Consider the following 57,671-nt stretch of genomic DNA (forward strand, 5'->3'; position numbering starts at 1 on the left):
CAGGCTGCCCTCGGCTTCATTTCGGTTGCTGCGACAACCGAACGGTGAAGGTCTTTCACCTCCACTCGGTTACAAGGCGCCTCGTGGCGCACGATGATCCGATCGTAGGGTGCGTCCTCGGGGTGGCCGGCTGCGCCGTCGCCGTGGACGACCTTGACCCGGTCGAACCCTGCCGCGGTCAGGCCGCGCCGAGCTCCCGCCACGATGTCGGCTCCGATGTCGACCGCCGTCACGTGGCCCCCTGGCCCGGAGAGCTCGGCGACCAGGGCGGCGTTGTAGCCGGTCCCTGCACCTATTTCCAGCACCCGGTCGCCGGGCTGGACGTCCAGTTGCTCCAGCATCGCCGCCACCACCCCAGGGCCGGATGCAGAGCTGATCGCTCTTCCGTTCTCGTCCCGGTGCGTGATCACCGAGTCATGCCCGTAGGCCTGCTCCAGCGACGCCTCGGGCACGAAGACGTGTCGGGGCACGGCACGCATCGCGGCTTCCACCGGCGCCGTACGTACACCTCCCCAGTCGCGCAGCTTGTCGACCATGGCGTCACGAAACGCACGGTCTGTGCCTTCTTCCTTGCGTGCGGTGTTGGTTTCCACCGGGTGGAGCGTACTCAAGCGGGTCTCCTCGTCTCTTGCGAATCGCTGGTGTTGGTCCCCCCGCGCCTCCGGTGGGACACGGGCGTGAGCTGGGAGTGCGAGCGTCGCTGTGGCCCCGACCCGCCACCATTCGCAGGCTTCGGGCCGGGCCGTTTCAGATGACTGGCCGGTACGGGCCATCGGGCGGTGCGTATCTCTCGACGGGTGGGCGGGGTTCCCCGGTGCTTCCCTGGGCGGATCGTCTGGCGCTGTGGCGTCCTGGACGTGGTTGTCGGTGGTCACAGGTAGGGTTCCCTCTTCTTCGTCGTGATGGGCAACGGGTCGATGGTCGGCAGTTGCTGCGGTGGTTCACCACGCCGCCGAACGAAATTCTGAGCGCTGGCGAGTGCCGTTCAGCGTGATGGCGATCATTTTCGCTGTTCAATGAGATAAGTGCTACATACTTCATAGTTTCAGCAGGGGTGCGGGTCAATATGTATGTAGTACATAGTGCCGATAGGGTGAGCTCGTGATGGCTCCAGGGAAGCACTACCGGGACGTGGCCGACATCATCAGACAGGCGATCGCCAGCGGCGTCTACCCGCGCGGCTCGCTGCTGCCGAACGAGGACCAACTTGCCGCCGAGCTGGACGTCAACCGCGCCACCGTGAACAAGGCCCTGAACATCCTGAAGTCCGAAGGGCTGCTGCGGGTGCACATGGGCGTCGGCACCCGCGTGCACGAGCTGCCGCCGATCCTGCGCGACGCGGCCGTACGGCACAGCCGCGCCCACCGCGAGCGGGGCGGCGTGCGCGGCTCGCTGGCCAGCGAGCTCGACCAGCTCGGCTACACGCTGGACTCCGATAACACCATCGGCCCCGGCCAGCCGCCCCCCGACGTCGCGCACGTCCTGGAAGTGGATCCCGACTCCGACAGCGTCATCGTCCGGGCCCGCCGCATGCGTGCCCAGGACGTCCCCATCCAGATCGCCACCAGCTACATCCCGCGCGAGATCGCTGACGGCACCCCCATCGCCGAACGAGACCCGGGCGTGGGCGGAATCAGCAGCCGCCTGGCCGAGCTCGGCTACGCCCAGGCCGAGATCGAGGAGAACCTCCAGGTCCGGCCGCCTACGCCTGACGAGACGCGGTTCCTGCGGATGACTCCGGACCAGCGGGTGATCGAGATCTTCCACATCGGCTGGACCGCGACCAACCGGGCGGTCAAGGTCAACGTCTACATCCTGCCGAGCTACCAGTGGAACCTGCGCTACCGGTACCCAGTCGACCCTGCCTGACTCCTCAGGAAGGCGGCGGGCAGCCGTGGGACGGCGAGCAATCATCGCCGTCTCACAGCTGATGGCCGCCCCGAGCCGGGCAGACACGGGGGGCCGGATGCCGCAGGCCCAATAGAGGTGGGCGGGATCTGCGGTGGCACAGCAGTCAAGCAGGCTGGGTAAGGCACCGCAGCCTCGCTCGGTCGTGACGCGGATCTCCAGAACCGCGGCGGGAGCCGACAACTCGCCAGCCTGGCCATCGGGCGCCAACGAGCGGCTGCTGGGGTCTTCTTGTAGGAGACGAACAAGGTGGGCGTAGAAGATGGCATTCATCGGCGTGCCTTCGTGCAGATAGTGATCCCGCGCGTTCGAGGTTGAGGGGTTGTGGTCGGTCCCCTGACCGCCACGCAAGAGCGGCCGGTCCTGCCGGGCTCACCGCCGGGGAAGGCGCGCGGCCAGGGGACGTGCAGCGCGGCCGGCCGCCACGTGTGAGTGAGGTCTGACCGGCCGCACCAAGACGCGGAGGAGCCGTGAGCCTGCCTGGCCTGGCCCCGTCCGTGTCTCGTCTCATCACCCGGCCGCCCTCCACAGGGCGTCGGGAAGCTGTTCCACGAGGAGAGGGGGAATCATCGGGGCGCGAGAGAGGATGGCCCGGCGCCGGCCCTCGTGCTGGGTTTCGCGCATGAGCGGCCACAACTCGTGGGGCGTCCGGCCCATGCGGTAGACGCCGCCCTCGTCCCAGTGGCCACGGAAGTAGGCGGTCAAGTGCTGCCCGCCGGCCTCCCACATCACCATCCACCAGTGCCCGACCTCCTCTTCGAGTTTGGTCGCCCACCAGCGGCCGGTTTCCAGGTCGGTGACCAGGTTCACGCTGCCTCCTCTGCGGTGGCCGCGTACGAGCCGAACCCGGCCACCGCAGCGACGAAGTGCGGCCGGCCTACTTGGCGCGGTATCGGGTCGGAGGGCCGCCACTCGGACGCCTCGACCAGGCCGGGCTCCAGAAGGCGCAATCCGGTGAGGAACATCGACTGGATCTGCCAGAGCGGCCGCGTGTACGTGGAGATCAGGAGGTCATCGCGGGCGTGGGAGAAGATCAGGTAGCCCGCGGGGAACGCGGCCATGTAGCGGCGCAGGACGCCGCCTGGGTTGTCCTCGTTCGGCCAAAAATGGCAGAGCGTGGCCACAAGTCCGACGGGCTTCCTGAAGTCGAGCAGACCCCTGACGTGCGCCAGCACCACATCAACGTGGCGGGCGTCCACATGCAGGGACATGGACACGCCCGGCACCGTGAGCAGCGCCCGGCCAGACACTGTGACGGCGGGGTCGTTGTCCACGTGCGCCACGCGGGCGTCCACGTGGTAGCGCCGCGCCGTCTCGAGCGTGGTTTCGCCCACCTGCGGTAGACCGCACCCGAGGTTCAACCACTGGGTGATGCCGCTCTGCGCTGCGGCCTCCGTGCCACGGGTAACGAATTCCAGGTCCGCGCGGGCGCTGCGGCTGAACGGGGGTTCATACGTACCGGTGCTCATGCGTTATCTCACGTTTCGGATCTTTATCGGCGGTGCGGCTTTGTGTTCTTCCGACTACGTGCAGCCGCCGTGCTGTGATGCCATCATGAAGTTCTCGGGAAAGGCTTCAAAAGGCGTTTGGCGTGGTCATCTGCATTGACCACATGACCGCAGGCGACCAATACAGGAGTTCGAATAATGAGCGCTGGCACTCCTGAATCAAACTCCGCCCAGGCTGCCTGGCTTCGTCTCGGCACGGAGATGCGGCGTGTCCGTGAACTGAACAAGCTCAGCCTTCAGGCCGTCTATGCTCAGACCGGGGACGATTCCTCTAACCTGGCTAAATGGGAGACAGGGGGGAGGCGCATCCCATCCGACGCGATGCGCCGCATCGACGATCTTTACCACGCGAATGGGCTACTCGTAGCACTCAGGGACATGGTTGTCACAATTTCCCAGGCGTCACGTGTTAGCCCCGAAAGGGATAGGGGGCATGATAAGGATATGGACTATGTCCGACGCCAAATCCTCGCAAGTCTCGCCGCCTTGGGCACCTCAGCTGTGCTCCCCCCGCTTACCGATCTGCGCCAGTTGATGGGACCTGACCGCATTCAGGACTGGGACGAAATCGTGTGGGAACGCGCACTGGCGTTCCACACACACCCCATGCCCGAACTGGTGAGAGAACTCGCACAAGACGTCATCGACGTCCAGCAGAACCTGCAGCGGCTCGGCTCCGGCACTTCCGACACAGCTACACACTGGCACCGCATCAACGCCCAACTCCTGTGTCTGCTGGCGCGCGCGCTCGGCTCGGCCGGGCACTCCCGTGAGTCACGCGGCTGGTGGAACAAGGCCCGCGAAGCCGCCGAGAAGAGCGGCGACGGGCAGCTGCAGGCGTTCATCCTGGCCAAGTCAGCCATCCAAGGGTTGTACGAGCACCGCCCGGTCCAAGTACTCCTGAACAACGCCGAAGAAGCGCTCGCCGCTGCGAACAACGTCCCGTGCGCCGGCACGGTCACGGCGCTTGCCGTGCAGGCGCAAATCCTGGCTATGCAGGGCAACGTGGACAGCGCCCTGGCAGCGCTCCGAGAGCAGGCCCGAATCTTCAAGCTGCTGCCCTCCTCGGTCCGCGACGACCACCACTCCACTTTCGGCTGTCCGGAAGAGCGGCTGATGCACACGCGAAGCTTCGCGTCCATCTACGGCAGCGAGATGCCACGCGATGACGAAGCACAGCGTGCGGCGCTGGCCAGTTACCCCGAGACCAACGCCCGCGGCCGGGCGCAACTACGCCTGCATCACGCCCTGCACCAGGTGCGCAGCGGCGATATTGTGGCAGGGCTCGACCTGGCCAGGGACGCAGTCGCCGGGCTGCCTCCGCATGCACAGACGATATTCGTGCGGTTCGACGCGGAGGCAGTTCTGACCGCCGTGCCGACGACTCTGCAGTCCCCGCGGCAGAAGGATGCCGCCGTCGAGTACCGGCAGATGCTGGCGCTGCCGCCCGGCGACGTATCAGGTGGGTGAATATGGCGATCTCCTACCTCACCCGCATGGGCGGGGCCGCCGGCTCGGCTGTCCTGAGCGAGCCGTACATCCGGCTCTACGAGGACGTGCACGCCGACCCCTCCTACGAGTCGAACGCCTTGTTCACCCGGGCGGCCTACATTCGCCGCGCCTCCGCCCAGTCGAAGCACCCGGGCTTCACGGTCGTCTCGGCCGAAGATGGGCCCGACCTCGCCGGGTTCTGCTATGGATTCACCATGGAGGCTGGCCGCTGGTGGCGGGGCGCCATCAGCTCGCCGCCGAACGAGATGCTGAAAGAACACAAGATCGCGGTGATCGAACTGATGGTCCGCGACAACTACCGGGGCAGCGGCGCCGGCAAGCAACTCCTGGCCGAGCTGCTGCACGGTCGTGACGAGGCGTACGCGACGCTGACGGCACGGCCGGTGGCACCGGCGCATGGCATGTATCTGCGGTGGGGGTGGCGGGTCGTCGGCCAGTCCCAGCCCGCCTCGGACGCGCCGGCAATGGACATCATGCTGTTGCCGTTGTGGCCGGCGAGAGCGACGTAGGGCGGTTGAGGGCTGGGAGAGCTCACCGCACCGGTTGGTTCTCCTAGCCCCGTTTTTCCGCGCGTCACTACAACGTGCCCGCCATTCTCCACCCCGCCGCACTTCGGCGGGGGTGTCTTTGGGGAGGCCGGTAGGCCGAAGGCGGTTGGCCTGCGGAATAGGGGGTTAGCAGTTCAAGGGTGGCATCGTGGCTCCGCCGGGGTTCCCGGTTTGCAGGAACTCCGGCTGGATCGAGATGTCGACGAGTTCGATGCGCAGCCCGAGGCCCGGCATGCGGTGGTAGGCCCAGGGGCGGCCGTACGGGCGGGCGTCGAAGTTCAGCGGGTAGTCCTTCTCGACGAGGCGCCGTGAGCAGGCGTCGATCCCGCCGGCCCAGAACCCGACGTGGTCGCAGCGGGGCCCCTCGCCGGGGTCCCATGGGCTGCCCTCGGGGCCCTCGATCAGTTCGGTGTAGAGGGGGCCTGAGCGCGAGAAGACGATGCGGTAACTCCAGTCGCCCAGGCGGCCGTCGCGTACCGGGTTCCACTCGACGCCCACCGCGCGGCCGAGGTCGTGCATGGCGCGCTCGATGTCCGGTACGACGTAGCCGACGTGGTAGGGGGCGCTCGGGTTCACGATCACGAGGCTAGGCAGGGCACCGGGTTGAGGACCAATAACAAAGTTTGTGGCGATCTATCGGGATATCGATGGGTTCTGGGGGCGCTGCTCACAGCTCCCAATGCGCGCAGCGCCCCCATGGGGAGATGGTCAGGCGGGGGTGCAGGTGAGCGTGGCGGGGGCGGTGTTGGTGCCGGTGTAACTGGCGTTGAAGCCGAACGCGGTCGTCCCGTTCGCCGCCAGGGCGCCGTTGTAGGAGGCGTTCGAGACGCTCACGGTGGCACCCGTCTGGGTGTGGCTGCCGCTCCAGAGCTGGGTGATCTTCTGATCACCCGGCCAGGTCCAGCCGACCTTCCAGCCGGTGATCGAGGCGGCGCCGGTGTTCTTGACGGTGACTTCGGCGGAGAAGCCGCCCGGCCACTGGTTGCCCGCCTTGTACGTCGCCGAGCAGCCCGTCCCCGTCGTCGGAGTGGGAGTCGGAGTCGGGGTGGGCGTGGGGGTCGGGGTCGGGGTCGGGGTCGGGGTGGGGGTTGGCGTGGGTGTGACCGGCGGGCCACCCGTGCGGTCGCCGTACAGGATGCCGCGGCCGTTGGTGCCCAGGTAGACGCGGCCGTAGATCCTGGGGTCGCCGGTGAGGGCCTCGCCCATGTTGCCCCACTGGTGCTTGTCGTCGTTGACGCGCACCCAGCTCGCGCCCGCGTCGTCCGAGCGGAACAGGCCGGTGACGCCGTCGATGGTGGCCACCGCGAAGACCGCCATGTACGTCTGCCCCGGCGCCGCCTTGCCGAAGCCGACGTTGACCGAGGAGGTGATGCCGGACACCTTCGTGAAGGAGGCGCCGCTGTTCGTCGAGTGCCACAGGCCGCCCGAGCCGGCCAGCCACAGGTCGCCCTCCCTGCCGGGCACGGCTTTGAACTTGCCGGTGGTGGGCAGGCCCGTGGCCGCGGTGGCGGTGAAGGTGGTGCCGCCGTTGGTGCTGACGTAGAGCCGGCCGCCGTTGAAACCGTAGAACTTCGAGGCGTTGACGCGGTCCGACTCCACGATCGAGTCGGTCGGCAGGCCCGAGGCGGTCTGCCAGGAGTTGCCGTAGCCGACGGAGTAGACCGGGGTGACGCCCTTGGGCGCCCAGACGAAGCGGGAGCCGTCGGCCGCCGCCGCGACCGTCCCGCCCTCGTTGACGCCGCCGGGCTCGGTGCCCTGGAACCAGTTCGCGCCGCCGTCGGTGGAGAAGGCCACGTGGCTGTCGTTCGGCCGGTCGGCGTCGGTGAAGTTGCCCGCCCGCACCATGATCGACGGGGACTTCTCGGCGTAGTCGAGGCTGGTCGTGGAGGTGAAGATCGGCTGGGTGAACATCATCGGCGGCACGGCGTCCAGGTTCGTGTGCCGGAACCCGGCGATGTCACCCAGACCGCTGACCAGGGGCGCGCCACTGGGCGGGCTGATCAGGTCGAGCACGGCCGTCTCCTCCAGGCCCCTGGCCATGGGCCTGATGGTGAACTGGCCGCCGGAGTCCCACTGCGTGAGGTTCTCGGTGCCGTAGACGGTGGCGCCCGTGCCGTACATCATCCGGTTGGAGTCGAACGGGTCGATCTCCAGCGACTCGGTCATCCAGCCGAGCTTCGGCGTGACCTCGGGTGGCTGCGGGTTGGTGCCGAAGGTCAGCCACGGGTTGTCCGTGATGTTCATCGTGTAGCGGAAGCTGCGGTTCGGGTACGACGTCCAGTCCCACACGCGGGTCCACGTCGCGCCGGAGTCCGTCGACCTGAAGAAGATCACGTCCGGCCACCACGAGATCTGGGTGGCGACCATGATCGTGCCCGGCTTCTGCCTGTCGATGGTCAGGCCGCTGTAGCCGAAGTAGTCGTCGGAGCTGGAGGAGGGGATCGGGCTGATCTGCGTCCAGGTGCCGGTGGCGGTGGCGTAGCGCCACACGTCGCCCTTGGCCCCGTCGTACGGCCCGCCGGTGTCGCTCGTGGCCAGGTACAGGTAGCCGTTGACGGTGTCGAGGACGCCCTTGTGCGGCAGGTAGCCGGTGGGCTGCCCGGCCAGCCGGGTCCAGGTGGCGCCGGCGTCCGTGGTGCGGTAGACGCTGTTGTCCTTGTCGGCCACCCCGACGTAGATGGTCTTGGTGGTGGTGCCCTTGGCCGACGAGCGCGGGTCATAGGTCACCCAGATGACGCCTGGCCGGTGGCTGAGGTAGCCGTTGGGGTCGCTCGGGTCCTGGGCGTAGTTGCCCGCGTTCGGGAAACTGGCCACCTTGGCCCAGGTCGCCCCGTAGTCGGTGCTGCGCCACAGGCCGTTGCCGTTGGGGGTGCCGAAGTACAGGACGCTGTTGTTGTTCGGGTCCACCGACAGCGCCTCGCCCATGCCGCGTCCCGGCATGTTGCCGCCGAGCTTGAACGGCAGCGGCGTGACCTGCCAGTTGTCGCCCTTGTCGGTCGAGCGCAGGATGGCGCCGTTGTTGGGGTCCCAGCTATTGGTGTACATGCCGACGGCGGCGTACACGCGGTTGGTCTGGACGGGGTCGGTGGCCAGGCTGATCACGCCGTTGTAGCCCCACTTGTCCCAGCCGACCCAGTCGAGCAGGGGCGTCCACGTCTTCGACGACTGGTTCCACCGGTACGCGCCGCCGATGTCGGTGCGGGCGTAGATGAGGTTGCGTTCCGTCGGGTTGAAGACGATGCCGGGGACGAAGCCGCCGCCGTCGATCCTGACGTTCTTGTAGGCGTACGGGTCCGAGGCCACGGCCGAGACGGGCGACATCCGCACGACCGCCGCCGCGAGCAGCACGGCGACGGTCGCGAGCATGACGAACAGTCTTCTTCGCATGCGCGGCTCTTCCTTTCCAGGCACGCCGGCAGGCGTCCCCAAAGGGTTCAGATGACCGCCATGCACGAGCAGAGTGCAGAGACCCTGACCGTCACCGCGCCTTCGCGCATGAGCTCATCTGAGGCTCACACAGCTGCGCGCCCATGGTCAATAGTTTGGACGGACGACGAATTAAAGCGCGCACTCGCCGCCCACAGCGCGACCCCGATGTAGAGGATCTGCTCGGGGACGCGCTGCCACAGCGGCGTGGCCGCCTCGCCGGCCAGGGTCACTCCCGCCATGGCAGCGTGCACGTTCGCCGGCAACATCGCCACGAACAGCAGCGCCAGGCAGATCCCGGCGGCCCTGCGGGTGCGGGGCAGCACGAGCCCCACGGCCCCGGCCAGTTCCAGCACGCCCGTCAGGTAGACGACCAGGGCGGGGAACGGCACGAACGGCGGCACCATCGCCACCATGTCGGCGTGGTTCGGCATGAACGTCACCCCGGCCGGGACGAAGTGGGCACTGGCCGTCATGACGAGCATGACGGCCAGCCCGTGGGCGGCGCTCACCCGCCAGGACCGGAAACGCCCGAGCAGCCGGAACGCCAGCGTGGCGACCAGCAACACGATCACGGTCATCGTGAACCCTCCATTGGGAAGCAAAGCTATCTAATTGCTAGATAACTCTACTACCCAATAGCGCTCACCTGGCGACGGCGAAGTCCCTGATTCGCAGGTCGCCCTTGAACACCAGGTACAGGCTCCCCTTGCCGCCCTTCAGCGTGGCGTTCGCCGTGCCGTACTGGTAGATCCCGCCGGTCGCCGGCACCCGCACGGTGGCGAGCAGGGCGCCGGTCGGCGAGCCCGAACGAACCTCGAACACGCCGCCGCCCACAGAGGCCACCGAGGCCGTCAGGCGCGAGCCGTAGGAGGCGCCGGTGAAGGCGATCCAGTCGCCGGCCGACCCCTCCACGGCCTCGCCGCCGGCCTTGCTCGCATCCGCGAAGGCGACCCCCGAGTAGTCGTCGAAGTCCATCGCCCGGGTGGTCCTGGTCAGGTCGCGTACGGGGATCGTCTCGCCGGACACCCGCAGCGTGGTGGACTGGCGGATCCTGTCGGAGGAGGAGCCGACGAGGACGTCGTGGGTGACGCTCTCGACGGCCCACTTGCCGCGGGTGTGGTCCCAGACGGCCAGGTCCGACGTCTTCAGGGGGAAGGTCACGGTACGCGACTCACCCGGGTTCAACGTGATGCGCTGGAAGCCGCGCAACTGCTTGACCGGCTGCTCGAAGCGGGAGTCGCGCTGGTGGGTGTAGAGCTGGACGACCTCGTCGCCTTTGAGCTTTCCGGTGTTGGTGACCTTCACGCTCACCTTCTCACCCTGGACGTTCAGGCCCTGGTAGGCGAAGGAGGTGTAGCTCAGCCCGTGCCCGAAGGCGTACAGCGGCTTGCCCTTCCCGTACAGGTAGGTCATCCCGGTCTTGACCAGGTCGTAGTCCCGGATGCTCGGCAGCTTGTCCGTGGCGGGCCAGGTCTGGGTGAGCCGGCCCGCCGGGTTGACGTCGCCGAAGAGCACATCGGCGACGGCGTGCCCGGTCTCGGCGCCCGCGTGGGTGGTCCAGAGCAGGTTGGGCGCGTCCACGACGACCGGGTAGCTGGTCTCCAGGACGACGACGGTCTTCGGGTTGGCCTTGCGCACGGCCTCGATGAGTCGCCGCTGTCCCTCGCCGAGCTGCAGGTTGTCGCGGTCGCGGAACTCCCGCCCCGCCACGAACGGGTGGCTGCCCACCACCACGACGGCCACCTCGGCCTTGGCGGCCTGCGCGGCGGCCGAGGCGACGCCGTCAGAGACGATCTCCTTGCCGAACCTGGCCGCCTGCGCCTTGGGCACCAGGCTCAGCGCGCCATCGGAGACGCCCACGTACGCGTCGGGCAGGGCGAACCAGCTCTCCACGGTCTCGTAGCCCGCGTACCTGACCAGGTAGCTGCCGTCGGACTGCTTGTCCAGGGCGAACTGCTGGGAGACGTACCAACCGTCGGGCTCGGCGTCGTCGGTGTCGAGCGAGCGCCAGTCGCCGCCGAGCAGCTTGCCGTTGCCCGCGTTGCGCAGCGTGGACACGCCGCCGGTCCAGTCGGTGAGGTCCCACTGCGAGGCCGCGGTGGGCACGGTGTCGGTGAGCGCCGCGTTGTCGTCGGGGCCGGTGCCGGTGGCGGTGATGTACTTGCCGGAGTCGAGGTGCTTGAGCGCGATCCGCTCCAGCCCTTCGCCGGTGGTGACGCCGGGCACCCGCTCCTTGATGCCGTCCAGCGGCGTCACCTGGTACGGGAACTGCCCGGAGTACCAGTCCCGGTAGAGCTTGCCCGCCAGCGGCCCGACCACGGCCGCGGACTTCGGCTTGGCCAGCGGGAGCACGCCGGAGTTCCTCAGCAGCACCGCCGCCTTCCCCGCGGTCTCACGGTTGAGCCGCTTGTGGGCGTCGCTGTTGATCACGTCCTTGGTGATCTTCTTGTACGGCCCGCCGTCCGGGTCGAAGTGCCCCAGCCGCGTGCGGACGGACAGCACGCCGCCTACCGCCTTGTCCACGTCGGCCTCGGTGATCAGGCCCTGGTCCAGGGCGGCCGTGAGGTTCTGGACCATCGGCCCGATGTCGCTGCCGTCGATCGTGTAGCTGTCGAGCCCGGCCTTCAGCACGGCGGCGAACGCCTCGGGCTTGTTGTCGTAGTACTTCTCCAGGTCGGTCAGCGCGTGCGGCCCCCAGGCGTCGCTGACGTTGTACAGGGTCTTGTCCGTCCACGACCTGACCGTCGTGTTCAGGTCGGCGTTGACGTGGTTCGGCCGCCCGTTGACCAGGTTGTACGACGCCATGACCCCGGTCGCGGCGTTCGCCGAGATCGCGGCCTTGAAGGCGGGCTCGTAGTACTCGTGTTTGAGCTTGGGCGTCAGGTTGGAGGAGGTGAGGCTGCGGTCGGCCTCGTTGTTGTAGGCCAGGTAGTGCTTCAGCACGGGCGCGGCCTTCAGGTAGAAGGGGTCGTCGCCCTGCAGCCCCTTGCCGTAGGCCGTCGAGATCGCCCCGGTCAGCAGCGGGTCCTCCGAGTAGCCCTCCTCGTTCCTGCCGGCCCTCGGGTCGCGTAGCAGGTCCACCACGGGCGCCCACACCTGCAGGCCCCACAGCACGGGATCGACGGCGTTGTAGCCGCGTACCTCGTCGCCCACGGCCGAGCCGACCTTCTTGATCAGCGCGGGGTCCCAGGTGCCGGCCAGGCCGACCGCCTGCGGGAACACCGTGCCGCCTGCGAACTTCTGGTTCCAGTTGTCGTTGAGATGGTTGGACCAGGCGACGCCGTGCAGCGCCTCGGTGCCGTTCTTGTGGTAGCCGATGCCCAGCCTCGGGATCGCCGGCTGCGACTGGTGCAGCAGGCCGAGTTTCTCCTGGAGGGTGAGGCGGCCGAGCAGGTCGCTGACACGCTGTTCCAGCGGGAGGCCGGGATTCTGGAAGGGGTAGTCCTGGGCGGCCTGGGCGGGTGCTGTGATCAGGGAGCCGACCAGGGTAAGCACCGCCAATAGCGGGATTTTTCGCATTTTGGGGGGTCTCCATCACTTGATGGCGCCGACCGTCACACCTCGGGTCAGCGTGCGCTGGAAGATCAGGAAGAAGGCGATCGCCGGAACGACGCCGAGCAGGGCCGAGGCGCTGGACATGGTGGCGTCCATGTACTTCTCGCCCTGCAGGACGCCGAGCGCGACGGGCACCGTCTGGGTGTCGTTCGAGATCAGGAAGATCAGCGGCAGGAAGAACTCGTTCCAGGTCCAGATGAAGAAGAAGATCAGCAGCACGTTCAGGGTGGGCCGGCTGATCGGCACCACGATCCGCCACAGCGCGCGCAGCCGCCCCGCGCCGTCGATGGCCGCCGCCTCCAGGATCTCCTTCGGGAACTGGCCGAGCACCGCGCTCAGCAGGTACGTGCCGAACGCCGCCTGGATCGCCGTCATCACGATGATCACGGCGAGCTGGGTGTCGTAGAGGTCGACGGCCTTGGCCAGGTAGTACAGCGGATAGACCAGCGCCTCCTGCGGCAGCGTGTTGGCCACCAGGAACAGCACGAGGATCGACAGCCGCCCCTTCACCCGGCCGATGCCCAGCGCGTACGCGTTGAGCACAGAAAGCACCACGGCCAGCACCGACACCGAGGCGCTGATGACGAAGCTGTTCCAGAGCTTGGTGCCGAAGTCGACCCGGTTCCAGAAGTCGACGATCCCCTGCAGGTAGAGCCCGTCGGGCAGGCTCAGCGGCCCGTGCGAGCTGTAGTCGGCCGGCGACTTGACCGCGTTGACCGCCACGATCGCGAACGGGAACACCATCACGACCGCCAGCACGACCAGCGCGAACAGCACCGCCCAGCGCCCAGGGCCCCTCATTGCTCACGCTCCTGCACGCGCAGGAACAGGAACGTCACCACGATGATGATCAGGGCCAGCACGGTGGCGATCGCCGAACCGTACCCGACGTTGCTCTTCTGGAAGAAGTTCAGGTAGGAGAAGTACGACGGCACCATGGTCGCGTTGCCCGGGCCGCCCCGGGTCAGCACGAAGATCGGCCCGAAGACCTTCAGCGCGGCGATCGTGCACGTCAGCAGCACCACGAAGATCTCCGGCCTGATCTGCGGGATCGTGATGTGCCAGAACTTGCGCCACCACGAGGCCCCGTCGATCTCGGCCGCCTCGTAGTAGGCCGGGTCCACGCGCTGCAACCCCGCCATGAAGATCACGACCGGGTAGCCGAGCTGGAACCAGACCATGACCGCCATGACCGTGGCCAGCGCCAGGCCGGGATCGCCCAGCCAGTCGAGGTCCAGCCCGAAGATCTCGTTGATCGCGCCGTACGACGGGTGCAGCATCCATCCCCACACCACGCCGGCCACCACCACCGGCAGGACCTGCGGCAGGTAGTACATCGCCCGCAGCGCCGAGGCCGTGCGCGGCCCGAACCGCTTGCCGATGTAGTCGAACAGCGCCGCCGCCAGCACGAGGCCGATCGCGGTCGGCACGACGGCCATGGCCACGATCAGGCCCACGTTGTGCTGGAAGGACTGCCAGAACCGTTCGTCCCGCAGCAGCCTGGCGTAGTTCTCCAACCCGATCCACCGGGGCGTGCCCACCCCCGACCAGCGGGTGAAGCCGGCGCCCACGTTCATCAGGAACGGCACGACGATCACGGCCAGGAACAGCAGCAGGCTCGGCACCAGGTAGAGCCAGTATCCCCTCGTGCGCATCCTCATCTAATTGCCGATGTCGGCGAGGTTGTCCTCGTACGGCCCCGCGATCTCGTCCAGCACCTGGGCCGAGGTCTTGCTGCCGTTGATGAGGTTCTGGACCCCGGCCACCAGCACCTCGTAGTAGCCGGGCGCCGGCCAGTCGGGGTAGAAGGCCAGGCCGTCGGCGCTGGTCAGCTTGTTGAAGGTGGCGATGAGCTCCTTGCTCCTGGCGTCGGTGATCGCGGCCGGGTCGGCGGCCACGGGGACGCCGCCGGAGTTGCCGAGCAGGTTCTGGATGTCCTTGCTCATCGTGATGTCGATGAAGTCGTAGGCCAGGTCCTTGTTCTCCGAGTTCTCGGGGACGACCCAGACGTTGCCGCTCGACCCAGGGGACATCGTGGCGCCGGGGAACAGGAAGTGACCCCACTCGAAGTCCTTGATCTCCGAGGCGAACCGGCCGTACCACCAGCTTCCGCTGATCATGATGGGGAACTTGCCGTTCATGAACGCCACGCCCATGTCCTCGGCCTTGAGCCCGGAGGAGTTCTTGGCGATGTAGCCCTTCTTCACCCAGTCGGCGAAGGTGTCGGCGCCGTAGGTGAACTCGGGGCCGTGGAAGTCGACCTTGCCCTTGTAGGACTGGAACGCCTCCAGCCACGGCTTCTGCGCCTTGGTCAGGGCGAGCTGGTAGAAGATCTGCTGGGCGGGGTACTCGGCGCCGGCGTTCGAGATGGGGGTCACCCCGGCCTTGACGAAGGTGTCCAGCGCGGCCGTGAACTCCTCGAACGTGGTCGGGACCGTCACCTTGTGCTTGTCGAACAGCTCCTTGTTGTAATAGACCATCACGAACTCGCCATAGTTGGGCACGCCAAACCATTTGCCGGAGCCCATGACGCCCCGGTCGTCATATTTGGCGGTGGTCTGCAGGCCGCCCGGCAACGACTTGTCCCAGCCGCGCTTGGCGGCCTCCTCCGTCAGATCCGTGAGCAGGCCCTGCTTGGACAGCAACCCGGCGGTGGCGTTGCCCTTGTTGTACTCCATGATGTCGGGTGCCTCGTCGGAGTTGAGCACCATGCTGGCCGTCTTCCTGATCTGTTCGAAGCCCTTCTCCTCGAACGTGACGGTCACGTTCGGGTGCGACGCCTCGAACTTCTTGATCGCCTCCGCCCACGCCTTGCCCATGGCGCTGTCGGCGGTCTCGTAGTGCCAGAGCTTCAGCACGCGCGGCTGGCCGCTCTGCGCGGGAGCCGGGCTCTCCGAACCCGATCCGCAGGCCGAAAGGGCGAGCGCGACGGCGGCCAGCACCGCGGCGCCTCTCAACTTGACCATGATCCCTCCAGGGGGTGTTACGAGATGACGGCCCGCGTGGGAGCTCCGGCCACCGGGACGATCTCCACCTCGGTGACGCGTTTCGGGCCCGTGACGGCGACACGCAGCACGTCGCCGTCCCTGGTGGCGACGGCGACCGTCACGCCGTCTTCGTCGTGGATGTCGGCGGTGCCGTCGCCGCCCCCGAAGGCGACGAGCGCGATCTCGGCGGGCACGTCGACCGTGTCGCCCTGCCTCGCGACGGGGATGAGCGCGCCGTGCCGGACGAAGAGGGGGATCTGGTCGAGCGGCTTGCCGACCTCGATGTACGTTGAGCCGTCGAACACCTCGCCGGTCCAGTAGTCCACCCACTGGCCGCGCGGCAGGTACACCGTCCTGACGCCCTCCGGCGTGGTCATGGGGGCGACGAGCAGGTCGCGGCCGAGCAGGTACTCCAGGTCGGCCTGCCAGGCCACCGGGTCGTCCGGGTGGTCCACGCACAGCGCCCGCATCATCGGCGCGCCGGTGCGCGCGGCCTCGATGGCCGCCGAGTAGAGGTAGGGCATGAGCCGGTAACGCAGCTTGAGCGCCTCGACGGCCTGCTCCTCGACGGCGGGGAACTCCCAAGGTTCCCTGGTCGTGGTGCCGTGCAGCCGCAGCAGCGGGGAAAGGGCGCCGAACTGGGTCCAGCGGACGTACAGGTCGTCGGTCGGCCTGCCGGTGAAGCCGCCGGCGTCGTGGCTCCAGAACGGCACGCCGGACAGGCCGTGCGCGAGCCCGCCTCTGATCGTGCTGCCCATGGCGGCGTAGCCGGTGTAGGTGTCGCCGCCCCACTGGGCGCTGTGGCGCTGGCCGCCGAGGTACGACGAGCGCGCCCACACCAGGTCGTGGCCGTTGACCTCGCGGGTGACGGCGGTGACCGTGTCGTTGAAGAGCAGGGTGTAGACGTTGTGCAGGTCCGTGCCGGTCATGCCGTTGAAGGCGACGGAGTCGGCGGGGACGCCTTCGGCGAAGTCGGTCTTGAAGGCGGCCACGCCCTGGCGCAGGAGGGGGCGCAGCAGGCCCTTGAACCATTCGACGGCCGAGGGGTTGGTGAAGTCGACGATGCCGCAGGATGGGAAGGAGCCGTGCCAGCAGTCGGCGACGTAGGGCTCACCTTCCTGCGTTTTCAGGAAATATCCCGCTTCGGCGGCCTCGGTGAAGGTCGGGCTAAGGTGCGAAATATAGGGATTCATCCATAGGCACACCTTGAATCCCATCCCGTCCAGCTCGGCCAGCATGGCCTCCGGATCGGGGAAGTTCACGGCGTCCCAGCGCAGGTCCGACCAGTGCCCGTCGGCCTGCCAGTAGGTGTCCAGGTGCAGCACGTCGCACGGGATGCCGCGCTCCCTGATCGTCCGCGCCCTGGCCAGCACCCGCTCCTGGCTGTCCACGCAGAACCCCGACGAGATCCACGTCCCGAACGCCCACTTCGGCGGCAACGACGGGCGGCATGTCAGCCGGTCGTAGCGATCGAGCACCTCCGGCGGGGTCGGCCCGGCGATCACGTAGTAGTCCATCACGTCGTCGGGCACCACGATCTGCACGACGCTGTGGGTGGACTGGCACACGTCGAACTCCGTCGGCGCCCCGCTGTCGACGAGCACCCCGTACCCCCTGCTGGACAGGTACAGCGGCACGTTCTTGTACGCCCGCTGCGACTCGGCCCCGAAGGCGTCGAAGTTCCACATGAGCGGGCGCTGGCCGCGTTTGTCCAGCCGCGTGAACGACTCGCCGAACCCGGTGAACGCCTCGTCGGGGGCGGCGGCGAAGCTCTCGTGGTAGGCCACGGGGACGCCGCCCGAGGCAGAACGGCCGAACGGCAACGTCCGCAGCCGGCCGCTGATGTCGGTGTGCCCCCTGTCCTGCTCGACCAGCGTCCTTCCCGCCGCGTCGGTGAAACGCAGGTGCCACGGGGTCAGGCTGATCTCGGCCCGCAGCGTCCCCGCGTCGACCACGATCGGCTCACCCGGCCGCACCCCGGCACGCGCCCCCGGATACGTGCCGGGGGTCACCAGCGCGATGGCCCGCTCCGAACGCGGCCGCGCGGTCGCGTCCTCCGACAGCCGAACCCGGATGACCCCCTCCCCCGCCACGCCCACCTGAACGACCAGCGTCTCCTCGGCCGACGTCACCGCCTTCAGCATCACCTCGGCGCCCTCGGCCGCGACCAACTCCGCCGCGGTCACCGCCGACAGGCCGCCCTCACCACGCGCACGTACCGGCAACTCGGGCGGGTCCGCGACGAAGTACTCATGCGCGACCAACGGGGGGCGATAGGGCATGGAAGCTCCTTTGAACAGCTGCGCCAACTCGTGAGTTAGTTTGCTGTCCATACCAACAAACGTCAACGCCCTGGGCCCTCACCCCCGCGGTGGCCGCTGACGGTCGCTGATCGTCAGCCGCGGTTATGCCCTGCCGGTCGCTGACGGTCCGGGGTGGCTCTCGTGCAGGAGCGAACGCAGTTCGGCGGTGTCGAAAGGCGTCCCGGTGGACACGCCTAGACTTGGCCTCTAGCTGAAGGAAGGGTGATCGTGGCGGCCAGAGAGATCGTTGACCCGCCGGCCGAGGTGCTGGCGGAGGCCGCTTCCGTTTTCACCTTGTTGTCCTCGCCGCCGCGGTTGCACATTGTGTGGGTGCTGGCGCAGGGCGAGTGCGACGTGACCGGGCTGGCCGAGCGGGTGGGTGGTGCGCTTCCGGCGGTCAGTCAACATCTGGCCAAGCTCAAGCTCGCCGGCCTCATCCGGTCGAGGCGCGAGGGGCGCAGGGTGATCTACCTGATCGATGACGATGACATCGTGGCCACCGTTCGCAGCTTGGTCGGGCCACTGACCGAGCGGGCGGGCCAATCCGGGGAACTCAGACGTGGTCTGGGCGCCTGAAGCGGGCGACACCCAGCTCCAAACACTGCGACTGCTGGAAACCGGGCCGCGCGGCCTGACCGAGACGCAGGCCGGAACCCGCCTGCTTGAGTACGGCGAGAACACGATTCCCTTCCAGCGGCCGGCGTCCTGGCCGCGCCGACTGGCTCGCAGCCTGCGCGACCCGTTCACGATGGTGTTGCTCGCGTTGGGTCTGGTGTCCGCCGTGATCGCTTCGTGGGCCACAGCGGGCCTGATCGTGGTCCTGGTTGTGGCCAGTTGCCTGCTGCGCTCCAACGGCGAGTACTGGGCCGACCGCTCCACCCTGGCATTGCGGAAGCTGGTGGCCGCCACGGTAACCGTCAGGCGGCGTACCTCGGAGGACTCCGAACCGCGGGAGCGGGAGATCCCGATCGACCAGCTCGTCCCTGGTGACGTGATCAAGCTGGGTTCGGGGGATCTGGTCCCGGCCGATGTGCGGCTGCTGCGAGCCAGTGGTCTGACGGTGCACCAGGCACCGCTGACCGGCGAGTCCGCGCCCGTGCCCAAACTGGCACGCGACCTGCCCAACGGCGAGGACCATCTACTGTGGCAGGGCAGCAGCGTGGCCTCGGGCAGCGCGCTGGCCGTGGTGACGGCCACGGGAGCCGGCACCCTGTTCGCCGGCGCCTACCAGGCGCCGGTGCGGAGGCTGTCGGCGTTCGATCGTTCGGTGAACGGCATCTCCTGGATCCTGATTCGCGTCATGCTGATCATTCCGCCGGTCGCGCTCGTGGCCAACGCGGTGCTTCGCGGGATGGGATTGGAGGCGCTGCCGTTCGCGGTGGCGGTGGCCGTCGGGCTGACGCCGGAGATGCTGCCGGTCGTGGTGACCACGGCGTTGGCCAGGGGGTCGGCCTTGCTGGCACGCCATGGTGTGATCGTCAAGCGGCTTCCCTCGCTGCATGATGTGGGCGCGATCGACGTGCTGTGCATGGACAAGACCGGCACGCTCACTCAGGATCGTCCGGTGGTCAGCGGCTCCGTCGGACCGGACGGGCGGGCCGATCCCGAGGTGCTGCGCTGGGCCGCGGTCAACAGCTTCTGGACGCTCCACCTGACCGACCCGCCGACGCCTGATCCCCTGGATGAGGCGATCCTCGAGAGCGTGCTCGACCTGGGCGACGCCGAGGGGCTGGATGCCACGCCGTTCGACCCTTCACGCAGGGTCTCTTGCGCGCTGGTCGAGGAGAGCGGCAGGCACGTCGTGGTGGTCAAGGGCGCCGTGGAAGCGGTGCTGGAGCGATGCGCGATGAGCAGGCAGGAACGGTTGCGCGCGGGTGAGGTCGCCGAGGCCCTCGCCGAAGCCGGGGCGCGGGTGCTCGCGGTCGCCGTGGCCGAGCGCCACGCTCTCCACCGCCTGGGCGAGGAACGCGAGCTGGAACTCACCGGCTTCGTCACTGTGGTCGATGAGCCCTCGCCAGAGGCGGCCCACGCGCTGACCATGCTGGCTCGTAGGGGGATCAGACTGAAGGTGCTGACCGGAGACCACCCGGCAACCGCCGCCCGAGCCTGCCGGGAGTTGGGGCTCAGGGTGGAGGCGGTGGTCGATGCTTCCGCTCTGACGCCGCAATCGCTCGACCGAGCCACGGTGATCGCCCGCTGCACCCCAGAGGACAAGGCCCGCGTGGTGACCGCGCTGCGGGAGGCCGGGCACACGGTCGGCTTCCTCGGCGACGGCGTGAACGACCGGCCCGCGATGAGTGTCGCCGACGTCGGCATCTGCCCGAAAGGCGCGGTGGACGTGACCCGGGAGGCCGCCGACATCGTGCTGGCGGCCAAGGATCTCACCGCGGTCGATCATGCGGTTGTCTTCGGGCGGCGTAGCACCGGCAACATCATCACCTACCTGCGCATCGCGCTGTCGTCCAACGTCGGAAACGTGATCGCGATGCTCGCGGCCGGGCTGGCGCTGCCGTTCCTGCCGATGCTGCCCGTCCAGGTGCTGGTGCAGAACCTGTGTTTCGACGCCGCGCAGCTCGCTTTCGCCTTCGACCGGGCCGATCCGGCGGTCCTTCGGCGGCCTTTACTGCTCCGGCCACGTGGCATCCTCCGTTTCATCCTGGGATTCGGCGCGTTGAACGCCGTTGCGGACCTGGTCACGTTCGCTGTCTTGACCCAGGTCGTCGGCGTGGCGGGGGAGTCGGCCTTCCACACTGGCTGGTTCATCGAGAACATGCTCACCCAGGCCGTCATCATGTTGCTGCTGCGCCCCACCACCGGGGTGTCGCGCCCGCTCGGGCTGGCCACGGGCGCGCTCGCCGCGGTCGGCCTGCTGCTGCCGCTCTCACCCCTGGCGGGTACGTTCGGGCTGGTCGCGCTGCCTGCCGCGGGCTACCTGTGGCTGTTGCTGGTGGCCATCGCGTACGGCGGGGCGTTGCTTGTTCTCAGCCGTAGGAGAGATTGGAGCAGGGATCGTCGTCGGCCGAGCGCGCCTTGCCGTTGAGTGTCGTAGGCGTCGGAGTGGGGGCGGCTGACGTGGCGTAGTCGCTGCCGAGGATGAGCGTGATCCCGGGGGTGGCGACGGGCACGAGCTTGGCCTTGGGATGCACCAGGGTCACCGTTCTGGCCTGGTCGGCGGCGGCCGGACCGTACTGGATGACGGTCTTGAGGGTGTGCTGAGAGGCGGCGGTGCCGACGGCGGTGACGGTGAAGCCGACGGCCTTGAGCTTGGCGGCGGCGCCGGCCGCCAGGCCGCTGACGGTAGTGCCGTTGTAGACCGCCAGGCTGATGCCGGCGCCGGAGACGGGCGTGGGGGTCGGCTTGGCTGAGGGCTTGGCTGAGGGGCGGGCCTTGCCGCTGGCGTCCGCGCCGTCCAGGGTGCGGTCAGCCTTCAGCGCGGCCCACAATTGCTCGGCCTCGGGCTGGACGATGGCCACGCGGGCGCCCTGATAGCGCCAGGGCAGCGTGATGAACTTGGTGTTGCGCAGGTCGATGTCCCTCAATCCGAGGGCAAAGGACAGGAGCTTGTCGGCCGAGCCGAGTCCGGGGTCAACGGTCATCGAGGCGGCGGCCGCCTCGGCCAGCGGCAGGAGCGTGACGGGGTCCAGGCCCTGGGCTTTGACTTTCTTGATCAAACTGCCGATGAAGGCCTGCTGGCGCTTGATGCGGCCGATGTCGGAGCCGTCGCCGATGCCGTGGCGGATGCGGACGTAGTCCAGGGCCTTCTGACCGGAGACGGTCTGCGGTCCCTTGGGGTAGAGGAGCTGACCGCGAGAGCCGCGGTTGGGATTGAGGTCGCCCTGGTAGATGTCGTTGGGCAGGCAGACCTGGACGCCACCGACCGCTTCTGTGATCCTGGCGAAGCCGTTGAAGTCGACCACGATCGTGTGATCGATCCGCAGGCCGGTCAGCTTCTCCACGGTGTTCTGCGTGCAGGCGGGATTGCCCTTGGCGGTCAGGCCCACGGTGAAGGCGGCGTTGAACATCGCGCCGGTCTGAGGCGCCGTCCAGGTCCCGTCGGGCAGGCGGCAGCGCGGGATGTCCACCAGTGTGTCGCGAGGTATCGAGACGGCCACCGCGTGCTTGCCGTCGCCGTAGACGTGCACGATCAGGGCGGTGTCGGAGCGGCCGACGGCGCCGGTGCCGCCGCCCAGCTTGGCGTTGTCACCGGAACGGGAGTCGGAGCCGACGATGAGGATGTTCTGCCCGGCAACATTGGCGGCGGGACGGTCGCCATCGATGCCCTGCTCGTCGAAGGTGTTGATGCTGGAGCTGAGTTTGGCGTAGATCGTGCCGACCACGCCCGCGATCACGGCTACCAGCGCCGCGGCGATGAGCACGACCAGTGGCACCCGGCTGCGCGGACGCCGCGCCCGTCGGGGAACCCGGCCCTGTCTGCGCCGCGTTTCCCTGATAGGTCTGCTCATGCTTGCCCCCGGCACCTTAATTGTATAGTTGCGCAATATAGCAAGCATGCGACGTAGGGCTTACCGGGCGGGGATATGCGGGTAGGGGAGCAGCAAAGAATCGTCGCGCTCGCGCTGTGGGCGCTGGTGTGCGTACTCGACTTATACGAATGGGTGCTGATCTTCTAAGCGGAACACGCGTCGGACAGCTTGGCGGTGGCCACCATCAGGGTCTTGGTGGGTTTCGGCGCCGGAGTGCGGGGGCCGGCCTGAACGGGAGCGGCGCGAGAGCGGGCGATGGCCGGCACGCGCGCTGCCCGGTGCGCGAGGCTCTGACTATTCCGCTCCTGGGCGTGAGGCTCGCCAGAGACGAGCCTCACCCCCAGCCTCGTCGACAAGCCCCAGCACGCGGTGGACGCCGTCAGCGACCTCGGGCCGATCTCGCAGCGTCCATATGTCGTCGCCCAGCCAGATTCCGCCGAGTCGGCGCAGTTGCCCCTGAAGGGCATTCCGTGTGCGCACCTTTCGCGTGGGTATGCGCGCCACGAGCACAAGCCATGACTCCATGAGACGACTGTAGGCCAATAGTTGCTCATATGCGCAAGTTGAAAACTCTCCGTGGCTCGCCCGTCTTCCAGCCGCTGTGGTGGCGCTTCTGCGTTCTGCTCGCCCGGATGGTTCAGGTGGATTGCACAGCTGCGCAAGCCGTGAACCCAGTACTATCTCCCTGCCAACCGGCGCTCTGAGGGGAGAGGGGAGGCTAGGGACGATGAGCAGCTCCCCTTGCTCCCAGTCCCCCTGCGGCGCTTCCCATAGGGGCCGACCAGCGAATTCCCGAGAGGGATGGCCATCGACTCGCATGGATTCCTCCTGGGGCCGTGCTGGACAGTGGAGGTGTAGGCGGTGCGGATGACGTGGCGGGCTCGGCTGCGGTACTGGTTCGACGGAACCATGGATCGCGGCACGCCGGCGTTGATCGGGTGGCTGGGGCTGGCGTCAGTGACGCTGATCGCGCTGGTCACCGTTCTGGTGGTGGTCCTCACCCAGGAGGACACCGAGGCCAGCGGTGGCTGGTTGGGCGTGTTCTGGATGAGCCTGCTGCGCACACTGGATCCGGGCACGATGGGCGGTGACGAGGGCAGCCCGGCGTTCCTGGGCTTGATGCTGGCGGTCACGATCGGCGGCATCTTCATCGTCAGCTCACTGATCGGCGTGATCACAACTGGGCTGGAGAACCGGATCACCCAACTGCGCAAGGGTCGCTCCCAGCTGATCGAGCGCGGGCACACCATCGTGCTGGGCTGGTCAGATCAGGTGTTCACGGTGGCGCACGAACTGGTGCAGGCAAACCAGAGCGAGCGGCGCTCGTGCGTGGTTGTCCTGGCCGACCGCGACAAGGTCGGGATGGAGGACCAGATACGCGCTCACATCCCTGAGCCGGGCCGCACCCGGATCATCTGCCGTTCGGGGAATCCACTCAAGCATGCCGATCTGGAAGTGGTGAGCCCGGACACCGCCAAGTCGATCATCGTGCTGCCGCCGGCCGGTGACGAGGCCGACATCGACGTGATCAAGACGCTGTTGCTGCTGAACAATCGATCCTGGCGCGCCGAGCGGCCGCACGTGGTGGCGGCCGTGCAGGACTCGGAGAACCTGGCCGCCGCCCAACTGGCAGGTGGTGAGATGGCGCTGGTCATCGACGCCGACGACATCGCCGTGCGACTGGTCGCTCAGTCCCATCGGCAGACTGGCCTGTTCACCGTCTGCCGCGACCTGATGGACTTCGCGGGCAACGAGTTCTACATGCGCCGGGAGCCGCGTCTGGTCGGAACCTTCTACGGCGACGCACTTGACGCTTACGAGCGCGGCGTCCCGGTCGGGCTTCGCACCGGGGATGGCCGGATTCTGGTCAACCCGCCGGCGGACACCCCGATCACTGCCGCCGATCAGCTGATCGTGCTGGCGGAGGACGATCTGCTCATCAGCCTGGCCGACCAGCCCGCGCCGATCATGGAGTCCGCGATCGCCTCGGGTGCCGAGCAGGTGCCACTGCCGGACCGGACGTTGCTCATCGGCTGGAACAACCGCGGCTCGAAAATCTTGGACCTGCTGGACCGGCTCGCCGAACCGGGATCGGTCGTGGACATCGCCTCCTCGCAGCGGCCGGAGGAGACGCTTGCCGTTCCCCGGGTGAACCTGACGGTGGACCACAAGGTGTGCGAGCCGACCTCCCGACGCTCGCTGGAGGCCTTGGACCTGGGCGGCTACCGGCACTTGGTGGTGTTGTCCAACGACGGAGTCGATCCCGACCACGCCGATGACCGGACCCTGGTAACCCTGCTGCACCTGCGCGACATCGAGGTACGGCTGGGTGATCCGTACTCGATCGTCACTGAGATGAACGACGACCACAACCGGGAGGTCGCCCAGGTGACCAAGGCTGACGACTTCATCGTCAGCCGCAAACTGATCAGTCTTCTGCTCACGCAGCTCAGCGAGAACCGGCACCTGCACGCGGTCTTCGCCGAGCTGTTCGACCCGGCGGGGGCGGAGATCTACCTCAAGCCCGCGCCGAACTACCTGCTGCCTGGTGTGGAGGCCAACTTCGCCACCCTCATCGAGGCGGCCAGGCGGCGGGGGGAGAGCGCGATCGGTTACCGGCTGGCCTTGCGCGGGGACGAGCCGCCCTCCTATGGCGTGGTGCTCAACCCGCCCAAGCGCGACCCCCTGGTGCTGGGTGACAAGGACAGCGTCATCGTGCTGGCACAGGACTGACCGTTACTGCGGATCAAGGCACGCCCGGGCCGGCGAAGCGGCCGAGCCGGTGCAGGATGAGCCCGGCGAGCATGCCGTACTCCTCTGTCGTGCCGACAGACGGCGTGAGCAGCGTATGCGGGCAGGCCCGCCCGCATACGCTTCCACAGACGCTAGCTCATTTGCGCAAGTAATAGATAACGGGGGTGCATCATCCCAAGTTGCCCGTGGTCGCGCACATGAGCTCCCAGGAGGCTGATGGCCCACGCCACGATGATCAGCGCTTGTGGTCTTCACTTGCGGGCGCTCGAGGTTGCCGGGGCCGTACGCGTTCGTGTCGTCCGGGAGAACAGGCTTGTGCAACGAGCCGTCATCGAGTGTGTCTGGCACGTGGCGCCGCTGTACGGTCCGCTTCCCGCGTCACATCCCGACGGCACCACCGGGATGGCGGGGTCAGATGTAGAGGCGTGTGCTACAGCTTGTCCTGCTGGACACCGGAACGCAACCTGGCCGCCTGCTCCTCCAACCGCCGAGCTTGCTCCTCCAGCGACAACACCGCAGCGGGAGGATCGTCTGGGGCGTCATCGCGGAGCTTGGCCGCCTCGGATTTGAAGATCCGCAGAGAGCGACCGACCGCGCGAGCAGTGTCGGGCAGCTTCTTCGCCCCGAAGAGCATGACGAAGACCACGGCAATGATGAGGATTTCACCCCATCCGAGATTCGACACGACGCGTCCTAACCGGGCAGGCGTAAGTTGCATCATCAGCCTGAAGCAAAGTTGCTTGAATGCGCAAGTCTAAAACTGTGTAGCGTGCGTCACCGTATTGGAGCAGGTGGATTGGGTGTTCACCACGGCGGTCATCACCCCCCCGGCGGCTCAGGCATCAGCGATTCGGCCACCGCCCCGCCCGCGGCGACGGCCGCCGTCCTGCTCTTCTGATTCCTCGCCCACCTGATCGAGATCCCGGCCAGCCGGCTCTCCTGGACCATCTGGTCCCATACCGCCCGCAAGGAGTCTTCCCGATCAGGGCTTCAGATCGTCCTTGGCCGCGGCCTGAGCAGTCTGATCGAGGAGGGCAATATCCCCGAACCCTGCGGCGGCCTCGGCCGATACCTCCCGGGGAGGGTAATCGAAGGAGCCGTTGGTCACCATGCTCGCTCCTGTCAGAGCGAGCCATACAGGTGCGGCCACCCGATCACGTGGCGCATGAGTCCTGGGTGGCGTCGAAACCCGTCAACTCCTCCGAATCGCTCGCCCGTTCGGCCTTCAGGCCGCGCCAGTCGTCGCCGATGACGAGGACCAGCCGCGTTGTCTGTGCCTTCGGGACCGGCGAGGAGCGGCTCCTGATCAGATCCCGGGCGAGTGTCGGGACGCGCGCCTGACCGTTCGGGGAGTACAGGATCGTGGTCTTCGAGTACGGCTTGTGTCCGTCACGCACTCTGGCGATGTGGTAGCCGCGCTGTTCCAGCGCGGCGGCGACCTGCCTGGCCTTGGACGCCCCGGCTGTGCCGTACCTGATCTCGATCTCGATCCGTGTGCGGGCCACCTTGATCTGGCCTCCTCGCAGCTTGGAGCTGCCGGCGTCCTTGTCGTCGGCCACGAGCTGGAACAGCGTGCGGGCCTGCGGCTGCACCCATTCCACGCGGCCGGGCTGGGTGAGGGAGTAGCGCCAGGGGACGGTGATGAAGTGGATCTGGCCGGCGGTGAGCCCATGAGCGCTGTCGGCCAGGTCCTTCATCACGGCGGGTGTGAGCTCGGGGTCGGTCGTGACGGATTTCGTGGCGGCGTCGAGGAAGTTGTAGAGCCTGGCCGGGTTGGTCAGCGTCTCGCCGCTCATCACCTTCTTGACCATGGAAGCGATGAACATCTGCTGCCGCTGAATCCTGCCGATGTCCGACCCGTCGCCCAAGCTGTAACGGGCGCGCACGTACCCGAGCGCCTGCTCACCCTTGAGCGTCTGGCGGCCGGCGGGCAGGTGGAGCAGGGCCTTGGTGTCGTTGATCGGCTCGGGCAAGCAGATCTCGACGCCGTCGACCGCGTTCACCATGCCCTTGAAGCCGGTGAAGTCGACCTTCACGAAGTGGTCGATGCGGATGCCGGTCAGCGACTCGATCGTCTTCCAGGTGCAGGCGACGCCCCCGGCGTTGAATGACTCGTTGATCATCCCGATGTGCGGCCGCTGCCCGGCCAGCGGGGGCCTTGCACGGCAGGCAGGTAGCTGGACGAGCGAGTCCCGAGGGAAGCTGATGACCATGGCGTTGTCCCGATTCGGGGAGATGTGCGCCAGCATGATCGTGTCGGTACGCTCGCCCGCGATGCGGTGGCCGTACTTGGTGTTCTTGCCACCACGCTCGTCGGAGCCGACCACCAGCACGTTCATCGCGGTCGTCGGGGCCTTCGCCGGGCGGGCGGTGCCAAGGTCCTGCTCGGTCACCTCGATGTGCCTGACGTTCCCGGTCAGGCGGGCGTAGGCGACCACGACGATTCCGGCCGCCACCAGCACCAGGGCGAGTAAGCCCGCGACCACCCACCAGATCCTGCGCACCTACCACCCCAAAAGGTCAAAGTTGATCAAGAGTTAAGCGGGCAACGATCAGGTGGATTCCGGATCGTATGGCGGGATCTCTCCCTCTTTCAGCCCGTCAGCCGTCTGCGGTTCGAGTACGGCGGCTGCCTCGACCTGGTGGACGACACCTCCAACCCGCCATTCGCCCCGCCATCTTCTCGTTAGTTGCGCAAATGAGCAAACGAAAATGCCGGCCTGTGACGACATGCGGAACCTCTCGGCCCGGTCTCGACGCCGAACTTGTGGGGGCTGCTCTCCCCCAGCGTGACGGGCTCGCTCTCTGTGCGCACGATCGGCCCTGCCACCTGCCCCGCCGACGGCTGGCTGACGATCTCGGCAGGAGTGCGCTCAGCCGTCGGCGGCCGATGCGGCGGCTCCTCTCCGCCACGCCGCGTGGGCGAGGGAGCGCTGGTCTTGCCGGCATCGGGCAGGTATGCCGGTGCGGCGGGCAGTCTCAGCCAATCCCTGCACCAGGCGGGGCAAGTGCAGGACGACGATAGGCCCGGGTGCCGCCGTGACGCCGGCGGACCGCGAGGGCTGGGTGGATCAGTACGCGGCCTCGCCGGCGGAGTTGGCGGCAATGGACGGCGAGGTATGGATCCGATCGACTGTCTGCTGCCGGCGATCAGGCGGCAAGTGGTCGATCACGCACGAAACACATCTCCATGCCGGGCACCTGACCTGCCCCCGACTCGGCTGATTGAGAACGACGGAGGAAAAGCGCGCCCTCTCAGATGGACAGGCCCGGCTGCATGAGCCGGCGCGCCGCCTCCGTGACCGATCCCGACAGCGACGGGTAGACGGCGAACGTGTGCGCCAACTGATCAACGGTCAGCCGCTGCTGCACGGCCACGGAAACGGCCAGGATCAGCTCGGACGCCCTCGGCGCCACCACCACGCCCCCCAGGACGATCCCCGTGTGCGGCCGGCAGAACAACTTCACGAACCCGTCGTTGAACCCCTGCATCTTGGCCCGGGCGTTGGTGGCGAGCGGCAGTTTGACGACGTTCGCCTCGATCTCCCCGGCCTCGATCGCCCGCTGCGCCACCCCGACGGCCGCGATCTCCGGGTCGGTGAAGATGTTGGAGGCCACGGTGGCCAGCCGCAACGGCTGGACGGCCTCCCCCAGCGCGTGCCAGACGGCGATCCGCCCCTGCATGGCCGCCACCGAGGCCAGCATGAGCACCCCGGTGCAGTCGCCGGCCGCGTAGACGCCGGGCGCGGACGTCCGCGAGACCTTGTCGACCTTGATGAAGCCGCTCCGGTCGAGCTGGACCCCGGCCTCCTCCAGGCCCATCCCCGAGGTGTTGGGGATCATGCCGACGGTCATCAGCGCGTGCGAGCCCTCGGCGGTGCGCCCGTCCTCCAGGGTCACCACGACGCCGTCGGCGGTGCGTTTGACGGAGGCGGCGCGCGAGCGGCCCATGACGTTCATGCCGCGCCGCCGATAGACCTCTTCGAGGACCTCGGCGCCGTCGGCGTCCTCGTTGGGCATCATGCGGTCGCGGCTGGAGACGAGCGTGACCTCGGCGCCGAGCGAGCGGTAGGCGCCGGCGAACTCGGCCCCCGTCACACCGGAGCCGATCACGATCAGGTGCTCGGGCAGCTCTTCCAGGTCGTAGAGCTGGCGCCAGTTGAGGATGCGCTCGCCGTCGGGCTCGGCGCCCGGCAGCACGCGCGGGGTCGCGCCGGTGGCCACGAGGACGACGTCGGCCCGCAGCGTCCGGTCGCCCGCCCGGACCACCTGCGGGTCGACCAGCCGACCGCGCGCCTTGATGATCTCGACGCCCTCGGCCTCGACCCGGGTGGCGATGTCGGCGGACTGCGCCTGCGCCAGCTCCTTGACCCGCTTGTTGACCAGTGGCAGGTCGATGTCGACCGCTCCGGTGTCGCCGTCGGACCCGCCGTCGAACGAGATGCCCAGGGAGGGCGCGTCGAGCAGCGCCTGCTTGCGGACGGAGGTCGCGATCAGCGTCTTGGACGGCACGCAGTCGGTGAGCACGCACGCGCCGCCGGGCCCGTCCTGCTCGACCATCGTGACCTGCGCGCCTAGCTGAGCGGCCACCAGCGCCGATTCGTAGCCGCCGGGTCCGCCACCTATGATCACGATCCTCGTCACGTGTCCTATTGTCCCGCATGACCTGGGATGAGCTACAACCGGGCGGCGACGCACCGCGCTCATGGACCGGCTGGGGCCTTCGGCATGACAGGATGGCGCGGTAGCTGGATGACGAGTGGCACCCGGCGGGAGGGGTGGACCGTGGCGTGGCTCTCAGAACCGAGAAAGCCTACTGAGCTCCGTCTTTATGCCGCGTATGGCTCGAACATGGACCCTGAGCAGATGGCCATGCGAGCCCCGCACTCTCCGATCTGGGGCGCCGGCTGGCTGCCGGGCTGGCGGCTGACGTTCGGCGGCAACGACCCCGCCTGGGAGGGCGCGCTCGCCACCATCGTCGAAGATCCTGACGAGCACGTGTTCGTCGTCCTCTACGACGTGCCCGAGTGGGAGGAGACCTCGCTCGACCAGTGGGAGGGCGCGGTACGCGGGGCCTACCACAAGGTCCGCCTGCGGGTGCAGACCCTGGACGGCGAGGTCGTGGCCTGGTTCTACGTGCTCGACGGCTACGAGGGCGGCCTGCCCTCGGCCCGCTATCTCGGCAGCCTGGCCGAGGCCGCCGAGCGGGCGGGCGCCCCCGACGACTACGTCAAGGAGCTGCGGGAGCGCCCCTGCAAATCGCTCGGCGACTGATCAACGATCATGGTCAGCGCCTGCGCGGAGGCGCGGGCACAGCCGCCGGCGATCGCTATTGTGTGGGCAATGTGGCAGGCGAGTCCATTCGAACAGCGGTTGCAGGATGCGCACGGGCGGGGTGACCTCGCTCTTTGCCTGAGCCTGTTGCGCGAGGCCGATTTCGCCCTGCCGATCGAGGAGGGCGCAGCCGCGATCGCGTGGCCCATTCTGGAGGCCGCCGATGGGCGCGTGTGGCTGGTCGCGTACACCTCTGAAGGGGCTCTGCGCGCCGCGACGGGCGGGGCCGTGCGGCACCACCGGGTCGTGTCGCTGGTGGAGCTCGCCGCCGGGTGGCCCGATCCCCGATGCGGGCTGGCCGTCAACGCGGGTCTGGAGCTCGAGTTCCTGCTGGAAGCGGGAACGGTGGCCAGGACCGCCGTACCGACGCTTCGGCAGGATCATCTGATCGAACCCGGCATTCCCATCGTGCAGAAGTTGCTGCCTCCAGCGGAGATTCCCGCGCTGCTGGAGGACGGCGAGCCTCGGGTGTCGGGGTACTGCCATCACGCGCTCGATGTGGCGCACATCGCTACCCCGGCCGTGCTGGCCGAGGCGTTGCTGCAGGATGAGGTGGTCACCGACCTGGGGGCGGTGAACATTCTGCGCTGGCCCGCCATCGGCTTCGATCTCTATCGGACGCCCTACGGCGGGCAGGACGACGAGGGCATGCGGGCGGTGGCCGGTTGGGTGATCGAGGAGCCTCCCTTCGTGGGGATGGGGCTCGTGCCCAATGTCGACCAGACGATTCGGGAGTACAAGATCGACGGGGTGTTGCTGCCGTACGGGGCGGAGATCATCGAGCTCGGCGTCGACGGGATCTTTCGCAGGAGGGCGGTCTACGACGGCGATCTCGGCCGATGGCTGCTGATCTCCGAGGAGGCGGCGTGAGCTGGGCCCGGTACCAGGCGCGCTGGCGTGGGACGGAGCATGTCGCCTCGCCTGAGTTGCGGACCGATGGGATGTGGCTGCGGTTGCTCAGTCCCGTTGCGCTTGAGGGCTTCGCGGAGGTGGCGGACGGGCGCTGGGTGCGTGCCGTGCCCGCTACCGAATGTGCGCAGGTGACGTACGTGACCACTGTGGGCGAGTGGGGCGGAGCGCCCGTCATCGTGCTCCGGGACAGGCAGGGCGAACTGCTCATCGAGTACGCGGGCGGCCTGGTGCCGGTGGCCGAGCGCCTTGGGCTGGAGCGGGTCGAGCGGGGCGTTTACCGCCGATGGGTCCCGCGCGACGAGGTGGCGGACCTGCGGGAGGAAGCCACGCCCATCGCCCCTGCGTAAGCTCTCCGCTTAACCCCTGATTTCGCAAAAATGAACAGATGATTCTTCATCTTTGCTAACTTGTTACGCGCTTTTGCGTACTAGTGCGACTTCGGGGGCTGATGTGATGAATTTAGGTGAGCCGGATGTGGCCGGCATGCAGGCCTACGCCGACGAACTGCGCCGGACCTTTGTCCGTCTGCAGGAGGAGGGGGACGATCTCCGCAGGCAGGCGCAGGCGATCCAGGTGACGGAGAGGTCCCACGACGGGCTGGTCACCGCCACCGTGGGCGCTCGCGGCAACCTCATCAGGCTCGACATAGACCCCCGGGTCTATCGCCGCCCCGACGCCAGGCAACTGGCCGACACCATCGCGGGAACGATCCACCGGGCGGCGGACACGGCACGGCAGCGGGTCCTGGAGGTCTTCGACCCGCTCATCCCGGTGGAGCAGATGCGCGCGCACCTTGACGGCGATCTGGAGACCGTGATGCGGCAGCTGGCGGACCAGATGGCCGGGAAGGAGGTGCCGCGTGGCGCCGCGTGAGAACGACACGCTCTACCTCGGCCCCGCCCTGGAGACCGGGATCTCCCAGTGGGACACGATGGCCGATTCCCTGGGGAAGAACTGGTCGAAGGTGTCCGCCGAGATCGAGGCGATGCACGCCGCCGCCCCGTGGGGGGACGGTCCCGAGGGCCGGGTGTTCCTGGGCACGTACATGAAGGACGACGCCCCCACTCAGCTCGTCGAGACCGGAACCGAGCTCGTCCGGCACATCGCGGACGCCGGCCGACTGTTACGCGAGGCCATCTCCAACTCCCGGGGGACCGAGGCCCAGATCGCGGCCGACCTCCGCCGGCAGGCGAACGTGCGGGGAGTGTGATCGGGTGGCGGGGGGCCGCGGCGACGTCAATTCCCAGACGCCGGGCGGGCAGGCGTCCAAGGAGGGTTTCGGCAAGGCCGCGACCACGGACGTGCAGCCCGTCTGGGAGACGGAGAAGCTGCCGGACTGGGTGGTCTCCTGGCTGATCCCGATGCTCATGGCGGGTCAGCCGTGGCCCAAGGCCAGCGAGAGCGGGCTGTACAAGCTGCGCGAGGCGCACATCGCCGGCGTCAACGCCTACGCCGGCGCCTTCGAGCCCACCGGCAGCGCGCTGAACGTCATCGGCAACGAGTGGGACTCGCCGGCCCGGCCGCCCGCCTTCGCCCGAGTCGGGCAGATGTACGACGAACAGACCGGTGCCATGGCCAAGATGACCGGTCACTACCAGTACGCCCACCAGGTCGACGCCTTCGCGCTGGAGACGCAGTACTCCAAAATCTCCATCAACGTGGCCTTCTGGGTGGCCGTCGTCGCGATCGCCATCGCGCTCATCGCCACGTTCTTCTCCGCCGGTGCGAGCACCGCGGCAGTCGGCCCGGCGGCGGCCGGTCTAAGGGCCACGATCGCGAAGATCCTCGCCCGCCTGGGACTCGCGGCGGCCCGCCCCGCCGGAGTCGCCGGGGCCGCCCGGCTCACCACGCTGGCCGGGTCCTCGCTGGCCGGCCGGGCGGCGTCGGCCGCGTTGGTGCACGAACTCGTGGAGGAGATCGGTGAAGAGGTCTTCATCGACGCCTACACGCAGTACCAGCAGATCAAGATGGGCACCAGGACGAGCTGGGACTGGGACAAGACCTTGGCGGCGGCGATCGGGGCCGCGACCGGCGCCGTCGTGGGCACCAAGCTGGGCAACCCGGTGTCGCGGCTCACCAACCGGATCCCGGGCATCGGCCGGCTCAACCGTACGGCCGCCGACCTGCCCGGCTGGGGCAACGCGTTCCGGCGCTTCCCCGGGCGGGTGCTCAACACCGGCCTCAACAACGTGGTGGCCTCTCCCGCGGGCAGCTTCGTGGCCAACGGTCTCGTGTATGGACAGTGGGCCCCGCCGACAGCCGACTCGCTCCTTGGCGGCTTCATGGGCGGCGCGGGGCGTACGAACACGATCAGCCCGTTCAATCCCAGCGTGGCGGGGGCGCTGTTCAACCCGGCCGCCGCGCTGGACTCCGCCATGACCACGGCCGCGACCACCGATCTGGCCAGGGCCACCTCCGCCCCGGCAGCTCCGCCGGACGACGCGGGGCCGGCAGGCGGTCCGCCGCCGTCGGGACCATCGGGGCCGTCGGGACCGTCGGGACCGGCAGGCACGGGGAACATCACCTACCAGGGCGGCACGCCGGGCCAGCCCAGCACGCCCGGCCAACCGGCGAACGCCGCGGGAGCCGCCGGCCTCGGCCGTCAGGCGGCCACCCTCACCACACCCAGCTCACCCCAGACGTCGCCGTCCTCGTCCTCATCCGCGGGACAGCAGCACTCCACTGGGTCGCAGGCAGACCTGGACCAGCGCCAGTCCACCACCCGCGACGCCCGCTCCGACCAGCAGGAGTCGGAGCCCCGGCAGGAACCGGACAGCGCGCAGGAACCGGACAATACGCAGGCGGACACGGCACAGCCGAACACGACGGAACCGGACACGGCACAGGCGAACAGCGCGCAACCGGACACCGTGGCGCAACCGGACACCGCGACACAACCCGACACCGCGACACAACCCGACACCGTGGCGCAGCCCGACACCGCGACACAACCCGACACCGTGGCGCAGCCCGACACCGCGACACAACCGGACACCGACCAGAGCGCGCGCCCCGACGTCCAGCGGCCCACCAGCAACATCGACCGCCTCATCAACGTCTACAACGACGCGCCCGCGGCCGACACCGCCCCCGACACCTCCGCCGGAGTCGCACCTGCGCCGGCCTCCGACGCCCCGGCCAGCAGCATGGCGGCCGCGACGCCGGGCCTGGGCCCAGCCGCGGCGGACCCCTTCGGTGACGACACGAGCAGTGTCCTGGCGCAGCTCAACCCGCTGGATCACGCCCACCGCACGCCTCTGCTCAACATGGAAGGGCCCGTCGGCTCCCCGCAGCAGCACGCCAACGCCCTGGACCCGCGGACGGTGCCGCTCGCCCCCCAGTGGGAGCATCTGCGCCGCTCGGCGCCCCCATCCGCCGTCACCGTGCCCAATCTGCCGACCTCCGGGGCGGCCCAAGTGGACGTACGCAAGATCCTGGTCCCGTGGGAGGGCGGCTCGCGCCTGATCACCGAGTTCACGGTCAAGGTCCGCTTCGTGGCGGTGGGTCTCACCGCGGAGGAGATCCAGACCGCGCGTACCAGCCTGCTCACTGGCATCGACCTCTACTACAACTACCAGCACGTACTACCGGACGGCTCACAGCTGCACGTACGAATGGAGATGGAGGAGACCCGGCGGAGGTCGCCGCGCGACAGGCCCGTCACGATCCGTCGCGGGACCGGCACCCGCGCGTTCGACTTGGCCGACCGCAGCACCTGGTATGCCGAAGGAGCGCCGATCGCGACGCCGCTGACTCAGATGGCGGACTACCGTACCCAAACGCCCACCGACTACATCAACTGGCGCGCCGGCATGGAGCCGGTCGTCTTCGCGCACGAGACGATGCATCTGTTCGGGATGCTCGACGAGTACGTCAACCCGATCGACCCCACGCGCCAGGCACTGTCCTCCCCGGACGTCCACACCGACGCGAACCTGCTCGGCCACGGCTTCCACATATGGGCGCAGGCACGTTACGTCCTGGACCGGGACGGCCACCTGGTGCCCGAGGCGGTGTCGTTGCGGGACCGGCACCTCCAGCACCTTTACCGGCTCGTCCCGGTGGGAACAGCCCGTCCGGAGGCCCCCCTCACCCTCCCGGCCGACCCGGTGCCGGCCGAGGAGTGGACGCGCCCGGAGTACGACCCCGCCGCCTGGCTGCCCGGCGACGTACGGATGCTGCTCGACCGGTTCCCGCCCGGCGACACCCCGCTCGTGCGGCACATGAAGCTGCTGGAACGGGCGAACCTGCTGTTCGGGGACGGGGCGCTGGTGACCCAGGAGCAGCTGGCGTACACGGAGGCGCTGGTCGCGGCGGTCACGCGGTTCTACGACAGCGGGCCGGAGTACAACTTCTCCCTCGAGGAGCTCGGCAGCGCGCAGATGCTGTCCACGCTGCTGATGGACGACACCCCGCCCGGCGTCGACACGCTCAGCCGGCGGATCAACGAGACGATGGGCAACAATCCGGCCGATCCGGTGACCAAGCTGCAGTTCCGGATCCTGACCGCGATCGCGGCTCGGGTGACGCGCCGGCCCGGCGAGAGTGGGATGACGGCCCTGCGCCAGGGGATCGCCGCGAACATGAGCACGCCGGAGAACACCCTGGCGTTCCAGAGGTCGGGCATCACCCTGCCCGGCGTGGGCCTGGCGGCCGCTTCGCCGCCGGCCGGTGACCCGACCGCCGCGCTGCCGGCCCTGAACTTGATTGCCGCGCCGCCGGCCGAGGACTCGACCACCCCGCCGCCGGCCGAAGATTCGGCCTCGGTGCCGCCCGGCAGCGACCCCGTCATCGGGTTCAACGCGGCACGACCGTCGCCGGACCAGTCCGGCAACCCGGGCCAGGACGGCAACCCCCGGCAGTTCCTGAGGTTCTGGCGCCACCTCATGAGCGAGGTTCGCGCCGAGGCGGACCGCCGTGGCACAGCCCCGCTCGACGAACTGCAGCAGTTCGCACTCCAGCGGGCCCTCGGCCGCATCTACGCCGCCAACCCGGAGGACTGGATGCTCAAGGGCGGGCAGGCCATGCTCGCCAGGAACCCCGGGGGCCGCGCGAGCACGGACATCGACCTTGTCCGCATCTCGGGCGACTCCGACCCGGATGTAATGGCCGACGAGTACGAGGCCGCGCTGGCCCGTGACCACGGTGACCATCTGCGCTTCGTACGGGAGTCGAAGGCGTACATCCTGCACGGCAAGGCCGTCCGGATCGCGCACAAGATCTACTGCGGCGACATGGAGATCATGACGCTCAGCGCGGACCTCGCGCCGCCGCGAACGCGCCCGGTTTGGAAGGAGCCGGACGTCATCCCCTTCCCTGACCAGATCCTCACGACCGGGCACCCTGGCGAGGCGCCGAACCTCCGGGTGCTCTCTCTCGAGGACACGATGGCGCACAAGGTGTCAGGCATGTACACGCATGGCATCAGGACGCTGCAGACCCGCTGCGACGACTGCGTCTCCCGGGGTGGGGGCCTGTTCAACTGCAAGATGGGCGACCTGCCGGCCCGAACCCAGGACATGGTCGATCTCATCATGGTCATCATGAACTCGTCGTGGGACGCGCAGGCCACGCACGACATGCTCCACAAGGAGTTCGCCTGGCGCATCGAGCAGGGTGAGCAGCTCAAGGCGCCGCCCGCCTTCGAGGTCCCCAGCCCCGACTGGGTCGGCAAGTTCGAGGGCTACGCCAGGACGACACCCGGCCTCCCCTACGGCGGTCTCACCGAGGCCGAGCCGATCATGAGGGCGTTCCTGGACCCGATGCTGCGAGAAGAGCCACCGCCCCCGGGCCGCTGGGACCCCGAGCTCCTCCAGTGGATTTCCACGGACAGCGCCCAAGAGCCGGTCACCGACGACGACGTGATCGCGCCCGTCGGTACCCCGAACATGCGGCAGCTCGCGATGCCTCTGCACGTGCCGCCGTCGCCCATAGACACGGATCAGACGTGGATCGCCACCTGGGACGCTCTGTCGGCGGGCGGGCTGGACGTCGCGTTGAGCACTCTCAAGGAGCGCACTGACCTCTCACCTGAGCAGAAGCTGAAATACATCACCGACAAGCTGATGTGGACCTCGGCTTACACCGAGCTGACCGACATCCCGGGCCCGGGTAACAGCAACTACAAACACCTGCGGTTCTACGCTCACCAGCGCGGCGAGCTGTACAGTCATGCGGCGGCCCTGATGGCCGACCCGGAACTGACGATCGAGATCGCCTTCGAGCCGAACCGCGGCCTCAACGCCTTTGGGTGGGCCGCGCACCAGTCGCACATCGCCCACCTGGGCCCCACCCCGAGCGGCCTGGAAGCGGGCCAGGCCGACGCCGCGGTCAAACGCCGAGCGACCCGCGGGCAGAGCATCACGGATATCGGCCCCGCGACACTCGTCGACGATGTCCTCGACCTCCAGGCCAAGCCGCTGAGCGACGCGCTCAACATGCGGCAGCGCCTGATCGAGGACTACGGCATCGAACCGGAGCGGATCCGCATCGCCTATGCCCACAACAGCCAGAAGCTCAAATACCACAGCACGCGCTGGCAGCGGGCCCAGTTCTTCGCGCTGCGAGCGATCCAGGCCGATCCCGTCCAGGCACGGCAGCGCATGGTGGAACGGCTGCTCGGCCCGGACCCGGCGACGGCCGAACGACGCCGGGCGCGGGCGCAAAATGTGATCGACCGGCTGCGCGAGGCCAACGGGCAGGCGGACGAGTACGCCCTGATCTGGATCCGCGACAGTCGGGGCGAGCCGATCGGCGGACCGCACGGCCCACACCTGGACACTCGCCCCGAGCACGTGCGGCAGACCATCGAGGCGCTGCGCGCCGAGAATCCCAGGCGGCGCATCGCCCTGATCGGTGACGACGTCCTGGTGGGCCGACCCGAGCTGGAGGAAGACTGGCGACGGGAAGGTGTGCTGGACGGCGTGGACACCCGCACGCTGGTGAAGTTCTGGGACCCGGCACGCAACGGCGGCCAGCAGCTGACCTACGGCGAGCAGGCCCTGTTCTTCCACTACCTGAACAACACCCACGACGTGGTCCAACTCGGCATCGAGAGCGGCGCGCTGGAGATCCCGATCATGCTCGGTGTGCCCACGGTCTACTTCGAGGCCCGCGAGCACGACGGCAACAAGGGCAACCGCTGGATGATGTACTGGCAGGACTGGGCGTACGGGAAGTCCGAGCAAGCGGTCTCGCAGAGCGGCTATTCCCAGTTCGACGAGCGCGGCCGGCCCGTCCTGCGGTTCAACGTCGAGGAGATGGGCCCTGCACCGCTGAGCACGATCCGGCGCGTGCTGTTCGGGCCGGACCTGCCCGATCCGGAGAACAGGCGCGGCCGGCCGGTCGCCGTCTACCAAGCCGCACGAGTGGCGATCACCGCCGATCGGGTGGACAGGCTTGTGCGAAGTGGGGAGATGGACCGCTGGCCACTGCGGCTCGGCCGTAGTATCGAGATCCGCGGCGACAGGTGGACGCCCTGGTCGCAGGCCGACTGGGAACGCAGCGAGTACTACGCGGACCAGCTACGCCGATGGCTGCGCACCGATGCGCGCACGCCGGAGGAGATCAGCCGCAAGTGGCATGCCATCCGGCTCACCCTGCTGGGGGTGCTTGAGCCCCGGTTCGCGACCGACGAGGAGTACGACGGCGTCTCCGTGGTGCACCCGTACGCCGTGTTGCACCACGAGCACAACCGGATCACCGCTGAGGGCATCCGCATTCACCGGGCGTACGAGACCGACCTGAGCGAGCGGGCCATCGCCGTCACGCAGGCGCTGAAGTCCATGCTCGCCGCACCCGAGTTCCTTCCGCAGGCCGTCGAGGACCTGCGAGTCTTCCAGCTCGAGCAGGAGGAGATCGACGACCTTCGCGCTGCCATCCGTGTGGTCACCACACCGTAGGTCGAACCGGCGGCCGGGCGATGCGGAGATGGCGCGATTCAGGGTGGAACCGCGCCGTGCTCTCACGATCCCGGGGGCGGTGCCGCCCGACTTGTTCGCGGCTGTGCGCTACCCGATGGCAGTCCGCGGGCGTTTCTGTGGCGGCTCTGGAATGAGCTCTATCCGGGGGAACCGGTCTGAGCCACGATGTCGGCGGCGATGTCCCGTACGGCCTGCGCGTCCGGGGCGCCGCCCGCGGCCTCGATCAGGCGGGCCACCTCGGGCTCCACGTCCGCCACCCGGTCCGGGGACATCAGGGCCGTGTAGCCGCGCCGGTTGCGGGGTGAAAGCTGGGCAGGGGTCAGGTCGGGGATGAAGTACTGGACGAACTCCGTGCCGTCGGCCGGGAACTCGTGCCGGGCCGCCAGCGGCGCCAGTGCCCGGTGGACTTCCGTAAGCTCCACCAGGTCCCGCAGGAGCGCGTCCATCAGGACGCGGCGCAGGGCTCCGTGGTCGGTCCAGTCGGTCACGAGATCGACGATGGTGCGCTGGGCGGTCGTCACCGGTACGCCCTTGACCAGGGCGACGTCGTCGGCCCCGAGCGGCGACAGATTGAGCTTCGTGCCCTTGGGCGCCGCGCGCTCGGCGATCGTGGTGAAGATGATCAAAGGGCTCGTCAGGGAGCCAAGGCCGTGCAGTCCGCAGGCCGACTCGTGGGAGAGCACGGCGTCCGGCACTCTCTCCCAGGCGTAGCTCGCGGGCTCCAGAGCCAGCCAGGCGGCGTACGGGAAGGCGTACCGGGGGCCGAGCGAGCTCCACGGCAGCTGATGGACCGCCCAGTCCAGCTCCATCAGCAGTCCCGCGTCAGTGAGGTGGGCCAGGGCGGCTTCATCGACATCGATACGGCTCGCCTGCGCGGCAGTGATCATTCCGTTCTGCCGCGCGGCGACAGTCGACAACTCGGCGAACCGCTCTTCCCACATCATTCCTCCACCCAAGGATCATCGTTGGCCAATCTAGTGCCATCCACCCTGGGCCGACTGTGGAAGACCGGCAAACGCCCAGATGGCCGGTTGATCGCCGTCCATATTCGCAGGGTGTTGTCCCGGCATCGTCGACCTCACCCGCTAGTCGAGCGGCCGGTCCTTGGTCTCGCGCAGCACGAAGACATACACGAGTGTGGAGATGAGCGCCAGCGCCGACATGTACCACGGGAAGAGCCCCGGGTTCTTGGCCTCCTGCAGCGCGGTGCCGATCAGCGGGGCGGTGCCGCCGAAAATGGCCACGGTCAGCGAGTACGGGAAGCCCGCCCCGGCCGCGCGCACCCTGGTCGGGAAGAGCTCGGAGTTCACCGCGGCCGAGATCGAGGTGAAGCAGCCGAGGAAGACCATGCCGATGAGCTGCACGATCAGCAGGCTCCAGTAGTCGGTGGTGAGCAGCCCGAGCAGCGGCACGGGCAGCAGCAGGAACCCGACCCCGAACGTGATCAGCATCGGCCTGCGCCCGACCCGGTCCGACAGCATGCCCAGGAGCGGCTGCAGGATCATGAAGAACACCAGCGAGATCGTGCCGACCTGCAGCGAGTCCGCCTTGTCGAAGTTCACGATGATCTGGGCGTAGGTGGGCAGGAAACTGGTCCAGGTGTAGTACGCGACGGTTCCCGCGATCGTGATGCCGACGATCGTGAGCGCGGACTTCGGATGGTGCCTGAGGAAGTCGAACAGCTTCGGCCGCTCGGCCTCGCCCCGCTGGATCTCCCCCACCACGGCCGAGGTCTCGTCGGCGCCCTTGCGGATCCACAGGCCGACGAGGCTGAGCACGGCGCCCACGATGAACGGGATGCGCCAGCCGTAGGAGTCCATGTCGGTCTGGGCCAGGGCCGTGGCCAGCAGCGCCGCCAGCCCGGAGGCCAGAAGCTGGCCGATGGTGGTGCTGACGTACTGGAAGCTTGAAAACAGGCCGCGCCGTCCGGGCGGGGCCGACTCCACCAGGAACGTGGTCGCGGCGGCGAACTCACCGCCCACCGACAGGCCCTGGATGAGCCTGGCCAGCGTCAGGATGATCGGCGCCAGCAGGCCCACCGCCTCGTAGGTGGGGGTCAGGCCCACGAGCAACGAGCCGGCGCCCATCAGCACGATCGTGAACGTCATCGCGGACTTGCGTCCGTACCTGTCGGCGAAGGCCCCGACCAGCAGGCCGCCCAGCGGCCGCATGAAGAAGCCCACGGCGAAGACCGCGAACGAGCTCAGCAGCGGCACCAGGCTGTTGCCGGTGGACGTGGGGAAGACCTGAGCGGAGAAATACGTCGCCAAAAACGTGTACGCATACCAGTCGTACCACTCCACGACATTGCCGACACTGGCCGCCATGAGCTGGCGGACGCGGCTTTTGGGGATGCCGAGCGGTGATTGCGCCACGGGAGAGGTCGCCACGGGGGGCTCCTTTGCTGACAACCGAGATGATGGCTTACTGTGCAGTCGACCGACTGAAACAGTCAAACTTCTCGCCAATCTTTTACAAATCCGACATAGAGACGGTAGATCGTGGACGTTCTCGACCGGCGCCTCGTCGCCGCGCTCCAAGTCAGCCCCCGGGCCTCGTGGGGCGAGATCGGCAGGGCCGTGGGCGAGCACGAACGCACGGTCGCCCGTCGGCTGCAGCGCCTGCTGGCCGACGGCGAGGTGCGGGTCACCGCCATCTACGACGACCTGCGCACGGGCCACGGACGCCCGATGCACCTGCACGTCCGGGTGCGTCCCGGCACGGCGGCGCATGTGGCCAAGGCGCTGGCCGAGCGCGCCGACACGCGTTCTGTCTACTCCCTCACCGGCGCCGCCGACCTCGGCTGCGAGCTGGTCTCCCCCTCCCGCGAGGACCTGCACCACATCCTGTCCACGCAGATCTGCGACATCGACGGGATCGTGCGGACGCAGACCCAGGTCGTGCTGCACACGTTCAGAACCGTCGCCGAGTGGCACGCGCCGTACCTGAGCGAGCAGGAGGTCGCCGAGCTGCGGCCCGCCGTGCTCACCGGCGGCCTGCTGGATGAGGAGGGCCTGTCACCTCTGGAGCAGGAGATCGCCGAGCTGCTGGCCGAGGACGGCCGCATCGCCTTCACCACCGTCGCCGAGCGCCTCGACGTCTCCGTGCCGACCGCGCGCCGGCGGGTGACCTCGCTGATCGAACGCCGCCTGCTGCTGCCGCGCGCCGAGGTGGAGCCCGCGCTGCTCGGGCTGGAGGTCGAGGCCATGCTGTGGCTCAAGGTCCGCCCGCACGGGCTCGATCTGGTGGGCCAGCGGCTGGCCGCGCACCCCAATGTCCGTTACTGTGCCGCCACAACGGGCAGCCATTCCCTGATCGTCCAGGTCGTGGCCGCCCACGAGGCCGATCTGTACCGCTTCATGACCGGCGTCGTCGGCAGCCACGACGAGATCACCGACGTCGATCTCACCCTGATCACCCGCGCCTACAAACGCGGTCACCTCCACAAGTCCGGACTGCTCACGCTCGACCCCCGTTGGGAGACAACACGATGACACCCGCCGAGAAGGAAGTCGCCGACCTCTGCGTGGAGCTGATCCGCGTCGACAGCAGCAACTACGGCGACGGCAGCGGCCCCGGCGAGCGGGCCGCCGCCGAGGTCGTGATGGCCAGACTGGACGAGGTCGGCATCGAGGCCACCTACATCGAGAGCGAGCCGGGACGCGGCAACGTGATCACCCGCGTCGAGGGCAGCGACCCGTCCCTGCCCGCCCTGCTCGTGCACGGCCACCTCGACGTGGTGCCCGCCAACGCCGCCGACTGGTCGGTCGACCCGTTCGCCGGCGAGGTGCGCGACGGCTACATCTGGGGCCGCGGCGCCGTCGACATGAAGGACATGGACGCGATGATGCTGGCCCTGCTGCGCCAGCTCAAGCGCGAGGGGCGCAAGCCGCGCCGCGACCTGGTCTTCGCCTGGGTGGCCGACGAGGAGGCAGGCGGCGTGTACGGCGCCAAGTACCTCACGGCCCACCACCCCGAGCTGTTCGAGGGCGTCACCGAGGCGATCAGCGAGGTCGGCGGCTACTCCCTTGAGGTCGACCCGTCGCTGCGTCTCTACCTGATCGAGACGGCCCAGAAGGGCCTGGCCTGGATGAAGCTGATCGCCGACGGCACCGCCGGCCACGGCTCGATGCTCAACTCCGACAACGCCGTCACCGAGATCGCCAGGGCGGTGTCCAGGATCGGCGACCACGACTGGCCGCTGACCTACACCCCCACGGTCCGCACGTTCCTCACCGAGGTCGCCGACGCCTTCGGCATCCCGTTCGACGAGAACGACCCCCAGCCGATCCTGGACAAGATCGGCCCTCTGGTGCGTTTCGTCGGCGCGACCCTGAGCAACACCACCAACCCGACCCAGCTCACCGCCGGCTACAAGTCGAACGTGATCCCCGGCCAGGCCGAGGCCGTGGTCGACGGGCGGTTCCTGCCGGGGTTCGAGGACGAGTTCTTCAAGACCATCGACACGCTGCTCGGGCCCAAGGTGCGGCGCGAGTTCGTGCACCACGACATCGCGTTGGAGACCACGTTCGACGGCGCCCTGGTCGAGTCGATGATCGCGGCGCTGAAGGCCGAGGACCCGGCCGCGCGGGCGATCCCGTACTGCATGTCGGGCGGCACCGACAACAAGACGTTCTTCGCCGACCTCGGGGTGCGCGGGTTCGGGTTCGTGCCGCTGCGACTGCCCGTCGACATGGACTTCGCCGCGATGTTCCACGGCGTGGACGAGCGGGTGCCGGTGGAGGCGCTGCAGTTCGGCGTACGAGTACTGGACAGGCTCCTCCTAAACTACTGAGCTGTGAGCAAAGACCCGTATACCCTGGCCGGCGAGGCCGCGGCGGCCCTGCGCGACGCCGTCGGCCTCGACACCTTCGACGTGGCGCTCGTCATGGGGTCGGGGTGGGTCCCCGCCGCCGACGCGATCGGCGAGACGCTGGCCGAGATCCCGTTCACCGATCTGCCCGGCTTCCGCGCCCCGGCCGTGGCGGGGCACGGCGGCAAGATCCGCGTCGTGCGCACCCCGGCAGGGCGGCACGCGCTGGTCTTCCTCGGACGCACCCACCTCTACGAGGGGCTGGGGGTGGACGCGGTCGTGCACGGCGTACGCACGGCAGCCGCGGTCGGGGTCCGCACCGTCGTGCTCACCAACGCGGCGGGCGGCCTGCGCCCCGAGACGCAGAGCGTCGGCGACCCGGTCCTGATCAGCGACCACGTCAACATGACCGGGGCCAACCCGATCACCGGCACCACGTTCATCGACCTCACCGAGGTCTACTCGCGCCGCCTGCGCGACCTGGTCCGCGAGATCGACCCGACCCTTTCCGAGGGCGTGTACGTCGCCTTCCGCGGGCCCACCTACGAGACGCCCGCCGAGATCCGCATGCTGCGCACGCTCGGGGGCGACATGATCGGTATGTCCACCGTCCTTGAGGCGATCGCCGCCCGCGAGGCGAACCTCGACGTCCTCGGCCTCTCCCTGGTCACCAACCCGGGGGCGGGCCTGTCCGACGAGCCGCTCAACCACGAAGAGGTCCTTCAGGTCGGCCGCGCCACGGCGGCCCGCATGGGCGTGCTGCTGGCCAAGGTCCTGGACCGGCTGTGAACGACTTCGGGCGTGCTGCCGGCCAGGCTGCGAACGATGCCCTCGTCCGGCAGGCCGAGCTCTGGCTGGCCCAGGACCCCGACCCCGACACCCGCGCCGAACTGGCCGCGATCCTCGACCGCGGCGACCCGGCCGCCCTGCAGGAGCGCTTCGGGGCCAAGCTGGAGTTCGGGACGGCGGGCCTGCGCGGAGAGCTGGGCGCGGGACCCAACCGGATGAACCGCGTCACCGTCATGCGCGCCGCCGCCGGCCTGGCCAAGGTGCTCGGTCCCGGCAAGCACGTGGTCATCGGCTACGACGCCCGCCACAAGTCCGACGTCTTCGCCCGCGACACGGCCGCCGTCCTGACGGGCGCGGGCCTGCACGCCAGCCTGCTGCCGCGTCCGCTGCCCACCCCCGTCCTGGCCTTCGCCGTACGCCATCTCGGGGCGGACGCCGGGGTCACGGTCACCGCCAGCCACAACCCGCCCCGCGACAACGGCTACAAGGTCTACTGGGGCGACGGCTCGCAGATCGTACCGCCGATCGACAGCGAGATCTCGGCCGCCATCGACGGCGTGGACCGCATCGACCGGCTCCCCCTCCACGCCCCCGGCACGCTCACGGACCTGGACGAGGACATCGTGGACGCCTACGTCCGGGCGCTGACCTCGCTCCCGCTGGGCGAGGCCCGCGATCTCAAGATCGCCTACACGCCGCTCCACGGAGTAGGGGCCGCCACCCTGAGCGCGGCCTTCGCCGCCGCCGGCTTCGACCCGCCGACGGCGGTCGAGGAGCAGCGCGACCCCGACCCCGATTTCCCCACGGTCTCCTTCCCCAACCCGGAGGAACCCGGCGCGATGGACCTGGCCGTCGCCCTGGCCGCTCGGTCTGGCGCGGACCTGGTGCTGGCCAACGACCCGGACGCCGACCGGTGCGCCGTGGGCGTGCCACTCCCCGGCGGCGGCTGCCGCATGCTGACGGGCGACGAGGTCGGGGCCCTGCTGGCCGAGCACGTGATCACCCACACCACCGGCGACCGCATGGTGGCCACCACCATCGTCTCCTCGACCCTCCTCGGCAAGATCGCCCACGCCCATGGGGTGCGCTACGGCGAGACCCTGACCGGCTTCAAATGGATCATCAAGGCGGGCCCCGGGCTGGTGTTCGGCTACGAGGAGGCCATCGGCTACAGCGTCGGCTCCGACGCCGGCCTCCCGGTACGCGACAAGGACGGGATCGGCGCGGCCCTGACCGCCGCCGCCATCGCGGCCTCGGCCAAGCAGTCCGGCCGCACCCTTCTCGACCTCCTCGACGACCAGGCCCGCCGCTACGGCCTGCACGCCACGTCCCAGCTCTCCTTCCGCGTCGCCGACCTCTCCCTGATCGCCGACGCCATGGCCCGCCTACGCGCCCACCCACCCACTGCGCTGGAGGGCCGGGAGGTCGTGGGAGCCGACGACCTGGCCAAGGGCGACGGGGGCCTGCCGCCGACTGACGGGCTGCGGTACCGACTGGCGGGCGACGCCCGGGTCGTCGTGCGTCCTTCTGGCACGGAACCCAAGCTGAAGTGTTATCTGGAGGTCGTCGTGCCGGTGGAGAGTGAGGCCGGGGAGGCGCGCGCCCTTGCCGCACGCGACCTCGACACCCTCAAGGCCGACCTGACCGCCCATCTCGGCCTTTGAATCGACGCTCCAAGGACATCACTGACCGCGCGCGCCAACCTGCGGCGGACGGTGGTTCTGCTCACCTCGCTCTGGGAACGCCTCCGCCCAGGTAGGTGGACTCCTCCAGCAGTTCCGGCGTCATCGTGATCTCAGTGAGGCGCTCGGCCAGGAGGAACGCCGGCCCTTCGTAGAGGTCTGCGAGCGGTGGGTAGACGGAGTCGATCCGCCCCATGGTCTCTGCGAGTTCGTCCGGCATCTCCTCCGAGTAACCTTCCTGGTGCGGGAACTTGCGCCGGATCTTTCCGTCCTCGATCCAGTGGGAATAGCCCTCCTGGTACAGGTACTCGAACCGGATCTTTCCATCGTCGAGCCAGTGGAAGTAATCCATGCCTTTGACCTCTAGGTAGAACTGGGAGACGAGGCGAGTGCCCGCCGACAGCGGCACCATGATCTCTTCGGTGACGCCAAGTCCGCCGTTGGGTTCGACGAGGAGTACCCAGTCTCCAACGGCGACGGCACCGAACGTTTGCCCCCGGATCAGCTCATCAAGCGTCATGCGAGAGCAGTCTTCAACCCGGACGCTGAGCCGGGTCACCAGTTCCTCAGGCGTCAGGCCGCGGACGTAGGTGAAGCAGTAGGCATCCGCCAGCTCGGGGAAGCGCTTGCGGGAAAACCAGGAGTAGTCGTCAGGTCGCAGCGCGGTGTGGCCGACTCCGCTCCCGGCCGGTCCGGACGAGGAGCACGGCCGGGGGCTGACGATCGTCGCGGCCTACTCCAAGCGGTGGGGTGTCGATCCCAGAACGGACGGCAAGACCGTCTGGTTCGTGTGCGGGAGGGAGAACCTTCGTGAACCGGCCTTGCGCAGCGGAGCCGACTGTGTCCTGCTGACGTTTGGTCCGGGAGACCCTGGGAGCGGCAAAGCAAGCCTGCTCCCTGGGCCTCGCGCGCCATGGATTCAACTCGCAGATCACGGCTGAGGCGCTCGTCGCGGCCGAGAGGACTCAGCCCCAGAGTTCCGTCACAGCACCACCATGCAGATGCGCCCGCACGAGATGGCGCTCCCCCCGCACTGCGCCTCAGCGGGGATGTCCATTTGCCCGTTGAAGTTGTATGCCCACGTGACGATCTTGCCGCTGGCGGTCAGCGCCATACTGGCCTCGATCCCGGCGGAGATCGCGACAACATCGGACTGTGCCTCGTACGGGACTTCCAGTTGTCCCTTGCTGTTGTCGCCCCATGCGATCACGCCACCATTTTTGATGGCGAGGGTGAAACCGGCGCCCGCGGAGATCTTGGTGACACCGGACTGCGCTTCGGCGGGCACCGCCATGTTCGCGGCTTGGTCACGCCCCCACGTGATGACGCGGCCGTCCTCCCGCAGCGCAAGAGCATGGGCCCTTGCGGCAATCGCGACGATACCCTCCTTCGCTTCGTCAGGAACATCGACACGTCCATGCCATTGGATGACGCCGCCATCCTTGAGAAAGAGGCCGTCCCCGTATCCACCATTCCCACCGGCGATTGCGGTGACACCGGATTTCGCCGCTTCAGGGAGGGTTAAATTGAGGTCAGAGGTACCGCCCCAGACGATTACGCCACCATCTCTGAGCGCAATGGAATACGCGCTGGCTGTCGCGATCGCCGTGACGTCCTTGGTCGCCGCAACAGGTACTCGAGACAACCTTTGCTCGATGGGGGTGCTGAAGTTGAAACTTCCCCAGATGGCCACCCGCCCATCCTTGAGCATCAGGTTGTACAGGTTCGCGTACGCCCCGGCAGAGACGGCGGTTACTCCCGACAATCCGGCCTCCGGCACTGCCGGGGCAGCCTTCCCCCATTGGATGATCTTGCCACTGCCCGGAGTGCACACGGGCGGCTCGCAGCCTTCGGCTGTTTTCGATTTCGTCCCTGGGTCCGCTTGCGGAGTGGACACTCGCGAAACCGTCCCGCCCAGCACGGCGGCCGGCAGGCCGACCCCGACCGTACGCATGAGCTGACGTCTATTGATCACAATGCCTCCATGGGTGTGGCTCGCCTCCAGGGAGGCTGAGCTGGGTGTTCGTGCCTGGACTGTTTGATCGCGGGGTTGGCTTCTCCCGTGGATGCAGGCGTGCGAGGCCACCCACCGGTCCTGCCGCTTGACCTGCATGGATGGAAATTTCGGCAGGCGCACTCATGCGGTGGCTGAATATCCGAACCCCACACGCTCTGTGACGAACAAATTATTGATCCTCTTCCTGATTTGGCCGAAAGACGGGATCAGGAAGAGGGACCACAAACGGCACCGCGGTTACCTGGCGGACCCTCTAGGTCACGGGGTCAGGCGACGTACCACATGAACCACGTGGTGCTTTGGGCGTGGAGGGTGTCGGTCACTCCGACCGTCACTCGATAGTCGCCCGTCTTCGTCGGCGTACCGGAGATCAGACCCGACGCCGCGTCGATGGTGAGGCCAGGAGGCAGCCCTACCGCCGTGTAGGTCAACGGCCGGCCGCCGGGATTGGTGGCTGCGAGTTGCAAGCTGACGGCTGTCTTCACAACGGCGTCCTGGTCTCCCGGGTTGACCGTGTATGGCGTCTGACCACCGGGGATCGGATTTGAGCCGCTGACCGATACGGCGGACCACGCCGCGTTGACCGTGTTGTACTCCAGGCTGTGCGCGCCGTAGAGGTCGGCGGCCGCTTTCAGGGTCGCGATCCGAGCGGCGGCGTAGTCGGTCTTCTCGGCGAAGTATTCGGTGAGCGCCCGGTACCAGATCTTCGCTGCCTTGTCGTTTCCGATGCCGGTGACAGGCATGCCGTTGCAGGTCGGGCTGGCCTCGCCCTCGGTGGGATTGCTGCCGACTGCGAGCAGGTAGAAGAAATGGAGCGCCGGGCCTTTCTCCGTCCGGATCTTCGTAATCCAGCAACCAACCGAAGGCTTGGCCATCGAGACCGGGTCGTTGAACGTGCCTGCCGGGAACCCTGCGGTAAAGCGCTCGCCAATGAGGTAGTCCGGCCGATCGACCCGGTTGTTCGCGTAGAACTCGACCATGGTGCCGAAGATGTCCGCCGTGGCCGCGCCTATCGCATACGGCTCCTCTAGCTCGGGGTGACCAGGGGTATCATCCAAACTAGGCAGGCCCGCCTCAGTGCTCGCTATACCCATGGCGAAAGCGCCGCCGACCAGGTCCAGTGTGGCTATATCGACCTGCTTGTAGAGAACGTCTTTCCCTCTTTCCTGGCCCGGACTGGCGTAGGTGATCCGGGCAGGCCGGTCGTCCCTTTCTTTTTGGTAGGCAGGGCGGCCATTCGGGAGCGGGACGCCCGGTATTCTCCCGTGGAGATTGAGCGCCCGCCCCTCTCCGTCGAAACCTTTCCGCCCGTGCACGTTGGCGAAGTAGTCCCACGCCTTCGTCGCCGCGTACTGCGCATCGACAGCCTGGCTCGCCTTGTCGGACTTGGTTCCGTCGCCCCACTCGTTATCCGTGTCGGTGAACAACACCGATTCGACACTGCCGGCACTGTTGCGGCCATCCAAATAGCCGCTCATGTTGCCCCTGGTCGGGTCCTTCAGTTCATACGTTTCCCCGTTGTACGCGGTGGTCAACGGGACGGTTCCGCTGTGAAAGCCGTGGCCGACAGCCGGTGCCTCGTCATCGGCCACCGCAGCGGGGACACCCGCCGCCGTGACTGCCAGACAGGCCCCGACCACGACCAGGAATCGTGCACTGTGTAAACCCATTACTCCCTCATAAGACTAGCGAGCGCCCAACCATGGTCAGTGGCTGATGGCGCTCTGGCTTGTACAAGGAATTTCGCGCAGGTGTGCCATTTGCAAACTAGGACCGGATCCATTTATTTCGGATCCGACTGACTCTGACAGTCGGCAAATGAGACTGCGCCTGTGGACAATATCATCCACGCAAGACATGAGTACTACATGTGCATGTCCTTGAAACTGTGGGCTAGACAGCTTTCATGGCTGGAGTTATGGAGCTGGAAGTCCACCGGCCTTGGCCAGGAAGCCGCCGATCAGGACCGGTCGGGACAGCATGTGTTTAAGCCGGTTCTTCACCAGGGCGATCAACTGGTCGACGGTATGCATGGCGAGGTTGACCAGGCTCTTCTTCATGTGCGCCCACACGCCTTCGACCGGATCAAGCTCGTGGGCGTTGCCACCTGGGCGTCCGTGGCGCCTTGGACCAAGCGGTCGGCCGCCTGCATCTGTACCTACTCCCGGCGGTCAGATCACCGCCATCGGGATACCTCATGCACCCGAGGTGGCACCACAACGACCGCCTGCCACGGCAGACGGCAGGCCGACCGCAACCGTATGCATGAGCTGACGTCTACTGATCACGAAACCTCCATGACGTGGTCTGGGTTGCTTGATCTGCACGGTCTGTTCAGGCATGAACCCGTTGGACAGTCGGCGTTTATTGGCACCGGCGCTCGGCCTACCTGGTCATGGCCGACACCTGAGGACCGATCTTCCGTTCTTCTTTCGCACCACTTTCGAACTGATGTTCTATGAGAATAACTGATTCTGTTGATCTACGCCAGGGAAGCAGCTCGCATTGCTCGGCCATGAGGGCTGGGGACGCCCCGGCACAGTCGGTTCCGTCAGCGGGCGGCATCGATGCTCAACAGACGGGCCGCTCGCCGGAACCATCGCGGCCTCGACCCAAGCGTTGGTCTCATGGCTGAGACCATTCGAGCGAAGCAGGCCACCAAGACAGACTCCTGATACCAACCGTCCGCGCTAGTCTCATCGTTGAGACCATGAGGAGGGTGGATGGAACCGTTCATCGGCAGGCGCCGCGAGATGGCGGTCTTGACGCGGGTCCTCGAGAAGACGGACCGGAGCCGGTTCGATCGCCCCGGTCGCGCGCTGCTCATCCGAGGCCGCCGGCGTGTGGGCAAGTCAAGGCTGGCCGAGGAGTTCATCCGGCGATCCGGATTGCCGCACGTGTACTACACCGCAACCGGCCGAGCCCTCGGCGAGGAGATCCGCACGTTCACCGAGGAAGTCCGCTCGTCGAGCCTGCCCGACGTCTCCGCCTTCGACAACAAGCAACCGCAGTCGTGGCACGACGCCCTCACCCTGCTGGCCCGCGCCATCCCCGAGCAGTCTCCCAGCATTGTGGTCATCGATGAACTGCCCTACATGATCAAGGGTGATCCTTCCCTCGAAGGTGTTCTCCAGAAGCTCTTCGACAGGGAGTTCTCCAGACGCCCCGTCCTGCTGCTCCTCATCGGCTCCGACCTGTCCATGATGGAGGCGATCAACACGTATGACCGCCCCTTCTACCAGCGGGCCGCTGACTTCCTCATCAATCCCCTCACCCCATATGACGTCGGGCAGGCGCTCGACCTGCCTGCGGCCGAGGCGTTCGACGCGCATCTGGTCTCCGGCGGGCTACCGATGATCTGCGAGGAGTGGCCCAAGGGCGGTTCGCTTTGGGATTACCTTGAACAGGCCGTGGCGAATCCGCTCTCGGCTCTGATCGTCAGCGGCGAACGCGCTTTCGCCGCCGAGTTCCCACCCGACGCACTGGCCCGCCAGGTGCTGGGTGCCATCGGTTCGGGCAGTCGCTCGCATGCCAATATCGCCGCCGCCACCCAGGGCATCGCCCGTGCGTCAATGAATCGCGCGCTGCAACTGCTTCTGGAGAAGCGCATGATCGCTTTGGAGCATCCGCTGTCGACCCGCCCCTCTCGCGAGTCGCGGTATCACGTCGTCGACTCGCATGTGCGCTTCTGGATCCCGTTCATCTCCGCACATCTGACTGACGTCGAACGTGGTCGAGCGGACAAGGTCATCGAGCGGATCCGCCGGCGCTGGACATCCTGGCGAGGGATCGCCATCGAGCCCCTCATCCGGGAATCGCTCCGGCGCATCGACGACCTTCCCGAATCCACAGGCGCGATCGGTAGCTACTGGACAAGGACCAACGATCCCGAGATCGATCTTGTAGGCACTGATCGCGAACCTATCGGAAAGCGCATCACAATGGTGGGCTCCGTGAAGTGGCTCGAAAGCCGGCCCTTCGACCATCACGATCTGAGCGAGCTCATCGTCCACCGCTCCAAGTTGCCAGGGGCTGACAGCTCCACGCCGCTCTATGCGGTGTCGCGCAGCGGCTGCGACGTTCACGGGGTCACCCACGTCACCCCTGAGGAGTTGCTCAACGCCTGGGCGTAGTGGCTTTTCAATCGTTCGCACCATCTTCGGGGAATCGCTCATGCCGCGCGGGCGGCGGGATCGGATCCTGTCAGTCACGGGACCGATAGACGACTTCCTTCTTGGACCGTCCGGGATAGACCACGATCAGATGCCACTCGGCGGGCAGTATGCCGACGGCGTCCTCGTCGGCCCGCGCGTAGGCCCGCACCCGGTAGTGCCCCGGCCCTTTGATCGCCAGGTTGGGCAGCGCCCGACCGGCTCCCTCCTCGCCACCCGGCTGCATGGTCGGCCGTCCTCTGCTTGCGGGCCCGTGCCTTGGGCCATGGGTCACGGCATGAGGCGTTGCTCGCGGCGATGTAGTCGGCCTCGTCCTCGACCATCTGCTCGTCCGAGGGCGCCAGGTCCGAGCCTCCGACGGCGTCGGGGCACAGGAACACCAGCGCGCTGTCCAGCCCGCGCAGGTTGATCGTCCAGTCCTCGCTGCGCAGCCATTGGTCGGTTCTCTGCCACGCCGGTATGGCGCACAATGCCTTGCCGGACGCCAGGAGGGCCTGGTCGGACTCGTTGTCAGGGAATATCGGCCCACCCGCGTCCCGTACCATGCACAGGAAAGCCCGCTCCCGATCCTCCATGCGTGTGTCGCCGTACCCACGGTTCCGCTCGGTCCACGCGGAGCAGTTGACGTCGTAAGGCGGCCGGTAAGGAAGGCGCGGCCCCTCCTCACCGCCGAGCAGCCCAACGAGGAGCAGGACGATCACGGCCGCCGCGGGCCGGAGCGGTATCGGCGGGCGGCTAACCAGGGTTCGGTAAGAATGCGATGATCTTACCGGCCGCCATCGCTTCGACAAGGGGTGCGACGAAGCGGTTGATCGGCGTCATCCTGGCGGCCGGGTGGGTGGCCGATGGCTGATGTTTCGCAGCCTTACCCAGCCGCTCCATCGGAGAGACCCCACAAAGGGAGGATGGTCTCACGGTTGAGGCATAAGACATCCAATTCTGGTTGTCCCACAAATGTTACAACCAAATTTGGACGTATTGGAGGTATGCATGGATGGGTTCATCGGACGCCAACGTGAACTGGCCGCACTCGGCCGCTACTTCGCCCGCGTGGGCACAGGTGATCGCCCGGGCCGTGCCATCCTCATGCGGGGCCGTCGCCGGGTAGGGAAGTCACGTCTGGCCGAAGAGTTCATTCACCGCAGCGGAGTGCCCAGCGTGTTCTTCACGGCTGCCCGCGAGTCGCGCGCCGACCAGATTGAGCGCTTCATCGCGGACGTCTCGGCCTCGAATCTGCCCGACGCGTCCCTTTTCGAGACCGAAACCCCAGGCTCCTGGGACAGCGCGCTCGGATTGCTGGCCCAGGCAGTTCCCCAAGACAAGCCCAGCATCGTGGTCCTGGATGAGCTACCCTTCATGATCGCCGAGGATCTGCATCTCGAAGGCAAGCTGCAGCGCCTGTTCGACCGCGAATTCTCCCGTCGGCCGATGCTGCTCATACTGATCGGTTCCGATCTGTCCGTCATGGAAGCGATCAACCAGTACGATCGCCCGTTCTACATGCGGGCCTCGGAGATGGTGATACATCCGCTCACCCCCGCCGACGTGGCCCAGAAACTCGGTCTGCCCGCAGCTGAAGCGATCGACGCTTACCTGATCACGGGCGGCTTTCCGATGATCTTGGACGAATGGCCGGATGGCGCCACCGCGTGGGACTTCCTCAGCGCCACCGTCCCCGACCCGACGTCAACGCTGGCGGTGAGCGGAGAACGTACCGTCGCGGCGGAGTTCCCACCCGAGGCACAGGCCAGAACCCTGCTGAAGACAATCGGTTCAGGGCAACGCACCTTCTCCTCCATCGCCAAGGCATCTGGGGGGATGCCCGGCACGTCAGTTCAGCGCGGCCTGCAGATTCTCACGGAAAAGCGCCTGGTCACGGCTGAGGTTCCGCTGTCCACCCGTCCGTCGAAGGACCGCCGTTATCACATCACGGACAGCCACTTGGGGTTCTGGCTCTCCTTCATCGAGCCGGGCATGCCGGAGATCGAACGCGGGCGCGGCGATCTCACGCTACGGCGTATCAAGCGTTCATGGACGGCATGGCGAGGCACCGCGGTGGAGCCCGTCATCCGCGAGTCCCTGCGTCGGATGGACGGGCTGCCCGAGGCTACCGGGGCGATCGGCGGATACTGGACACGAACCAACGATCCAGAGGTCGACCTCGTGGGCGCCGATCGGGAGCCGGTCGCGAAAGAGATCACGATGGTGGGCTCGGTGAAATGGCTCGAAAGCCGACCTTTCGATCAGCATGATCTGAGCGAACTCATCGTTCACCGCAGCAAGATTCCGGGCGCCGACGCCGCCACGCCGCTTTATGTGGTGTCACGGAGTGGCTGCGACGTTCATGGGGTCACCCACGTTACCCCTGAGGAGTTGCTCCACGCCTGGACGTAAGGGGGAGCGATGGTCTCACGGCTGAGACCATCGCTCATCCATGGCCCATTAACGCGCCGATTGAGACAACCAAGTTTGGTGGTATCAGCCGTGAGACGTCCAAGCGTGGGACGGTCAGGCCAGGCGGAACTGCAGGTCGGTGTCCCAGTTGTTCATGTCGGGCTCGACCTGCGGGTTGGTGTTGTAGAGCTCCAGACGGCAGCCCCAGTGCTCAACGCCGTCCTCGGACGTCATGTCCCACGTCAGGCCCTCCTTCTCGGCCCACTTCAGCATGGCGTCGATGACCTCGAACAGGCCGTCCGGGTGGCCGTGGTGGGAGACGGTGACGTAGCGGCCGGCGGGGAGGGTGGCGGCGAAGACGTCGTCCTCGCCCTCCATCGGCTCGGCCACCGGCACTCCCGCTTGGACCACCAGCCGGTCGCCCGGCATGTCGATCGATTCGTATCTGAAGAACGGCGCTCCGGCGGGGGCGACGCCGCGGGCGGCGAGCCGGCCGATCAGCTCGCCGATGCGGTCTCCGACGATGCCGAAGGTGGTCATGGTGATGGTGGCGCGCACTCCGATGTAGTGACGTTCCGGAAATTCCAGGATTTTGGGCATGTTGTTGTCCTCCTTCATCACTCAGTACGGAGTGCGGGGGCGAAACTCATCGGCAATCCGAAAAGCGGGAACAGGCCGGGGTCGAGGTAGGTCGTCTGGCCGGTGATGAGGTGGTCCTCGATCTCCATGACGACCAGGGCGAAAGCCTGCCCGTCCTGGTACTGGCCGAAGGCGGGGCAGCCGTTGGCGCGCGTCGGCACGAGCCGGGAGCCCTGGCATGGCCCGCCGGAGGCGAGTAGGACCGCGCGGATGTTCTCGCGGCCGCGCAGCCACCACGTGAACGGCGGCATCGACGATGTCGCGTCCTCGTGCAGCAGGGACACGAGCGTGTCCACGTCGTAGCGTTCGAAGGCGGTCACGTAGCGGGCGAGCAGAGTCTCGTCCACCTCGCCCGTCGAAGGCGGCGTGGCGGGGAGTTTAGCCCTGGCGCGTTGGAGGGTGCTGTTGACCGAGGTGGTCGTGGTGGACAGGAGGGTGGCCGTCTCGGCTGCGGTCCACTTGAGGACGTCGCGCAGGATGAGGACGGCCCGCTGGCGGGGCTGCAGGTGTTGCAGGGCCGCCACGAACGCCAGCCGGATCGTCTCCTTGGCGACCGACACGTCCGCGGGGTCGAGGGCGCGGGCGTCGGGGATGGGCTGGATCCAGCGCTCGGACGGGAGCGGGACGCCCAGGTCGGCGCCGGGGACGGCGGCCGGTCCGAGGTCCATGGCGCGGGCGCGGCGCTGCGGGGTTCTGAGCATGTCGAGGCAGATGTTGGTGGCCAGGTGGAACAGCCACGGGCGGAGCGGGCCGCGTTCGGCGTCGTACGTGCGCCACGCCCGGACGAACGTCTCCTGCACCGCGTCCTCGGCCTCGAACCCCGAGCCGAGCATGCGGTAGCAGTAGCCGGTCAGCGCTACGCGATGGCCTTCGAGCTCGTCCATCGCGCCGATGCCACCTCGATCCGGCGCGACGTGATGCCTTTCAGTCATGCCGGCGCCACCTCGATCCAGCGCGGCGCGATGCCCGTCATGCGGGCGTCACCGCGATCTGCAGCTCCGTCACCCATTCGTCGCGGTTGTCCGGGCAGTGCAGGGAAACTTCCCTGGCCAGGTCGAGCGCGCGGAAGCCGTTCTCCTCGATCCAGTGGGCCAGCGCCTGGAACGTCGGCCCCGCCGCCTCCATGGCACCCTGGTGGATGATCGTGGCCGCCGTGTCGATGCGCGGCAGGTCGACGATGGTGAAGTCGCCGGAGTCTGCGGCAGCGGGCAGGCAGGCGTGCACCATGACCGAGCCGTCGTCCTCCTCCTCGTAGTAGGCGACCCCTGGGCCCGTCACCCGTACGCCGGCCGCCTCCACTCTCCGGCAGAGCTCCCCGAACAGCGGGCCGATGACCGGACCGATGTCCTCGGCCTCGTAGCTGGCCGCCCGCGCGCTGAGCTCGGCGACCCTGACCGGGCTCACGCTCTTGAGGACGACCTCCGCCGCCCCCAGACGTCCCTCAGTTTCGATGGTGCGCAACCGCGTCTCGACGCCTCGCAGCCGCGCCAGGTCGGCGCTGATCTGGGCCTCCAGCTGGGCGCGGCGCAGGCGGACCATGCCGTGCAGTTCTTCGGCGCTCACCTTCTCGTCGAGGATCGTGCTGACCTGCTCCAGCGTGAAGCCCAGGTCCTTGATCGCGACGATGCGGTTGAGCCGGGAGAGCTGCGCGGCCTGATACGAGCGGTAGCCGGTGACCGGGTCCACCTGCGCGGGACGCAGCAGGCCGATGGCGTCGTAGTGACGGAGCATGCGTACCGACACCAGCCCCAGCCGGGCGAAGTCTCCGATGCTGAACATGACCTCTCCAGGTGTAGGGGCTGACACGGTGTCAGGGTCAACCTATGGCGGTTTCTGATGACCTGGGGTATTTTTCGGGACGTAGGGCGCGACCGAACGTTCGGTAGGGACAATGATCACAGACCTTGCGGACCGCGACGTGGACGCCGGCGAGCGCATCAGAACGGCGGCGGTGCTGCTGTTCGCCCGGCAGGGGTACGCCGCCACGAGCATCAGGGACCTCGGCAAAG

At 67.8% G+C, this 57,671-nt stretch carries 46 protein-coding genes and 1 pseudogene (1 of these 47 running past the window's edge); 20 read left to right on the forward strand and 27 right to left on the reverse strand.

All coding sequences use genetic code 11. The annotated features are described in order from the left end of the window. Positions 1 to 593 (reverse strand): methyltransferase domain-containing protein (locus ACFOY2_RS25085; protein ID WP_379530537.1); only part of this gene is annotated, 593 nt, incomplete at its 3' end. Positions 594 to 1,104: 511 nt separating this feature from the next. Between ACFOY2_RS25085 and ACFOY2_RS25090 the strand changes: the two genes are divergently transcribed. Then, positions 1,105 to 1,869 (forward strand): GntR family transcriptional regulator, encoded by a 765-nt coding sequence (locus tag ACFOY2_RS25090; protein WP_379530538.1) that lies wholly within the window; start codon positions 1,105 to 1,107, stop codon positions 1,867 to 1,869. A gap of 549 nt (positions 1,870 to 2,418) precedes the next feature. Here the strand turns inward: ACFOY2_RS25090 and ACFOY2_RS25095 are convergent. Both ACFOY2_RS25095 and ACFOY2_RS25100 read right to left on the reverse strand, forming a co-directional pair. Continuing rightward, entirely contained in the window at positions 2,419 to 2,718 is a 300-nt protein-coding gene (locus ACFOY2_RS25095; RefSeq protein ID WP_379530539.1) for a hypothetical protein, read from the reverse strand. Continuing rightward, the gene (locus tag ACFOY2_RS25100) at positions 2,715 to 3,377 is read right to left on the reverse strand and encodes an SAM-dependent methyltransferase (RefSeq protein ID WP_379530540.1); all 663 of its coding nucleotides are present in this window, start codon (positions 3,375 to 3,377) and stop codon (positions 2,715 to 2,717) included. Before ACFOY2_RS25100 ends, ACFOY2_RS25095 begins: the two co-directional genes overlap by 4 nt. 177 nt (positions 3,378 to 3,554) lie before the next feature. On the opposite strand from ACFOY2_RS25100, the pseudogene ACFOY2_RS25105 reads away from it, so the two are divergent. The 3 genes and pseudogenes from ACFOY2_RS25105 to ACFOY2_RS25115 form a co-directional block, all read left to right on the forward strand. Beyond that, a pseudogene (locus ACFOY2_RS25105) lies at positions 3,555 to 3,770 on the forward strand (helix-turn-helix domain-containing protein); the annotation flags it as partial. A 90-nt stretch (positions 3,771 to 3,860) separates the two neighbouring features. Further along, positions 3,861 to 4,886, forward strand: a complete 1,026-nt coding sequence (locus ACFOY2_RS25110) for a hypothetical protein (protein ID WP_379530793.1) — start codon at positions 3,861 to 3,863, stop codon at positions 4,884 to 4,886. A gap of 2 nt (positions 4,887 to 4,888) precedes the next feature. Continuing rightward, positions 4,889 to 5,437, forward strand: coding sequence for a GNAT family N-acetyltransferase (locus tag ACFOY2_RS25115; RefSeq protein ID WP_379530541.1), 549 nt, complete (start codon positions 4,889 to 4,891; stop codon positions 5,435 to 5,437). A 165-nt stretch (positions 5,438 to 5,602) separates the two neighbouring features. Here the strand turns inward: ACFOY2_RS25115 and ACFOY2_RS25120 are convergent, their stop codons facing one another. The 8 genes from ACFOY2_RS25120 to ACFOY2_RS25155 all read right to left on the reverse strand — a co-directional run bounded on the left by ACFOY2_RS25120 (position 5,603) and on the right by ACFOY2_RS25155 (position 17,729). Further along, complete coding sequence (locus ACFOY2_RS25120) at positions 5,603 to 6,052, reverse strand: VOC family protein (RefSeq protein WP_379530542.1); 450 nt, start codon at positions 6,050 to 6,052, stop codon at positions 5,603 to 5,605. Positions 6,053 to 6,184: 132 nt separating this feature from the next. Then, positions 6,185 to 8,863 carry a cellulose binding domain-containing protein gene (locus ACFOY2_RS25125; RefSeq protein ID WP_379530543.1) on the reverse strand — a complete coding sequence of 893 codons (2,679 nt, stop codon included), beginning with the start codon at positions 8,861 to 8,863 and terminating at the stop codon, positions 6,185 to 6,187. Positions 8,864 to 8,988: 125 nt separating this feature from the next. Beyond that, positions 8,989 to 9,483 carry a DoxX family protein gene (locus ACFOY2_RS25130; protein WP_379530544.1) on the reverse strand — a complete coding sequence of 165 codons (495 nt, stop codon included), beginning with the start codon at positions 9,481 to 9,483 and terminating at the stop codon, positions 8,989 to 8,991. A gap of 64 nt (positions 9,484 to 9,547) precedes the next feature. After that, complete coding sequence (locus ACFOY2_RS25135; RefSeq protein WP_379530777.1) at positions 9,548 to 12,400, reverse strand: glycoside hydrolase family 3 protein; 2,853 nt, start codon at positions 12,398 to 12,400, stop codon at positions 9,548 to 9,550. A 39-nt stretch (positions 12,401 to 12,439) separates the two neighbouring features. After that, the gene (locus ACFOY2_RS25140; protein WP_379530545.1) at positions 12,440 to 13,261 is read right to left on the reverse strand and encodes a carbohydrate ABC transporter permease; all 822 of its coding nucleotides are present in this window, start codon (positions 13,259 to 13,261) and stop codon (positions 12,440 to 12,442) included. Next, positions 13,258 to 14,121 (reverse strand): carbohydrate ABC transporter permease, encoded by an 864-nt coding sequence (locus ACFOY2_RS25145; RefSeq protein WP_379530546.1) that lies wholly within the window; start codon positions 14,119 to 14,121, stop codon positions 13,258 to 13,260. Before ACFOY2_RS25145 ends, ACFOY2_RS25140 begins: the two co-directional genes overlap by 4 nt. Further along, complete coding sequence (locus ACFOY2_RS25150; protein ID WP_379530547.1) at positions 14,122 to 15,426, reverse strand: ABC transporter substrate-binding protein; 1,305 nt, start codon at positions 15,424 to 15,426, stop codon at positions 14,122 to 14,124. Between the two features lie 17 nt (positions 15,427 to 15,443). Next, a complete protein-coding gene (locus ACFOY2_RS25155) occupies positions 15,444 to 17,729 on the reverse strand; it encodes a TIM-barrel domain-containing protein (RefSeq protein WP_379530548.1) in 2,286 nt (761 codons plus the stop codon). A 243-nt stretch (positions 17,730 to 17,972) separates the two neighbouring features. Between ACFOY2_RS25155 and ACFOY2_RS25160 the strand changes: the two genes are divergently transcribed. Continuing rightward, positions 17,973 to 18,326: an ArsR/SmtB family transcription factor gene (locus ACFOY2_RS25160; protein WP_379530549.1), complete on the forward strand. Its 354-nt coding sequence runs from the start codon at positions 17,973 to 17,975 to the stop codon at positions 18,324 to 18,326. Then, on the forward strand, positions 18,310 to 20,790 hold the full coding sequence (gene mgtA, locus ACFOY2_RS25165) for a magnesium-translocating P-type ATPase (protein WP_379530550.1): 2,481 nt from the start codon (positions 18,310 to 18,312) through the stop codon (positions 20,788 to 20,790). Before ACFOY2_RS25160 ends, mgtA begins: the two co-directional genes overlap by 17 nt. Here mgtA and ACFOY2_RS25170 read toward each other — a convergent pair. Next, on the reverse strand, positions 20,732 to 22,213 hold the full coding sequence (locus ACFOY2_RS25170) for an LCP family protein (protein WP_379530551.1): 1,482 nt from the start codon (positions 22,211 to 22,213) through the stop codon (positions 20,732 to 20,734). The genes mgtA and ACFOY2_RS25170 overlap by 59 nt on opposite strands. 315 nt (positions 22,214 to 22,528) lie before the next feature. After that, positions 22,529 to 23,053, reverse strand: coding sequence for a Chromate resistance protein ChrB (locus ACFOY2_RS25175; protein WP_379530552.1), 525 nt, complete (start codon positions 23,051 to 23,053; stop codon positions 22,529 to 22,531). Between the two features lie 48 nt (positions 23,054 to 23,101). Here ACFOY2_RS25175 and ACFOY2_RS25180 point away from each other — a divergent pair, with 48 nt between their 5' ends. Beyond that, the gene (locus ACFOY2_RS25180; RefSeq protein WP_379530778.1) at positions 23,102 to 24,967 is read left to right on the forward strand and encodes a CASTOR/POLLUX-related putative ion channel; all 1,866 of its coding nucleotides are present in this window, start codon (positions 23,102 to 23,104) and stop codon (positions 24,965 to 24,967) included. Positions 24,968 to 25,418: 451 nt separating this feature from the next. Here ACFOY2_RS25180 and tatA read toward each other — a convergent pair whose 3' ends face one another. The 4 genes from tatA to ACFOY2_RS25200 form a co-directional block, all read right to left on the reverse strand. Next, positions 25,419 to 25,673 (reverse strand): Sec-independent protein translocase subunit TatA, encoded by a 255-nt coding sequence (tatA, locus tag ACFOY2_RS25185; protein WP_379530553.1) that lies wholly within the window; start codon positions 25,671 to 25,673, stop codon positions 25,419 to 25,421. 297 nt (positions 25,674 to 25,970) lie between these two features. Further along, positions 25,971 to 26,099 (reverse strand): hypothetical protein, encoded by a 129-nt coding sequence (locus ACFOY2_RS25190; RefSeq protein WP_379530554.1) that lies wholly within the window; start codon positions 26,097 to 26,099, stop codon positions 25,971 to 25,973. A gap of 43 nt (positions 26,100 to 26,142) precedes the next feature. Continuing rightward, positions 26,143 to 27,492 carry an LCP family protein gene (locus ACFOY2_RS25195; protein WP_379530555.1) on the reverse strand — a complete coding sequence of 450 codons (1,350 nt, stop codon included), beginning with the start codon at positions 27,490 to 27,492 and terminating at the stop codon, positions 26,143 to 26,145. Positions 27,493 to 28,243: 751 nt separating this feature from the next. Then, positions 28,244 to 29,632 (reverse strand): NAD(P)H-quinone dehydrogenase, encoded by a 1,389-nt coding sequence (locus tag ACFOY2_RS25200; RefSeq protein ID WP_379530556.1) that lies wholly within the window; start codon positions 29,630 to 29,632, stop codon positions 28,244 to 28,246. 141 nt (positions 29,633 to 29,773) lie between these two features. On the opposite strand from ACFOY2_RS25200, the gene ACFOY2_RS25205 reads away from it, so the two are divergent. The 6 genes from ACFOY2_RS25205 to ACFOY2_RS25230 all read left to right on the forward strand — a co-directional run bounded on the left by ACFOY2_RS25205 (position 29,774) and on the right by ACFOY2_RS25230 (position 39,135). Continuing rightward, positions 29,774 to 30,262: a gamma-glutamylcyclotransferase gene (locus tag ACFOY2_RS25205; RefSeq protein ID WP_379530779.1), complete on the forward strand. Its 489-nt coding sequence runs from the start codon at positions 29,774 to 29,776 to the stop codon at positions 30,260 to 30,262. Between the two features lie 69 nt (positions 30,263 to 30,331). Next, positions 30,332 to 31,192 (forward strand): SseB family protein, encoded by an 861-nt coding sequence (locus ACFOY2_RS25210; protein ID WP_379530557.1) that lies wholly within the window; start codon positions 30,332 to 30,334, stop codon positions 31,190 to 31,192. Then, on the forward strand, positions 31,189 to 31,581 hold the full coding sequence (locus ACFOY2_RS25215; RefSeq protein ID WP_379530558.1) for a hypothetical protein: 393 nt from the start codon (positions 31,189 to 31,191) through the stop codon (positions 31,579 to 31,581). The genes ACFOY2_RS25210 and ACFOY2_RS25215 overlap by 4 nt, the downstream gene beginning before the upstream one ends. Before the next feature lie 136 nt (positions 31,582 to 31,717). Continuing rightward, entirely contained in the window at positions 31,718 to 32,107 is a 390-nt protein-coding gene (locus ACFOY2_RS25220; RefSeq protein WP_379530780.1) for a YbaB/EbfC family nucleoid-associated protein, read from the forward strand. Beyond that, positions 32,094 to 32,444 carry a hypothetical protein gene (locus ACFOY2_RS25225; RefSeq protein ID WP_379530559.1) on the forward strand — a complete coding sequence of 117 codons (351 nt, stop codon included), beginning with the start codon at positions 32,094 to 32,096 and terminating at the stop codon, positions 32,442 to 32,444. The genes ACFOY2_RS25220 and ACFOY2_RS25225 overlap by 14 nt, the downstream gene beginning before the upstream one ends. Before the next feature lie 4 nt (positions 32,445 to 32,448). Next, on the forward strand, positions 32,449 to 39,135 hold the full coding sequence (locus ACFOY2_RS25230) for a nucleotidyl transferase AbiEii/AbiGii toxin family protein (RefSeq protein WP_379530560.1): 6,687 nt from the start codon (positions 32,449 to 32,451) through the stop codon (positions 39,133 to 39,135). A gap of 158 nt (positions 39,136 to 39,293) precedes the next feature. Here the strand turns inward: ACFOY2_RS25230 and ACFOY2_RS25235 are convergent, their stop codons facing one another. Both ACFOY2_RS25235 and ACFOY2_RS25240 read right to left on the reverse strand, forming a co-directional pair. Then, on the reverse strand, positions 39,294 to 40,100 hold the full coding sequence (locus ACFOY2_RS25235; RefSeq protein ID WP_379530561.1) for a hypothetical protein: 807 nt from the start codon (positions 40,098 to 40,100) through the stop codon (positions 39,294 to 39,296). Between the two features lie 141 nt (positions 40,101 to 40,241). Continuing rightward, the gene (locus tag ACFOY2_RS25240) at positions 40,242 to 41,546 is read right to left on the reverse strand and encodes an MFS transporter (RefSeq protein WP_379530562.1); all 1,305 of its coding nucleotides are present in this window, start codon (positions 41,544 to 41,546) and stop codon (positions 40,242 to 40,244) included. A 111-nt stretch (positions 41,547 to 41,657) separates the two neighbouring features. On the opposite strand from ACFOY2_RS25240, the gene ACFOY2_RS25245 reads away from it, so the two are divergent. Genes ACFOY2_RS25245 through ACFOY2_RS25260 form a run of 4 tightly spaced genes read left to right on the forward strand, consistent with a single transcriptional unit; the run spans position 41,658 to position 46,422 of the window. Continuing rightward, positions 41,658 to 42,650, forward strand: a complete 993-nt coding sequence (locus tag ACFOY2_RS25245; RefSeq protein WP_379530563.1) for an Lrp/AsnC family transcriptional regulator — start codon at positions 41,658 to 41,660, stop codon at positions 42,648 to 42,650. Continuing rightward, the gene (locus ACFOY2_RS25250) at positions 42,647 to 43,951 is read left to right on the forward strand and encodes a M20/M25/M40 family metallo-hydrolase (protein ID WP_379530564.1); all 1,305 of its coding nucleotides are present in this window, start codon (positions 42,647 to 42,649) and stop codon (positions 43,949 to 43,951) included. The genes ACFOY2_RS25245 and ACFOY2_RS25250 overlap by 4 nt, the downstream gene beginning before the upstream one ends. Positions 43,952 to 43,954: 3 nt before the next feature. Further along, on the forward strand, positions 43,955 to 44,758 hold the full coding sequence (locus tag ACFOY2_RS25255; protein ID WP_379530565.1) for a purine-nucleoside phosphorylase: 804 nt from the start codon (positions 43,955 to 43,957) through the stop codon (positions 44,756 to 44,758). After that, entirely contained in the window at positions 44,755 to 46,422 is a 1,668-nt protein-coding gene (locus ACFOY2_RS25260) for a phospho-sugar mutase (RefSeq protein WP_379530566.1), read from the forward strand. The genes ACFOY2_RS25255 and ACFOY2_RS25260 overlap by 4 nt, the downstream gene beginning before the upstream one ends. Positions 46,423 to 46,483: 61 nt before the next feature. Here ACFOY2_RS25260 and ACFOY2_RS25265 read toward each other — a convergent pair whose 3' ends face one another. From ACFOY2_RS25265 to ACFOY2_RS25280, 4 genes are all read right to left on the reverse strand, one after another. Further along, the gene (locus ACFOY2_RS25265) at positions 46,484 to 47,164 is read right to left on the reverse strand and encodes a DUF6461 domain-containing protein (RefSeq protein WP_379530781.1); all 681 of its coding nucleotides are present in this window, start codon (positions 47,162 to 47,164) and stop codon (positions 46,484 to 46,486) included. A gap of 258 nt (positions 47,165 to 47,422) precedes the next feature. Continuing rightward, positions 47,423 to 48,415 carry a hypothetical protein gene (locus ACFOY2_RS25270; protein WP_379530567.1) on the reverse strand — a complete coding sequence of 331 codons (993 nt, stop codon included), beginning with the start codon at positions 48,413 to 48,415 and terminating at the stop codon, positions 47,423 to 47,425. 308 nt (positions 48,416 to 48,723) lie between these two features. Continuing rightward, entirely contained in the window at positions 48,724 to 50,049 is a 1,326-nt protein-coding gene (locus tag ACFOY2_RS25275; RefSeq protein WP_379530568.1) for a M4 family metallopeptidase, read from the reverse strand. 324 nt (positions 50,050 to 50,373) lie between these two features. Then, positions 50,374 to 50,517 (reverse strand): hypothetical protein, encoded by a 144-nt coding sequence (locus tag ACFOY2_RS25280; RefSeq protein WP_379530569.1) that lies wholly within the window; start codon positions 50,515 to 50,517, stop codon positions 50,374 to 50,376. Between the two features lie 663 nt (positions 50,518 to 51,180). On the opposite strand from ACFOY2_RS25280, the gene ACFOY2_RS25285 reads away from it, so the two are divergent. Then, complete coding sequence (locus ACFOY2_RS25285; RefSeq protein WP_379530570.1) at positions 51,181 to 52,590, forward strand: ATP-binding protein; 1,410 nt, start codon at positions 51,181 to 51,183, stop codon at positions 52,588 to 52,590. Positions 52,591 to 52,660: 70 nt separating this feature from the next. On the opposite strand, the gene ACFOY2_RS25290 is transcribed toward ACFOY2_RS25285, so the two are convergent. After that, complete coding sequence (locus ACFOY2_RS25290; RefSeq protein ID WP_379530571.1) at positions 52,661 to 52,855, reverse strand: hypothetical protein; 195 nt, start codon at positions 52,853 to 52,855, stop codon at positions 52,661 to 52,663. Positions 52,856 to 53,619: 764 nt separating this feature from the next. On the opposite strand from ACFOY2_RS25290, the gene ACFOY2_RS25295 reads away from it, so the two are divergent. Continuing rightward, a complete protein-coding gene (locus tag ACFOY2_RS25295; RefSeq protein ID WP_379530572.1) occupies positions 53,620 to 55,023 on the forward strand; it encodes an ATP-binding protein in 1,404 nt (467 codons plus the stop codon). A gap of 114 nt (positions 55,024 to 55,137) precedes the next feature. On the opposite strand, the gene ACFOY2_RS25300 is transcribed toward ACFOY2_RS25295, so the two are convergent. The 3 genes from ACFOY2_RS25300 to ACFOY2_RS25310 are packed head-to-tail and all read right to left on the reverse strand — an operon-like array spanning position 55,138 to position 57,441. Then, positions 55,138 to 55,623, reverse strand: a complete 486-nt coding sequence (locus ACFOY2_RS25300) for a GyrI-like domain-containing protein (RefSeq protein ID WP_379530573.1) — start codon at positions 55,621 to 55,623, stop codon at positions 55,138 to 55,140. A gap of 17 nt (positions 55,624 to 55,640) precedes the next feature. Continuing rightward, positions 55,641 to 56,594, reverse strand: a complete 954-nt coding sequence (locus tag ACFOY2_RS25305) for an RNA polymerase subunit sigma-70 (RefSeq protein ID WP_379530574.1) — start codon at positions 56,592 to 56,594, stop codon at positions 55,641 to 55,643. Between the two features lie 37 nt (positions 56,595 to 56,631). After that, positions 56,632 to 57,441: a MerR family transcriptional regulator gene (locus tag ACFOY2_RS25310; protein WP_379530575.1), complete on the reverse strand. Its 810-nt coding sequence runs from the start codon at positions 57,439 to 57,441 to the stop codon at positions 56,632 to 56,634. Between the two features lie 112 nt (positions 57,442 to 57,553). Here ACFOY2_RS25310 and ACFOY2_RS25315 point away from each other — a divergent pair, with 112 nt between their 5' ends. Beyond that, on the forward strand, positions 57,554 to 57,671 hold the 5' portion of the coding sequence (locus tag ACFOY2_RS25315; RefSeq protein WP_379530576.1) for a TetR/AcrR family transcriptional regulator. It continues 587 nt past the right edge of the window; the window shows 118 of its 705 coding nt (coding positions 1–118); the start codon lies at positions 57,554 to 57,556; its stop codon lies beyond the right edge, outside the window.

It is taken from the genome of Nonomuraea purpurea (assembly GCF_042650645.1).
Taxonomy (GTDB): domain Bacteria; phylum Actinomycetota; class Actinomycetes; order Streptosporangiales; family Streptosporangiaceae; genus Nonomuraea; species Nonomuraea purpurea.

What these genes read in the sequence shown, in the direction of transcription:
- ACFOY2_RS25295 (WP_379530572.1), top strand. Translation starts at nt 53,620, where the DNA reads ATGGATGGGTTCATCGGACGCCAACGTGAACTGGCCGCACTCGGCCGC.
- ACFOY2_RS25290 (WP_379530571.1), bottom strand. Translation starts at nt 52,855, where the DNA reads ATGCAGCCGGGTGGCGAGGAGGGAGCCGGTCGGGCGCTGCCCAACCTG.
- ACFOY2_RS25110 (WP_379530793.1), top strand. Translation starts at nt 3,861, where the DNA reads ATGGACTATGTCCGACGCCAAATCCTCGCAAGTCTCGCCGCCTTGGGC.
- ACFOY2_RS25090 (WP_379530538.1), top strand. Translation starts at nt 1,105, where the DNA reads ATGGCTCCAGGGAAGCACTACCGGGACGTGGCCGACATCATCAGACAG.
- ACFOY2_RS25125 (WP_379530543.1), bottom strand. Translation starts at nt 8,863, where the DNA reads ATGCGAAGAAGACTGTTCGTCATGCTCGCGACCGTCGCCGTGCTGCTC.
- ACFOY2_RS25175 (WP_379530552.1), bottom strand. Translation starts at nt 23,053, where the DNA reads ATGCGAGTCGATGGCCATCCCTCTCGGGAATTCGCTGGTCGGCCCCTA.
- ACFOY2_RS25145 (WP_379530546.1), bottom strand. Translation starts at nt 14,121, where the DNA reads ATGAGGATGCGCACGAGGGGATACTGGCTCTACCTGGTGCCGAGCCTG.
- ACFOY2_RS25310 (WP_379530575.1), bottom strand. Translation starts at nt 57,441, where the DNA reads ATGTTCAGCATCGGAGACTTCGCCCGGCTGGGGCTGGTGTCGGTACGC.
- ACFOY2_RS25235 (WP_379530561.1), bottom strand. Translation starts at nt 40,100, where the DNA reads ATGATGTGGGAAGAGCGGTTCGCCGAGTTGTCGACTGTCGCCGCGCGG.
- ACFOY2_RS25250 (WP_379530564.1), top strand. Translation starts at nt 42,647, where the DNA reads ATGACACCCGCCGAGAAGGAAGTCGCCGACCTCTGCGTGGAGCTGATC.
- ACFOY2_RS25115 (WP_379530541.1), top strand. Translation starts at nt 4,889, where the DNA reads ATGGCGATCTCCTACCTCACCCGCATGGGCGGGGCCGCCGGCTCGGCT.
- ACFOY2_RS25210 (WP_379530557.1), top strand. Translation starts at nt 30,332, where the DNA reads ATGTGGCAGGCGAGTCCATTCGAACAGCGGTTGCAGGATGCGCACGGG.
- ACFOY2_RS25130 (WP_379530544.1), bottom strand. Translation starts at nt 9,483, where the DNA reads ATGACCGTGATCGTGTTGCTGGTCGCCACGCTGGCGTTCCGGCTGCTC.
- ACFOY2_RS25220 (WP_379530780.1), top strand. Translation starts at nt 31,718, where the DNA reads ATGCAGGCCTACGCCGACGAACTGCGCCGGACCTTTGTCCGTCTGCAG.
- ACFOY2_RS25300 (WP_379530573.1), bottom strand. Translation starts at nt 55,623, where the DNA reads ATGCCCAAAATCCTGGAATTTCCGGAACGTCACTACATCGGAGTGCGC.
- ACFOY2_RS25140 (WP_379530545.1), bottom strand. Translation starts at nt 13,261, where the DNA reads ATGAGGGGCCCTGGGCGCTGGGCGGTGCTGTTCGCGCTGGTCGTGCTG.
- ACFOY2_RS25280 (WP_379530569.1), bottom strand. Translation starts at nt 50,517, where the DNA reads ATGAAGAAGAGCCTGGTCAACCTCGCCATGCATACCGTCGACCAGTTG.
- ACFOY2_RS25155 (WP_379530548.1), bottom strand. Translation starts at nt 17,729, where the DNA reads ATGCCCTATCGCCCCCCGTTGGTCGCGCATGAGTACTTCGTCGCGGAC.
- ACFOY2_RS25170 (WP_379530551.1), bottom strand. Translation starts at nt 22,213, where the DNA reads ATGAGCAGACCTATCAGGGAAACGCGGCGCAGACAGGGCCGGGTTCCC.
- ACFOY2_RS25285 (WP_379530570.1), top strand. Translation starts at nt 51,181, where the DNA reads ATGGAACCGTTCATCGGCAGGCGCCGCGAGATGGCGGTCTTGACGCGG.
- ACFOY2_RS25190 (WP_379530554.1), bottom strand. Translation starts at nt 26,099, where the DNA reads ATGGTGACCAACGGCTCCTTCGATTACCCTCCCCGGGAGGTATCGGCC.
- ACFOY2_RS25305 (WP_379530574.1), bottom strand. Translation starts at nt 56,594, where the DNA reads ATGACTGAAAGGCATCACGTCGCGCCGGATCGAGGTGGCATCGGCGCG.
- ACFOY2_RS25100 (WP_379530540.1), bottom strand. Translation starts at nt 3,377, where the DNA reads ATGAGCACCGGTACGTATGAACCCCCGTTCAGCCGCAGCGCCCGCGCG.
- ACFOY2_RS25180 (WP_379530778.1), top strand. Translation starts at nt 23,102, where the DNA reads ATGACGTGGCGGGCTCGGCTGCGGTACTGGTTCGACGGAACCATGGAT.
- ACFOY2_RS25150 (WP_379530547.1), bottom strand. Translation starts at nt 15,426, where the DNA reads ATGGTCAAGTTGAGAGGCGCCGCGGTGCTGGCCGCCGTCGCGCTCGCC.